Annotated in this window: 47 protein-coding genes and 1 tRNA gene (1 of these 48 running past the window's edge); 21 read left to right on the top strand and 27 right to left on the bottom strand. The window is 58.9% G+C overall.

The genetic code is table 11. The annotated features are described in order from the left end of the window. A partial coding sequence (locus QZT71_RS04400; protein ID WP_295913002.1) for an exodeoxyribonuclease V subunit beta occupies positions 1-2,775 on the bottom strand: 2,775 nt, incomplete at its 3' end. 107 nt (positions 2,776-2,882) lie between these two features. Between QZT71_RS04400 and QZT71_RS04405 the strand changes: the two genes are divergently transcribed. The 3 genes from QZT71_RS04405 (at position 2,883) to QZT71_RS04415 (ending at position 7,128) form a co-directional block, all read left to right on the top strand. Further along, the gene (locus QZT71_RS04405; RefSeq protein WP_295913005.1) at positions 2,883-3,593 is read left to right on the top strand and encodes a DUF2807 domain-containing protein; all 711 of its coding nucleotides are present in this window, start codon (positions 2,883-2,885) and stop codon (positions 3,591-3,593) included. Between the two features lie 78 nt (positions 3,594-3,671). Continuing rightward, the gene (locus tag QZT71_RS04410; protein WP_295913007.1) at positions 3,672-6,554 is read left to right on the top strand and encodes a PD-(D/E)XK nuclease family protein; all 2,883 of its coding nucleotides are present in this window, start codon (positions 3,672-3,674) and stop codon (positions 6,552-6,554) included. Positions 6,555-6,558: 4 nt separating this feature from the next. Then, entirely contained in the window at positions 6,559-7,128 is a 570-nt protein-coding gene (locus QZT71_RS04415; protein ID WP_295913009.1) for a sugar O-acetyltransferase, read from the top strand. On the opposite strand, the gene QZT71_RS04420 is transcribed toward QZT71_RS04415, so the two are convergent. From QZT71_RS04420 to QZT71_RS04435, 4 genes are read right to left on the bottom strand one after another with little or no spacing between them, the layout of a single operon-like run. Continuing rightward, entirely contained in the window at positions 7,129-7,857 is a 729-nt protein-coding gene (locus QZT71_RS04420) for an HAD family phosphatase (RefSeq protein WP_295913012.1), read from the bottom strand. 6 nt (positions 7,858-7,863) lie between these two features. Further along, positions 7,864-8,280: an MmcQ/YjbR family DNA-binding protein gene (locus QZT71_RS04425; protein ID WP_295913015.1), complete on the bottom strand. Its 417-nt coding sequence runs from the start codon at positions 8,278-8,280 to the stop codon at positions 7,864-7,866. A 12-nt stretch (positions 8,281-8,292) separates the two neighbouring features. After that, positions 8,293-9,243, bottom strand: coding sequence for a M23 family metallopeptidase (locus QZT71_RS04430; protein WP_295913018.1), 951 nt, complete (start codon positions 9,241-9,243; stop codon positions 8,293-8,295). 1 nt (position 9,244) lies between these two features. Continuing rightward, positions 9,245-10,243: a M23 family metallopeptidase gene (locus QZT71_RS04435; protein ID WP_295913021.1), complete on the bottom strand. Its 999-nt coding sequence runs from the start codon at positions 10,241-10,243 to the stop codon at positions 9,245-9,247. 99 nt (positions 10,244-10,342) lie between these two features. Between QZT71_RS04435 and alaS the strand changes: the two genes are divergently transcribed. Beyond that, on the top strand, positions 10,343-12,964 hold the full coding sequence (gene alaS, locus QZT71_RS04440; RefSeq protein ID WP_295913024.1) for an alanine--tRNA ligase: 2,622 nt from the start codon (positions 10,343-10,345) through the stop codon (positions 12,962-12,964). Between the two features lie 133 nt (positions 12,965-13,097). Further along, positions 13,098-14,624, top strand: a complete 1,527-nt coding sequence (gpmI, locus tag QZT71_RS04445) for a 2,3-bisphosphoglycerate-independent phosphoglycerate mutase (protein ID WP_295913026.1) — start codon at positions 13,098-13,100, stop codon at positions 14,622-14,624. Positions 14,625-14,716: 92 nt separating this feature from the next. Here gpmI and QZT71_RS04450 read toward each other — a convergent pair whose 3' ends face one another. From QZT71_RS04450 to QZT71_RS04480, 7 genes are all read right to left on the bottom strand, one after another. Continuing rightward, positions 14,717-15,175: a YbjN domain-containing protein gene (locus QZT71_RS04450; protein WP_295913029.1), complete on the bottom strand. Its 459-nt coding sequence runs from the start codon at positions 15,173-15,175 to the stop codon at positions 14,717-14,719. 165 nt (positions 15,176-15,340) lie between these two features. Continuing rightward, positions 15,341-16,210, bottom strand: coding sequence for a radical SAM protein (locus QZT71_RS04455; RefSeq protein WP_295913031.1), 870 nt, complete (start codon positions 16,208-16,210; stop codon positions 15,341-15,343). Between the two features lie 6 nt (positions 16,211-16,216). Then, positions 16,217-16,717 (bottom strand): prolyl-tRNA synthetase associated domain-containing protein, encoded by a 501-nt coding sequence (locus QZT71_RS04460; RefSeq protein ID WP_295913034.1) that lies wholly within the window; start codon positions 16,715-16,717, stop codon positions 16,217-16,219. Positions 16,718-16,729: 12 nt separating this feature from the next. Then, positions 16,730-17,767, bottom strand: a complete 1,038-nt coding sequence (locus QZT71_RS04465) for a glycosyltransferase family 2 protein (protein ID WP_295913036.1) — start codon at positions 17,765-17,767, stop codon at positions 16,730-16,732. Continuing rightward, on the bottom strand, positions 17,767-18,708 hold the full coding sequence (locus tag QZT71_RS04470; RefSeq protein ID WP_295913037.1) for an NAD(P)-dependent oxidoreductase: 942 nt from the start codon (positions 18,706-18,708) through the stop codon (positions 17,767-17,769). The genes QZT71_RS04465 and QZT71_RS04470 overlap by 1 nt, the downstream gene beginning before the upstream one ends. Before the next feature lie 24 nt (positions 18,709-18,732). Further along, entirely contained in the window at positions 18,733-19,455 is a 723-nt protein-coding gene (locus QZT71_RS04475; protein ID WP_295913039.1) for a tRNA threonylcarbamoyladenosine dehydratase, read from the bottom strand. Next, the gene (locus tag QZT71_RS04480) at positions 19,448-20,041 is read right to left on the bottom strand and encodes a TatD family hydrolase (protein WP_295913041.1); all 594 of its coding nucleotides are present in this window, start codon (positions 20,039-20,041) and stop codon (positions 19,448-19,450) included. The genes QZT71_RS04475 and QZT71_RS04480 overlap by 8 nt, the downstream gene beginning before the upstream one ends. A 174-nt stretch (positions 20,042-20,215) precedes the next feature. Here QZT71_RS04480 and QZT71_RS04485 point away from each other — a divergent pair, with 174 nt between their 5' ends. From QZT71_RS04485 to QZT71_RS04515, 7 genes are all read left to right on the top strand, one after another. Next, positions 20,216-21,571: a Na(+)-translocating NADH-quinone reductase subunit A gene (locus QZT71_RS04485; RefSeq protein ID WP_295913043.1), complete on the top strand. Its 1,356-nt coding sequence runs from the start codon at positions 20,216-20,218 to the stop codon at positions 21,569-21,571. Positions 21,572-21,573: 2 nt separating this feature from the next. Continuing rightward, the gene (locus QZT71_RS04490; RefSeq protein WP_295913046.1) at positions 21,574-22,722 is read left to right on the top strand and encodes an NADH:ubiquinone reductase (Na(+)-transporting) subunit B; all 1,149 of its coding nucleotides are present in this window, start codon (positions 21,574-21,576) and stop codon (positions 22,720-22,722) included. 8 nt (positions 22,723-22,730) lie between these two features. Then, a complete protein-coding gene (gene nqrC / locus QZT71_RS04495; protein WP_295913049.1) occupies positions 22,731-23,600 on the top strand; it encodes an NADH:ubiquinone reductase (Na(+)-transporting) subunit C in 870 nt (289 codons plus the stop codon). A gap of 1 nt (position 23,601) precedes the next feature. Then, on the top strand, positions 23,602-24,249 hold the full coding sequence (locus QZT71_RS04500; protein WP_295913177.1) for an NADH:ubiquinone reductase (Na(+)-transporting) subunit D: 648 nt from the start codon (positions 23,602-23,604) through the stop codon (positions 24,247-24,249). An 11-nt stretch (positions 24,250-24,260) separates the two neighbouring features. After that, positions 24,261-24,881 carry an NADH:ubiquinone reductase (Na(+)-transporting) subunit E gene (nqrE, locus tag QZT71_RS04505; RefSeq protein WP_295913053.1) on the top strand — a complete coding sequence of 207 codons (621 nt, stop codon included), beginning with the start codon at positions 24,261-24,263 and terminating at the stop codon, positions 24,879-24,881. 24 nt (positions 24,882-24,905) lie between these two features. Next, complete coding sequence (gene nqrF, locus QZT71_RS04510; protein ID WP_295913055.1) at positions 24,906-26,168, top strand: NADH:ubiquinone reductase (Na(+)-transporting) subunit F; 1,263 nt, start codon at positions 24,906-24,908, stop codon at positions 26,166-26,168. A gap of 539 nt (positions 26,169-26,707) precedes the next feature. Continuing rightward, positions 26,708-28,924, top strand: coding sequence for a sodium-translocating pyrophosphatase (locus QZT71_RS04515; protein ID WP_295913058.1), 2,217 nt, complete (start codon positions 26,708-26,710; stop codon positions 28,922-28,924). Between the two features lie 74 nt (positions 28,925-28,998). On the opposite strand, the gene QZT71_RS04520 is transcribed toward QZT71_RS04515, so the two are convergent. Further along, positions 28,999-30,042, bottom strand: coding sequence for a DUF2776 family protein (locus tag QZT71_RS04520; protein ID WP_295913060.1), 1,044 nt, complete (start codon positions 30,040-30,042; stop codon positions 28,999-29,001). 69 nt (positions 30,043-30,111) lie between these two features. Between QZT71_RS04520 and QZT71_RS04525 the strand changes: the two genes are divergently transcribed. Next, on the top strand, positions 30,112-30,708 hold the full coding sequence (locus QZT71_RS04525) for an HAD family phosphatase (protein WP_295913062.1): 597 nt from the start codon (positions 30,112-30,114) through the stop codon (positions 30,706-30,708). A 142-nt stretch (positions 30,709-30,850) separates the two neighbouring features. Here QZT71_RS04525 and QZT71_RS04530 read toward each other — a convergent pair whose 3' ends face one another. Next, the gene (locus tag QZT71_RS04530; RefSeq protein ID WP_295913064.1) at positions 30,851-33,433 is read right to left on the bottom strand and encodes a hypothetical protein; all 2,583 of its coding nucleotides are present in this window, start codon (positions 33,431-33,433) and stop codon (positions 30,851-30,853) included. Positions 33,434-33,452: 19 nt separating this feature from the next. Beyond that, positions 33,453-36,191: a carboxypeptidase-like regulatory domain-containing protein gene (locus tag QZT71_RS04535; RefSeq protein ID WP_295913067.1), complete on the bottom strand. Its 2,739-nt coding sequence runs from the start codon at positions 36,189-36,191 to the stop codon at positions 33,453-33,455. 450 nt (positions 36,192-36,641) lie between these two features. Between QZT71_RS04535 and QZT71_RS04540 the strand changes: the two genes are divergently transcribed. The 3 genes from QZT71_RS04540 (at position 36,642) to mscL (ending at position 40,314) form a co-directional block, all read left to right on the top strand. Beyond that, a complete protein-coding gene (locus QZT71_RS04540; RefSeq protein ID WP_295913071.1) occupies positions 36,642-37,715 on the top strand; it encodes an AI-2E family transporter in 1,074 nt (357 codons plus the stop codon). Between the two features lie 142 nt (positions 37,716-37,857). Continuing rightward, the gene (locus tag QZT71_RS04545; protein WP_295913074.1) at positions 37,858-39,711 is read left to right on the top strand and encodes a biotin/lipoyl-containing protein; all 1,854 of its coding nucleotides are present in this window, start codon (positions 37,858-37,860) and stop codon (positions 39,709-39,711) included. 120 nt (positions 39,712-39,831) lie between these two features. Next, positions 39,832-40,314 (top strand): large-conductance mechanosensitive channel protein MscL, encoded by a 483-nt coding sequence (gene mscL / locus QZT71_RS04550; RefSeq protein WP_295913077.1) that lies wholly within the window; start codon positions 39,832-39,834, stop codon positions 40,312-40,314. A 68-nt stretch (positions 40,315-40,382) separates the two neighbouring features. Here the strand turns inward: mscL and QZT71_RS04555 are convergent, their stop codons facing one another. From QZT71_RS04555 to QZT71_RS04565, 3 genes are all read right to left on the bottom strand, one after another. Beyond that, positions 40,383-41,063 (bottom strand): ion channel, encoded by a 681-nt coding sequence (locus QZT71_RS04555; RefSeq protein ID WP_295913083.1) that lies wholly within the window; start codon positions 41,061-41,063, stop codon positions 40,383-40,385. A gap of 149 nt (positions 41,064-41,212) precedes the next feature. Further along, positions 41,213-41,725, bottom strand: coding sequence for a hypothetical protein (locus tag QZT71_RS04560; protein ID WP_295913086.1), 513 nt, complete (start codon positions 41,723-41,725; stop codon positions 41,213-41,215). A 295-nt stretch (positions 41,726-42,020) separates the two neighbouring features. Then, positions 42,021-42,094 (bottom strand) — tRNA-Met (locus QZT71_RS04565). Between the two features lie 508 nt (positions 42,095-42,602). On the opposite strand from QZT71_RS04565, the gene QZT71_RS04570 reads away from it, so the two are divergent. Continuing rightward, positions 42,603-44,051: a phosphodiester glycosidase family protein gene (locus QZT71_RS04570; RefSeq protein WP_295913089.1), complete on the top strand. Its 1,449-nt coding sequence runs from the start codon at positions 42,603-42,605 to the stop codon at positions 44,049-44,051. Positions 44,052-44,255: 204 nt separating this feature from the next. Here QZT71_RS04570 and hisIE read toward each other — a convergent pair whose 3' ends face one another. Genes hisIE through hisG form a run of 8 tightly spaced genes read right to left on the bottom strand, consistent with a single transcriptional unit; the run spans position 44,256 to position 51,344 of the window. Beyond that, positions 44,256-44,876 carry a bifunctional phosphoribosyl-AMP cyclohydrolase/phosphoribosyl-ATP diphosphatase HisIE gene (gene hisIE, locus QZT71_RS04575; RefSeq protein ID WP_295913091.1) on the bottom strand — a complete coding sequence of 207 codons (621 nt, stop codon included), beginning with the start codon at positions 44,874-44,876 and terminating at the stop codon, positions 44,256-44,258. Between the two features lie 5 nt (positions 44,877-44,881). After that, entirely contained in the window at positions 44,882-45,634 is a 753-nt protein-coding gene (hisF, locus tag QZT71_RS04580; RefSeq protein ID WP_295913094.1) for an imidazole glycerol phosphate synthase subunit HisF, read from the bottom strand. Beyond that, entirely contained in the window at positions 45,616-46,347 is a 732-nt protein-coding gene (gene hisA / locus QZT71_RS04585; protein WP_295913097.1) for a 1-(5-phosphoribosyl)-5-[(5-phosphoribosylamino)methylideneamino]imidazole-4-carboxamide isomerase, read from the bottom strand. Before hisA ends, hisF begins: the two co-directional genes overlap by 19 nt. Before the next feature lie 4 nt (positions 46,348-46,351). Then, on the bottom strand, positions 46,352-46,951 hold the full coding sequence (hisH, locus tag QZT71_RS04590) for an imidazole glycerol phosphate synthase subunit HisH (RefSeq protein WP_295913099.1): 600 nt from the start codon (positions 46,949-46,951) through the stop codon (positions 46,352-46,354). After that, positions 46,948-48,144: a histidinol-phosphatase gene (hisB, locus tag QZT71_RS04595; RefSeq protein ID WP_295913181.1), complete on the bottom strand. Its 1,197-nt coding sequence runs from the start codon at positions 48,142-48,144 to the stop codon at positions 46,948-46,950. The genes hisH and hisB overlap by 4 nt, the downstream gene beginning before the upstream one ends. Before the next feature lie 2 nt (positions 48,145-48,146). Further along, positions 48,147-49,181 (bottom strand): histidinol-phosphate transaminase, encoded by a 1,035-nt coding sequence (gene hisC / locus QZT71_RS04600; RefSeq protein WP_295913101.1) that lies wholly within the window; start codon positions 49,179-49,181, stop codon positions 48,147-48,149. Beyond that, positions 49,178-50,473, bottom strand: a complete 1,296-nt coding sequence (gene hisD / locus QZT71_RS04605; RefSeq protein WP_295913104.1) for a histidinol dehydrogenase — start codon at positions 50,471-50,473, stop codon at positions 49,178-49,180. The genes hisC and hisD overlap by 4 nt, the downstream gene beginning before the upstream one ends. A 19-nt stretch (positions 50,474-50,492) precedes the next feature. Further along, positions 50,493-51,344, bottom strand: coding sequence for an ATP phosphoribosyltransferase (gene hisG, locus QZT71_RS04610; RefSeq protein WP_295913107.1), 852 nt, complete (start codon positions 51,342-51,344; stop codon positions 50,493-50,495). A gap of 361 nt (positions 51,345-51,705) precedes the next feature. Between hisG and QZT71_RS04615 the strand changes: the two genes are divergently transcribed. Continuing rightward, entirely contained in the window at positions 51,706-51,921 is a 216-nt protein-coding gene (locus tag QZT71_RS04615) for a (4Fe-4S)-binding protein (protein WP_295913111.1), read from the top strand. Between the two features lie 269 nt (positions 51,922-52,190). Here QZT71_RS04615 and QZT71_RS04620 read toward each other — a convergent pair whose 3' ends face one another. Next, entirely contained in the window at positions 52,191-52,748 is a 558-nt protein-coding gene (locus tag QZT71_RS04620; RefSeq protein ID WP_295913114.1) for a cysteine dioxygenase, read from the bottom strand. A 196-nt stretch (positions 52,749-52,944) separates the two neighbouring features. Between QZT71_RS04620 and QZT71_RS04625 the strand changes: the two genes are divergently transcribed. The 3 genes in view from QZT71_RS04625 to QZT71_RS04635 are tightly spaced (at most 14 nt apart) and all read left to right on the top strand, a layout consistent with a single transcriptional unit that may run on beyond the window. Continuing rightward, positions 52,945-54,396, top strand: coding sequence for a sodium:solute symporter (locus tag QZT71_RS04625; protein ID WP_295913116.1), 1,452 nt, complete (start codon positions 52,945-52,947; stop codon positions 54,394-54,396). After that, complete coding sequence (locus tag QZT71_RS04630) at positions 54,386-57,376, top strand: xanthan lyase (RefSeq protein ID WP_295913118.1); 2,991 nt, start codon at positions 54,386-54,388, stop codon at positions 57,374-57,376. The genes QZT71_RS04625 and QZT71_RS04630 overlap by 11 nt, the downstream gene beginning before the upstream one ends. A gap of 14 nt (positions 57,377-57,390) precedes the next feature. Next, positions 57,391-57,671, top strand: the start of a protein-coding gene (locus QZT71_RS04635) for a family 78 glycoside hydrolase catalytic domain (protein WP_295913121.1). It continues 2,398 nt past the right edge of the window; the window shows 281 of its 2,679 coding nt (coding positions 1-281); the start codon lies at positions 57,391-57,393; its stop codon lies off the right edge, out of view.

Raw genomic sequence — 57,671 nt, forward strand, 5'->3', positions numbered from 1 at the left:
GCGTATCTGTCCCTCGTCGTCGGCGTTCTCGAACGCCTTGTGCATCAGGATGCCGAAATTGCGGGGCGAGAGCTCCACTTCGTCCTCCTCCTCGAAATAACGCTGCGAGGGAAGCCGCAGCCGCAGGTCGGCGCGGGCCGTAGGGTAGTTTTCCAGTACGACGTGTTCCGCCCCGGAGGCCTTTTCCCCGCCGGCTGCGGGCCCCGTGAATTCCCCGAACTCGAACCGTTCGCCCGCCTCGGTGACGGTATGGCGTCCTTCTGTGCCGTCCAGCAGGGCTTTGCCGTCTTCTGTGCGGATACTTTGCAGCAGCAGTCCTCCTACGGTTTTGCCGCCCTTTTGCGGGATGAACACGTGCAGCGACTCGGCGGCGCGCGTCAGGGCTACGTATAACAGGTTTACGTTGTCCACATGCGAGTAGACCAGTTCGCGGTAGTATTCCGCCGAGAAACCCGACTCGGCCATTGTTTTTTTGAATTTCACCGGGAAGCGTCCGACGGCCCCGGCGTCGCCCTGCGCTTCGGCCCAGACGATGTTGGTGACGTTGCCGCCCGACTTGGGGTCGAGCTGCCACGAGCACCAGGGAATCAGCACCACGCGTTTTTCGAGCCCCTTGGCCTTGTGTATGGTGGTGATTTCGACCGTGCGCTCGCTCTCTTCGACGCTCAACGAGCGGTTGCGACCCTGCTCTTCCCACCAGTCGAGGAACAGGGCGATGTCGGCGATTTTGCTGGCGCAGAAACCGATAATCTGCTCGTGGACGGCCTGCAGGTAGGCAGTCTGGAGCTTGTCGTCCTGCAGGTCGTGGCGCATGACGATTCGCTCGAACGCCTCTTCGGGCGACAGGAGCCGGATGGAGCGGAAGAATGTCCGCTCGTCGTCCGACAGCGCGCGATCGAAGCCGCGGCCGAGGTAGTGGTTGTAGACGGCGCGGTTGAGCGAGTCGTCGGGGTTGAGCGACAGGCGCAGCGCAGCGGCTACGAACGAACTTACCGGGGCGTTGCCTACGATCAGCGCCTCCTGCGTCATCACGTCGAAACGGTAGCGGGGCTCGGTGTTGCGGCGTTTGAAGTCCAGCAGTTCCGACGCGACTTTGGCTCCGTCGGTCGCCCCGCGCACCAGTATCATGATGTCGCACGGCCGGAATCCCCTGTCCAGCACCTCGCAGATGCGCTCCACGACGGGCGGCTGTTCGGCGAAGGTCGATACGGAAACATACCCCGGGAGGCCGCTTCGCCGGCGGGGCGTCTGCGCATGTCCGCGGTAGGCATCGCGCAGCGTGTCGCGCAGCTTTGCGGCCGCAGCCGTGTCCATGTCGCCGCGTGCGGCGGCTTCGTCCAGCGTGTCGTTCAGCGTCCGGTTGTCGGCTTCGACGACGCGGCCGATGATTTTGTTGTTGAAATCCACCACGGCGGGCAGGCTGCGGTAATTCTCCTGGAGGTTGACCAGTTCGGTGTTCTCCGTGCCCAGCGCCTCCTGTGCCTGCGTGTGGAGGATTTTCCAGTCGCCGCCCCGCCAGCGGTAAATCGACTGCTTGATGTCGCCCACGATCAGCACCGAAGTCGCCTCGCTCTGCGACATGGCGTTCTGTAGCAGGGGCAGAAAGTTCTCCCACTCCTTGACCGAGGTGTCCTGGAACTCGTCGATCATGAAGTGCTCGAAACGGTTGCCCACCTTTTCGTAGATGAACGGCGCGTCGTTGTGGCCGATGAACTCCGAGAGTATGTATTTGGTTTCCGAGAGGAGCATCATGTTCTGCTCGTCGCACATTTGCTGTACTTTGGCGTAGAGGTCCGAGAGCAGCGCGAAACTGCGGTAGTTTTCGCGCAGCAAATCGCAGGTGTTCCACGCGCGTATGTTCGTGTCGTACAGGTCGCACATTTCGCGCAGCAGGGGCTGCAGCTGCGGCCGCAGCTTTTGCGACACGCTGCCGGGTTTTCCCCACGCCTCCTCCTTGGTGCAGGCTGCCGCCGCGCGGCTGCCGTAGCGGTCGGGGCTTCCCCCGGCCACGGCGTAGAAATAAGCCGCGAAGCCCGATCCCTTGTAGGGAAAATCGGCGGCGGAAGCGCCCGCCGACGCGATGATTTCCACGGCCTGGGAGGCCGCCTCCTGCATCCGTTTTTTCGTCGCCGCGGCGCGCGCCGTGGCCTCTCCGACGATGCGGCCCAACTCCTCGCGCGAGCGCGCCATCGAAAGGGCGTCCTTGTTCTTCTCCTTGAACAGCTCGCCGCCGAGCGTCAGGATGCCGTCGCGGATGTCCCATTTCTTTCCCTCGTCGATACGCTCCTGCACAAAGTCCGTGAGCCAGCGCTGCAGGTCGCGGTCGGTCGTGATTTGCTCGATGAGCGTGTCGGCGCTTTTGGTCAGCACCGAGGCCGTTTCGATTTCGACGTTGTAATTGAGGTCGATGCCCAGCTCCTTGATGAAGGCGCGCAGGATGCGCTGGAAAAAGGTGTCGATTGTCAGTACCGTGAAACGCGAATAGTCGTGCAGGATTTTCGAGCGGACTTCCTTCGCCCGTTTGCGGACGGTCGCCGCGTCGAGCGACAGCTCGCGGCAGAGGTTTTCGAGGTAGGAGCTCGGCTGCCCCGAAGCCAGCAGGTGGATTTCTTTCAGGATGCGCGATTTCATCTCCTCGGTCGCCTTGTTGGTGAACGTCACGGCGAGGATGTGGCGGTAGATGCCGGGCTGCTCCACCACGTCGCGCACGTATTTGTACGCCAACTGGTAGGTTTTGCCCGATCCGGCACTCGCATTCAGAATTTTCGCTCTCACTGTCCGAAATGTCGTTTTAGGTAGTAAAAGTACAAAACAAATCCCGAACGGCAAGCTGGGGTTCGCAATAATTTTGTAATTTAGCCACGTATTAAAACCGACAAAGTATGAAGAAAATGCTTTTGAGCGCCGTGATGCTGGCTTTTGCCGCATTCGGCTATGCACAGGAGGGAACCGGAGCCGCAGCGGCCACGGAGCGCAACGAATGGCTTCCGACGTTCGAGGCCGTTGCGGTGGACGCCGACCTCGACATTAAGTTCGCCCGGGTTCCCGACACGCAGGCTCCCAAAATCGTATACGACACCAAAGGCTCCTATACCTCGAAATTCCGCGCCGAAGTCCGGGACAAGGTGCTGCGTATCTCCGAAAAGGCCGATTCGCGCCGTCCCGGGCGCACGCAGGTGACGGTCTATTACAATACGCTGCACAGCGTGGCCCTGTCGGGCGCCACGGCCGTGTTCGAAGGGACATTGGATGCCACGCTGCTCGACCTGACCGTCGGCCGCAAGGCTTCGCTGACGGCGAGGCTCGACATACAGGATCTCAAGATGGAACTGACCGGGAACAGCGACGCAACGCTTTCGGGCAAAGTTCGTTACCTGTCGTTGTATGCATCGACGGGCAAGGTCGCCGCTTCGGAGCTGGAGGTGATGTCGGCCGAGGTTAACGCCCAGAGCAAGGCCGATGTGTCGCTGTGGATTACCGACCGTTTCGTGGGCAAGACCACGACCAACGCCCGGATTACCTACAAGGGCAATCCCGCGGTCGTGCGCGGCGGTGCGAAATTCATGGGCGGCGAAATCAGCCGCGTGGAATAATATCTTCAAGGGGCTGCGCATTTTCCCGGCCGGCGGTTCCGGCCGACTGGATGCGTAAAGCCCTGTCTTAACACAGCTATGAAAGGATTTCTGGAGGAGGTCGCGGCGGATTTGTACGCCCGTTACGGTGAGGGATTGTCCGAACGGGCGATACTCTTTCCGTCGCGCCGTGCCCGGCTGTTTTTCGTTGACGCCCTGACGCGCATCGCCGGGAGGCCGATGTGGCAGCCTGAATGGGTGACGATCGACGACCTGATGACCGAAATCTCGGGCCTCCGTGTGGGCGACCGCGTGCGGCTCATCACCGAACTCTACAAAGTCTACTCGCAATACCACGACGAGCCGTTCGACAAGTTCTACTTCTGGGGCGACATGCTTCTGACGGACTTCGATACGATTGACAAATACCTGATTGATGCGCAGATGCTGTTTCGCAACATCTCGGAAATCAAGGAGATCGAAGCCGATATTTCCTACCTGACGCCCGCACAGTTGCGCATACTTTCGTTCTGGTCGTCGCTGGGCGAGGAGGCCGACCTCTCGGAGGAGAAACGCCGTTTTTTGGCGATTTGGAAAACCCTCGGCCCCGTTTACCGCCGGTTCCGCGAGCGGCTCACTGCGCTCGGCATCGCTTACAACGGCATGGTGCAGCGCGCCGCCGCCGACCGTATCCGCGAGGGCGGTTTTTCGTTTCCCGCGCCGCGGCAGTATGTCGTGGCGGGTTTCAACGCCCTGTCGGAGTGCGAAAAACGTCTTTTCGGGTTTCTGGCGACGGCTGCCCAAACCGATTTCTACTGGGATTACGACACCTATTACAAGGACAACCCCGAGCAGGAAGCCGGCATGTTCGTGCGTTCGAACGTGGCGCAGTTTCCGCCACGCGCGGAACTTTCGCACGACAATATGCTGGGCAGCAAGGAGATGACTTCGGTGGCCGCGGTGTCGAACGCCGTGCAGTGCAAGTACGCGGCCTCGCTTCTCGCCGATCTGGCGCGCCGCCGCAGGGCGGAAGACCCCGAAGTCGCTTCGGGCGCGAAGCCGGCGCTGGGCAAGGAAACCGCTGTGGTGCTCACCGACGAGAACCTGCTGCTGCCGCTGCTGTACGCCCTGCCGGCCGACATCGGGCGCGTGAACGTCACGATGGGCTTTCCCCTGCGGCAAAGCCTGGCCTACACGTTCGTCGAGCGCCTTGTGGAGTTGCAGAGCCACCGTCGTAAAAAGGGCGGCGGCTGTACGTTCTACCATGCCGACGTAGCGGGTATCCTTGCCCACCCGTATGTCGCCGAATGCGACGCCGTGCTGACGCGCACGATGCACGAGGAGATCGTTCGCGACCGCCGTATCTCGGTCGATGCCGCATGGCTCGGACAGAACGGACTGCTCCGGCGGATTTTTGCCCCCGCCGCCACGTGGCGCGAGCTGTCCGATTACATGCTGGACGTGATTGCCGCTGTGGCCCGGCAGCCCTACGCGGGCGACGATGCGCGGCAGCGGGTCGAGTTTCTCGCCGTTATCTCCGAGCAAATCACCAAATTGCGCAACTCGCTCGACGAGTGCGACATCGAACTTACGACGGAGGTTTACACCTCGCTCCTGCGCCGCCATTTGCAGACGCTGCGGATTCCGTTCGAGGGCGAGCCGCTGGAGGGAATCCAGATTATGGGTATCCTCGAAACCCGTAACCTCGATTTCGAGCATGTCGTCATCCTCTCGATGAACGACGACAATTTCCCCGGCAACCGCGTTGCACAGGCTTCGTTCATTCCCTACAACCTGCGTGCGGCCTACGAACTGCCCACTCCCGAGCACCACGAGGGCGTTTACGCCTACTATTTCTACCGGCTCATCCAGCGTGCGAAAACCGTGCACATGCTCTATTGCTCGCATGCCGACGACAAATCGACGGGCGAGCCGAGCCGCTATATCTACCAGCTCGACTACGAAAGCGGTTTCGACGTACGCAAGGTCGAGGTGGGGGTGGATGTCAACCTGGCCGAAACGGCGCCGATCGAGGTGGCGAAAGACGAAGCCGTGATGAAACGGCTGGAACGTTTCGTCGATGCCGAAAGTCCTGCGACGCTTTCGCCGACGGCCTTTTTCCGCTACGTGGCCTGTCCGCTGCGCTTCTACTTCCACTCCGTCGCGCGGCTGGAGGCCGACGACGAGATTTCGGAGGAGGTCGACGCCCCGATGTTCGGTACGATTCTCCACGCCGCCGTGCAGCGGATTTATGCCCGCATCGTGGGGGAGGAGCGTCCCGGCGAAACCCTGCGGGCCCTGATTCGTACGGGCGGGGTGGCCGAAGCCGTCGAGGCGGCCATCAACGAAAACTACCTGCAGGACGAACATGCCTCGGCCGAGGATTATACGGGCAACCTGCTGCTGGTGAAAGACATCGTCACGCGCTACCTGCGGGGCGGGGTGATGCCCTATGATGCCGCGCACGACGCTTTCGTTGTGTCGGGATTGGAGGAGCCGGTGGCCTACCCGTTCCGGTTCGATGCCGGAGGGCGGGTCTTGGAGATTAAGTTCGCCGGCATCGCCGACCGTATCGACACGCTGGACGACGGGACGCTGCGGGTCGTGGATTACAAGACCGGCGCTCCGCACCTCGAATTCGACGGTGTAGAGAGCCTCTTTACGGGTACGGGCAAACAGCGTCTTTCGAATATCCTGCAAACGCTGCTCTACTCGATGATGCTGTACCACACGCGCGGTCGCGACGTGGAACCGGCGCTCTACTATGTCCGCAACATGAACCGTCCCGACTATTCGCCCCGGCTCGCCGACAAACAGCTGGGCGTGTGCGGGGGCCGCTATACGCTCTACCGCGAACGGTTCGAGGAGTTGCTGCGCACGCAGCTCGCCGGGCTTTACGACCCTGCGGAGCCGTTTCGGCAGTGCGAGGACGCCGACACCTGCAAATACTGCGACTTCAATATAATATGCAAACGGGCGTAAGGATATGAAAACCGAAAAGGAGAAGATGCTGGCGGGTGAAATCTATGATTGTTCCGCGCCCGAATTGTGGGAGCGCTGGCATCTGGCAAAACGGCTGCAGTGGGAATACAACAATACACCCTCCGATGATGCCGGGCGGTTGTCGGGGCTGCTGGACCGGCTTCTCGGATCGCGTGGCGAGCATGTCTGGATTTCCGCGCCGTTCCTGGTGGATTACGGTGAAAATATCCATCTGGGCCATCATGTCGAAATCAATATGGATTGTGTTTTTCTGGATTGCAACCGGATAACAATCGGCGATTATACGGGTATAGGGCCGGGTGTGCACATCTATACCGTTTTTCATCCGACAGACCCCGGGGAGCGCAGGTCGGCGAACGGCCCATTCTGGAATTCGGCAGCCCTGCCTGTTACGATTGGTAATAACGTTTGGGTTGGTGGCCGGAGCGTAATTCTTCCCGGTGTGACCATCGGCGACGGAACGACTATCGGCGCCGGAAGTGTCGTAACACGCTCGATTCCCGCGCGTGTCGTTGCCGCGGGCAACCCCTGTCGGGTTATTCGGCATCTGTAATCAAAGCGTCACTTTGAAATAGCCCGCTCCGCTGCGGCGGGCCGCTTCGAGTCCGATTTCGGAATCTTCGAAGATGAGGGTTTCGCGCGGCGTGCAGCCCTCGCGGCGCATGGCTTCCAGGAAGCAGTCCGGTGCCGGCTTGCTGTGTGCGACGTCGGCGCCCGAGAGGATGCCGTCCACGGCGCCGTTCGGCCCCTCGTCCGGCGCAGGTTTCGTCGCCGTATCCGGGATTGCCGCATCCCATCCCGCTGCATCGCTGCCCGTAATACTTGCATCGGCCGTACCTGTGCAGGCCTTACCCGTACCTTTCCCGACAGCCTCGGCCGGAGCGGTTTCCCGGCTCCGTCGCCCCGCTACCGAGATGCCCAGATGGCGCATGGCGTTGTCGATATTGGCGCGGCTGCCCGTCGAAACGATCCATACGCGTCCGCCCTGTGCGCGGAACTGCCGGCAGAACTCCCACAGCGGGCGGTTGAGCCGCACGGTGTCGAAAAACGTGGGGTAGAGCGCGATTTTGCGCAGCCGCAGCCGCTCGCGCTCTGCCGGGTCGGCAATGCCGAAGTGTGTCAGGAACTCGTCGCACCGCATGCCGAAATACTTTGCCGCATACTCCTCCTCGGTGAGCGCGTATCCGGCTTCGCGCAGCGTTGCGACGTAGGCCAGCGTGTTGGCCCGGCGCGTGTCGGCCAGCGTGCCGTCGAAATCGAGCAGGATGAGGCGGATTTGCATGACGGGTTATTTTTTTGCGGCCAGTTCGTAGCTGCGGGCGATCAGTGGGGCGATTTCCCCGAAGGGTACGCTCCCGTCCAGCCGCACGGTGAGCCACGTGCGTTTGTTCATGTGGTAACCGGGGAAGTAATGTTCGAAGTCCAGCAGCCGCGCCATGGTTTCCGCATCGGCCCGGATGTCGAGTATCTCCATCCGCTCGGCTTCCGGGAAACCGAGTTTATCGGCTCCTATCGTCAATATTGCGGCATACCACCTGGCGTTGTCCCGCCTGCGGAAAACGGCGTAATCGGGAAATTTCTCCCACAGGAATTCCGGTTCGTCGCCCCATGTGGCGCGTATATGGCGGATTGTGCGGAGCGTTGTTTCGCTGCGGAAAATTTCTTCGCGTGCGAAGCCGAAATCCTCTTTCCAATCGTTTGCCATGCCCTTGTGTTTTTAATCGAACGACTGCATGCCCGACTGTGCGATGCGCATCAGCCGCTGGTATTCGGTGGGCGACAGTTCCATGAAGAAGTAATGAATCGGGTCTACGCGCATGCCGTTGTAGCGCACCTCGTAGTGGAGGTGGGGCGCCAGCGAGAGGCCCGTGTCGCCCGAGAGTGCGATGATGTCGCCCCGGCGCACCTGCTGGCCCTTGCGGACATTGATTTTCGACAGGTGGCTGTACGAGGTTTCGTAGCCGTTGCCGTGGTCGATTACCACGGTCTGTCCCGAAGTGGAGTTGCGCAGCGCCACGTCGCGCACCACGCCGTCGGCCGTGGCGAAGACGCGCGATCCCTCGGGAATGGTGTAATCCACGCCCTGGTGCGATTGCAGCGTCTTGTAGAACGGGTGGATACGCATGCCGTACGAAGCCGTAAGCAGTGTCAGCTGTTTGTTTATCACGGGCTGGATCGACGGGATGTTGTCGCACCTGCGGCCTGCCGAGTCGATGCGTGCCTGCAGGTCGAGGTAGGTGTCGTTCAGTTCGTCGAGCCGCCGCTCCATTTCGGCGACGCGTTCGCGCAACTCGAGTTTGAGGCGGCGCGACGAGCGGTTGAAGATATTTTCGTAGGTCGTGGCCTGCTTGCGTTCGTACTCCGAATCGAAATCGTACGGGTCGGACTCGAAGAGGATGCGGAAGACGTTGCGGTCGCGCTCCGAGAGGTTGCGGAGTACCGTGGAGAGCGAGTCGTAACGTTGCGTAAGGGCCGTATATTCCTTGTTCAGGCGGTCTGTCGAATGTTTGAGCTCGTACTCCACGGGCGTGTCGAAGAAGAGCGAGAAGCCGAGGTAGTAAAGCACGGCGACACCGCTCCATACGAAGAAGTGCACCGTTATGCGTATGATGTTCTGTTTGCGGCGCTTACGCCTGCGGAGCCGCTCCAGATCCTTTTTTCCTGCCATCTTACAGCTTTTCGAAGTTGGTGTCGCGCATGTTCTCCATCAGGGCGTCGTACTCCTCGGCGGTCATGTTGCGGTTGAAATAGTTGATCGGGTTCACCGGCACGCCCTTGTGAATTACCTCGTAGTGGAGGTGTGGGCCCGTGGAGATACCCGTGTTGCCTGTTTCGGCGATGATTTGTCCGCGGGTTACCCGCTCGCCGGGTTTCACCAGGATTTTGCTCAAATGTGCATAGCGGGTTTTGTATCCGAATTCGTGGTTCAGCAGTACCATATGGCCGTATCCGCCGTTGCCGGCCGTCGAGGCCGTTTCCACCGTGGCGTCGCCCGTGGCGTAGACCGGCGTGCCGCGGTCGCAGCCGAAGTCGATTCCCTTGTGGGGGCGGATGTATCCCAGCACGGGATGCACGCGCCGCATGTTGAAGGCGCCGATGTGGTTGTTGTGCAGCGCCGAACGGTCGATGGGCCAGATGGCCGGAATCGCCGTCGACATCTTCTCCTTGTCCATCGAGAGCGACTGCAGTTCGTCGAACGACACCGATTCGAGGTAGAGCATGCGGGCCAATGCGTCGAGCTGTTTCCAGGTGCCGACCATCAGCGGGGCGTAGTCATCCTCGGCCAGCGCGGCGTATTTGGTGTCGGGGTAGGGCTGCCACACCCCGTCGATGGACATCGTGTCGGTCGAGAAGAGCGAACGGTAGACGTAATTGTCGCGGTGGCGGATTTCATCCACGCGCCGCTGCGAGGTGCGTATGCGTTCCTGCAGGATGCGGTATTTGATTACCAGGTCGCGGTTCTCGCGGATGATGCGGTACATCTTCGGGGTGTAGAAAAAGTACGAGAAGAGCACGTTGGCAATCGAAACGAGGATGAAACCGATGAGTATCTTGCGGATAAGGCGGTAGGTACGCAGGCGGAACGGGGCGGTGACCACGTCGTGCGTCAGCGCCTGCGCTTCATGCGTCAGCGCCTGCGTGTCGAATCTCTGCCCTTTTTGCTTCATCCCGGAAAAAACTGCTGCTAATAGGATGCAAATTTAACTTTAATTGTGTAATTTTGCAACCCGAAATCAAGAACGAAGAAATTAGGTAAAATCTTATATATGGAATCGAATAAAATTCGCCGGGCCTTTCTGGACTTCTTCGAAAGCAAGGGCCATGTGATCGTGCCGTCGGCGCCGATGGTCGTCAAGGGTGATCCCACACTGATGTTCACCAATGCGGGTATGAACCAGTTCAAGGACATTTTCCTGGGCAATGCGCCCCGCAAGTACCCGCGTGCGGCCGACACCCAGAAGTGCCTGCGCGTGTCGGGCAAGCATAACGATTTGGAGGAGGTGGGCCACGATACCTACCACCACACGATGTTCGAGATGCTGGGCAACTGGTCGTACGGCGACTATTTCAAGAAAGAGGCTATCGAGTGGGCGTGGGAGCTGCTTAACGGCGTTTACAAACTGCCTGCCGAGCGCATGTACGCCACCGTTTTCGAGGGCTCGGAGGAGGACGGCGTTCCGTTCGATCAGGAGGCTTACGATTACTGGAAACAGTTCCTGCCCGAGGATCACATCATTCGCGGCAACAAGCACGACAATTTCTGGGAAATGGGCGAAACGGGTCCCTGCGGCCCCTGCTCGGAAATCCATTTCGATTTGCGCGACGAGGCGGAGATCGCCGCCAAGCCCGGCCGCGAGATGGTCAATGCGAGCCATCCGCAGGTGATTGAGATCTGGAACCTCGTGTTCATGCAGTTCAACCGCAAGGCCAACGGCTCGCTCGAGGAGCTTCCGGCGCGCAACGTCGACACCGGTATGGGCTTCGAGCGCCTGTGCATGATTCTGCAGGGCAAGAAATCGAACTACGATACCGATGTGTTCCAGCCTACGATTCAGCGCATTTCGCAGCTCTCGGGCAAAAAATACGGCGAGGATGCGAAAGCCGACGTGGCGATGCGCGTCATCGCCGACCACCTGCGCGCCATCGCGTTTTCGATTGCCGACGGCCAGCTGCCGTCGAACGTCAAGGCCGGTTACGTCATCCGCCGCATCCTGCGCCGCGCCGTGCGTTACGGCTACACCTACCTCGGATTTACCGAGCCTACGCTCTGCAAACTCGTGCCGGGGCTGGTGGAGCAGATGGGCGGCCAGTTCCCCGAGCTGAAGGCGCAGCAGTCGCTCATTGAAAAGGTCATCGAGGAGGAGGAGGCTTCGTTCCTGCGTACGCTGGCCACGGGTATCAACCTGCTGGACGGCGTAATCGAGAAGACCAAGAACGGGGGCCGGGCGTTGATTTCAGGCGCGGATGCGTTCGAACTCTACGACACGTTCGGTTTCCCGATCGACCTCACGGAGCTGATTGCCCGCGAGCAGGGCGTCGGTGTGGATCTGGCGGCTTTCGAAAAGGAGCTGCAGGCCCAGAAGGAGCGTTCGCGCAACGCCGCGGCCGTCGACACCGACGACTGGGTGGAGCTGTTCCCCATCAAGGAGAGCGTATTTACGGGATACGACACGCTGACCGAGCAGGTGAAAATCGCGCGCTACCGCCGCGTTACCTCCAAAAACAAGACTTCCTACCAGTTGGTTTTCGACCGCACGCCGTTCTACGGCAATTCGGGCGGACAGATCGGTGACATTGGCTATATCGAGAACGCCAACGAACGCATCGCGGTCGTGGCTACCGAAAAGGAGAACGGCCTGATTATCCATATCGTCAGGGAGCTGCCCGAGAATCCCGCAGCCGGGTTCACGGCCGTCGTGGATGCCGAAAAGCGCCAGGCTGCGGCCAACAACCACACGGCGACGCACCTCATGCACGAGGCGCTGCGCAAGGTGCTGGGGCAGCATGTCGAGCAGAAAGGCTCGATGGTGACGCCCGAGATGCTGCGTTTCGACTTCTCGCATTTCCAGAAGATGACTCCCGCGGAGCTGCGCGAGGTCGAGAGGCTCGTCAACCGCGCCGTCCGTGCCAACTATCCGCTGGAGGAGAACCGCGAGGCTACCAAGGAGGAGGCCGAGAAATGCGGCGCCATGATGCTCTTCGGCGAGAAATACGGCGACAAGGTGCGCATGGTGCGCTTCGGTTCGTCTGTCGAGCTTTGCGGCGGTACGCACACCAGCGCCACGGGTAACATCGGTTTCTTCAAGATACTGAATGAAAGCGCTATTTCGGCGGGCGTGCGCCGCATCGAGGCCGTTACGGGCGAGCAGGCCGAGAAGATTATCTATGCGGCCGAGGATACGATGCGCGACATCGGCGAGTATTTCCACAATTCGCAGGTGCTGCAGGCCGTGAAGAAGATGTTCGAGAGCAACGAAGCGCTGTCGAAAGAGGTCGAGGCCATGCGCCGCGAGCAGGTCGCGCAGTGGGCCGAGAAAATCATCGCCTCGACACCCGAACGCCGCGGCGTGCAGCTCATCGCCACGCAGACCGACCGTTCGCCCGATTTCGTCAAGGATTTAGCCTACAACCTGCGCGCCCGCTCTGCGAAGCTGGTATTCGTGCAGGGTGCGGTCAACGATGGCAAACCGATGCTGACGGTGATGCTCGGCGACGAAATCACGGCCCAGGGCGTGAATGCCGGGGCCGTGGTGCGCGAAGCCGCGAAACTGATGCAGGGCGGCGGCGGAGGCCAGAATTTCTTCGCCACGGCCGGCGGTAAGAATCCCGACGGGTTGCAGGCCGCCATCGACAAGGCCGTCGAACTGATTATGGCGCAGCTGCACTGATTGGTAGCTTCGTGCGGAAAAGGGTTGCGGTGCAGCGAGTTCCTTCTGCACGGGCGGTTCAGGAATACGGCGAAGGGCTGCTGCGAAGGCGGCCGTGAGTGAAATAAATGAAGATATTATAAAACGAAAGAATATGAATAACAAGGTATTGCTTATGATTCTGGATGGCTGGGGCAACGGCCGCCACGATAAGGCCGATGTCATTTCGACCGTCCACCCCGAATACATTTCGGCCATGACGGCGAAATATCCCCATGCCCAGCTGCGCACCGACGGCGAAAATGTCGGACTGCCCGACGGACAGATGGGTAATTCGGAGGTCGGCCACCTCAATATCGGCGCAGGCCGGGTCGTTTACCAGGACTTGGTGAAAATCAACCGCGCCTGCCGCGACAACTCGATTATGGAGAATCCCGAAGTCAAGGCGGCGTTCGAATATGCGAAGAAGAACGGCGTGAACATGCACTTCATGGGCCTCGTTTCGGACGGCGGTGTGCACTCGTCGCTCGAGCACCTCTTCAAACTGTGCGACATTTCGGCGGCCTACGGCCTCGAAAATACCTTCGTACACTGCTTCATGGACGGCCGCGATACCGACCCGCACAGCGGTAAGGGCTTTATCGCCGACCTGGAGAAGCACCTCGCTTCGACCACGGGCAAAATCGCTACGGTAATCGGCCGTTACTACGCCATGGACCGCGACAAGCGCTGGGAACGCGTCAAAATCGCTTACGACGCGCTGGTCAACGGCGTGGGCGAGCGTTCGTCGGACATGGTCGAAGCCGTGCAGAAATCGTACGACGAGGACGTTACCGACGAATTCATCAAGCCTTTCGTACGTATCGACGAGAACGGACAGCCCGTCGGCATGATTCGTCCGAACGACGTGGTGATTTTCTTCAACTACCGTAACGACCGTGCCAAGGAGCTGACCATCGTGCTGACGCAGGAGGACATGCCCGCCGAGGGAATGCATACCATGCCGCTCTACTACTGCTGCATGACGCCCTATGACGCCAAATTTACGGGGCTCCACATCCTTTTCGACAAGGAGAACGTGCCCAACACCATCGGCGAATACGTTTCGAAGCAGGGGCTGCAGCAGCTGCGCATCGCCGAAACCGAGAAGTACGCCCACGTGACGTTCTTCCTGAACGGCGGCCGGGAGGAGAAATTCGCCGGTGAGGAGCGCATCCTCGTGGCTTCGCCGAAAGTCGCCACCTACGACCTGCAGCCCGAGATGAGCGCACCCGAAGTCGCCGACAAACTGGTCGCCGCACTCGGCGAGCAGAAGTTCGACTTCATCTGCCTGAACTTCGCCAACGGCGACATGGTGGGCCATACGGGCATTTACGAGGCCATCGTGAAGGCCGTCAAGGCTGTCGACGGATGTGTCGCCAAAGTCGTCGAGGCGGCCAAGGCCAACGGCTACGAGGTCGTCATGATTGCCGACCACGGCAATGCCGACAATGCCGTCAATGCGGACGGTTCGCCCAATACGGCGCACTCGCTCAATCCCGTGCCCATCGTGGTCGTGTCCGACCGTGTGAAGTCGGTGCATGACGGTATCCTGGCCGATGTTGCGCCTACGGTTCTCAAGCTGATGGGGCTGGAGCAGCCGGCCGAGATGTCCGGCAAGGCGCTCGTGGAGATGAAATAACCCGAAATCCGGTATATGATAATCCCGCACCGACAAGGTGCGGGATTTTTGTTCTCGGCCGGGGCTGCGGCTATGCCCCTGCGTGCTTTGCGTTACTCTTCTGTGACCGTGTTGTTGAAGACGTCGACCCATCCGGGCAGAAGCCGCAGGGCGTGCGACATCTGGTATTCGGTGTTAGCCCGGCTGTCGGTGATGAACTCCATCGCCACCGTGAAGACGTTTTCTTCGCCGTTCCGGTAAGCCGAGCATTTGCAGACGAATTTGTTCTGGTTCATGTCGTTGGCAATCTCCAGCAGTTTTTCGTAGGGGGCCTCCGTGCTGAAGTTCGCCATCACTTCCACATAGGCGTAGTTTTCGTCCGCGATTTGTTTTACGATGGTGTAGTAGAGGACTCCCTGGACTTTGAACTGAATGTCCGAATCCTCGTCGAGGGACGGGACGTAGCCTTCGCGTTTGAGGAAAGCGAGAATGTCGTTCTGGACGGTCTGCTGGGCGAAGAGCGCCGGAGCGGTGCCGAGCAGCAGGAGCAGGGCGAGTGTGAGTTTCTTCATATCGGGTTATTTTTGGGGGTGTGACGAACAAAGATAGTTAAATTTCCGGCTCTTTGTCGGCATTGTCGGTAAATCGGAAAAATTATCCGTCGTGGCGGGACGGGATGGCAGGCCGCCTCCTGCAGTCCGGATTCTTGCACGAGGCGGTCGTACAGGCGGTTTCCGTCAGAACAGCGATTGCTGTCCGGAGTGCGGCGGCGCGTAAAACCGCATCCGGGTGTCGAGTCCCAGTTTCGCGCACAGGTTCCGGAACGTGTCGTCCAGCTTCCGGTAGTTCGGGCTGAAGCACTCGTAGCGCTGGCCGAAACTGGCTTCGTAGCGGGCCCGCAGTGCGGGGAACTCTCGGTCGAGGGCCGTGTGGAAATGCTCCCGCGAGCCGCTGCGGAGTGTCATGCCGAACATGGGGAGGATATACGATGCTCCCGCGTCTTTTGCCCGCCGGACGATTGTTTCGACGTTTTCCTGCGTGTCGTTGATGAAAGGCAGCAGCGGCATGAGCGTGACCCCTGTGTAGATGCCCTTGCCCGCCAGCGCTTCCATCGCCCGGAAACGCTCCGAGCTTTTCGGGGCGCGGGGTTCCGTGCGGACGGCGAGCGAATCGTCCGCGCAGGTAATGGTAAAACTCACCGCGGCGTAGGTTTTCGCTATCTCCTGCAGGATGTCCGCGTCGCGTTCGACCAGATTGCTTTTGGTGATGACGTGCGCCGGGAACTTTTCGTCGGCGATTACCCGGAGCGCCCGGCGGGTCAGCTGTATTTCACGTTCGACGGGCATGTAGGGGTCGTTCATCGACCCCGTGCCGATTGTGGCGCGGTTTTTCCGTTTGGCGCGCAGCTCTCCGGGCAGCAGTTCCAGCGCATTGCGCTTGACGGCTATCTGCGCTATATCCCCGATTCCGTAACAGTCGCTGCGCGTGTCGCAGTAGATGCATCCGTGCTGGCATCCGCGGTACAGGTTCATGTTGTAGGCGATGCCGAACCACGTATCTGCCGTCCGCAGTTTCGAGAGTATCGATTTCGTTTCGATATACCGCATGGCGAATCAGTACAATTCGATGAATTCGTACGAATTGCCTACAGCCGCAAGGTAGCGCAGGAACTCTTCGCGGGCGATGACCACCGTGGCGCGGTTGTCGTTGGGGTGGAACGAGAATGCGGGTAAGCGCTGCAGGTTGGCGTCGAGGAACAGGTGCACGTGCCGCTCCGGGTCGTTGATTAGCCCGAACGGCGACACCGAGCCGGGCCGCAGCCCGAGCCAGCGTTCCATGCGCTGCTCCGAAGCGAACGACAATTTGCCCTGCCGTAGGCGGTGTTCCAAATCGTGGATGGCGAGGTTCTGCTCGCAGTCGAACGAAACGAGGTAGTGGCGGTTGCCCTTGTGGTTGCGGAAAAAGAGGTTTTTGCAGTGCTTCGACCCGTCGTCGTGCCAGTATCGGCGCGCGATTTCGATGGTTGGGGCTTCGGGATGCTCGTACCACGTGTAGGCGATGCCGTGGCTGTCGAGCCAGTCGAAGACTTTCTGTCGGCGTTCTGTCGTTTCCATCGCGTTTATGATTCAATAGCGGATGCGGCGCCCGTTGACGTGCCGGATAAAATGACGCAACCGGATAAGCAGGTGGGGCAGCAGGTGCAGTGCTTCGGGGAGTGCGAGGTACATCCGGAGCGTCTTTTTCCCGACAATGGGGTGGCACATCAGCCGTTCGTTGTAATAGTTGTTGAAAAGTTCCCGGTGGCGGGCCAACTCACGGCGTACGGCCCGGCTGTCGGCCGCATTGCCCGTGCTGGCAGATCGCGCCAGGTTCATGAAGCCGTGTTCGCAGTAAATTTCGGACAGGAACTCCCGGTCCGTGATTCCGAACCGTGCGGCCAACGCTTGCTGCCGTGCGAGTATCAGCACTCCTGCGCGGCGGGTTTCGGCCGAGGGCTGCCGGCGCTGCGAGAGCGATTTGCCGTCGGGACAGACCTGATAACGGTAGTGAGTTCCCGACCGCAGGATCAGCCGTCTGACGTGACTCAAGTAATCGAGAACGAAGACCAGGTCTTCGCAGATTGATAGTTCGGTGTCGAAACGGAGCGAATGTCGGCGAATCATGCGCAGCGAAAACAGTTTGCAGTAAGTCCATCCGGCGCGCAGCAGCCTGTGGCGGACGATTGTTCCGGCCAGGTCGGTGCTGTCGGTGTCAGGGTAGTCGCAATATTCGGCCCGGTACTGCCCGATGTAATCGATGGCGACGCCCTGGCAGACCAGCATGTCGTCGTCGGGTAGCGGCGTGCGGAAAAACGTCGCCAGGTAATCCGGGTCTACCCGGTCGTCGCTGTCCATGAACGCGACGAAACGGCTGTCTGCGAGCTCGAGTCCCTTGTTGCGGGCTGCGGAAACGCCTCTGTGGGGCAGGCGTACGACCTTTATGCGCGCATTGCGGCATGCGTATTCGTCGCCGATGGCAGCGGTCGTGTCGGTAGAACCGTCGTCCATCAGCAGTACGTTGAAATCCGTGAACGTCTGGGCCAGCAAGTCGTCGAGGCACGTCCGGATGCACTCCGACGCGTTGTATGCGGGGACGATCAGCGTCAGTTGCGGGGTGGAGGCCATTATTTCAGGGGACGGAATGTTTCGATGTTTTCGACGATGCAGCCCACCAGCACGTCGATGGCCTCGCGCGGCGACCATGCGTTATGGGGCGAGAGCAGCAGGCGGTCGGGCTCGCGGATGCCCAGCAGCGGGCTGTCCCCGGCCAGCGGCTCGCGTGAGAATACGTCGAGGGCGGCTCCTGCTATCGAGCCCCTGTCGAGTGCCTCGGCCAGCGCCGTTTCGTCGACGATGCCGCCGCGGGCGACGTTTATGAGGATGGCCGACTGTTTCATGACGGCCAGCTCCGGAGCCCCGAGCATCCCGCGCGTGCGGTCGGTGAGCGGGGCATGAATCGAAATGATGTCGGCCCAGCCGAGCAGCTCCGTGAGCGGCAGGGCGGGGTAGGCTTCCTCGCGTACGACGCCCGAGGTCGAGTTGTAACTCACCTCGCAGCCGAATGCCGCGGCCAGCCGTGCCACCTCATGGCCGATGGCGCCGAGGCCGACGATACCCCATTTCGAACCGTACAGCTGGTGGGTGGGTTTTGCGAAATGGAATTGCTGTCCCGCCGCGGAGTAGTCGCCGCTTTTGACATAGCGGTCGTAATAACTGATATGGCGGAAAAGGGCTATGGCTGCACCTATCGTGGTTTCTGCCACGGAGTGCGTCGAGTAGCCTGCGGCGTTCTTCACCGCGATACCCAGTTCGGCCGCCGCGTCGAGGTCGATGTTGTTCGTACCGGTCGCCGCTACGCAAATCAGCCGCAGTTCGGGCAGTGCGGCGAGCGTTTCGCGGCGCAGGACGACCTTGTTGGTGATGACGATGTCGGCTTCGCGGCAGCGGTCGATGACCTCTTCGGGGGCCGTTTTGTTATAACCCGTGTATTCGCCCAGGGCGCGAATACGGCTCAAATCGGCCCCTCCGAGTGTGTACTCGTCCAGAAATACGATGGTTGGTTTCATAGGGATATGGTTTAGAGTTTGTTGCTAATTCATTTCACCGATCAGGCCGCGGATTACGACCGAGGCGCAGCCGATGCCGAACAGAGCCGGAATGTAGGAAATCGTGCCGACGTTCGATTTCTTGTTTTGTTCTTCGCAGAGAATCATCGCCCCGTCGCGCATCGGCTCGGGGGAGAACACGGCCCGAAAGCCGCTGCGCACGCCGATTTTGTGCAGCCGCTTGCGCAGCATGTGCGCCAGGGGGCAGTGGTGGGTCTTCGAGATGTCGGCGATTTCCATTTTCGTGGGGTCTGTCTTGGCCCCGGCGCCCATCGAGCTGACCAGGGGCAGCGAGCGGTCCAGCGCCCCTTTTATCAGCGCCAGCTTGGGCGAGAGGGTGTCGATGGCGTCCACTACGTAGTCGTACTGTGCCGCGTCGAGCAGCGTATAGGTCTCTTCGTCCTTTATGTACCGGTTGACGACTGTCAGTTCGATTTCGGGGTTGATGTCGCGCAGCCGTTCGGCCAGCACTTCGGCCTTCTGGCGGCCGACGGTCGAGTGCAGGGCCACCAGCTGGCGGTTGATGTTGCTCGGGGCCACGGCGTCGGCGTCGGCGATGGTCATGCGTCCTACGCCCGCCCGGGCTATCATCTCGGCTGCATAGGCCCCGACACCGCCCAGCCCGACGACGAGCACGTGCGCCTGCCGGAGCAGGCCGAGTTTTTCCTTGCCGAGCAGCAACTCGGTTCGTTCCAGCCAGTTATCCATTGTTCATGGTGAATATTCGTTCGTAATTCTCTGTCGTCGCCCGTTTCAAATCCCCGACGGTGACCCCTTTGGCGGCTGCCGCTTGGGCGTAAACCGCTTCGATTGGAATGTCGCTGTCGTCGGTTTCGAGAAAAAGCTGCGTGAGGGGCGTTTCCCGCATGGCAGCCAATGTCCTGGGCGAGGCGAACGTGCGTTCGCCGAACGAGAGGAAGTAACCTTTCGCCAGAGCCCGCCGGGCCTGCTCGCGCGATCCGATGAAACCGTGGAAAATCACCGCACGGGGTTCGCAGGCCGCCAGTTCGCGCATTACGGGCTCGAACGCCCTGACGCAGTGCAGCACGACGGGCATCCGCCGTTCGCATGCCAGAGCGAGCTGGGCGCGGAATGCCGCGAGCTGGGCGGCATGGTCGGCGCCGCGTGCGAAATCGAGGCCCGTTTCGCCGACTGCCTGCGCCTCGTCCAACTGTGGTGCGAGCGCCGCGACATCCTCTTTTCCGGCATCCCACGGATGGATGCCGGCCGTGCGTAATTCGATGCCGCGGCCCGTGGGGCGGTGGGTATGTATGTTGACGAATTGTTCGGTCATCGGGACAAATGTACAAATTTTAAGTAAATTAAAAAATAATAGATATTGCATACGGATTTTTGGGAAAAAATTTGTACTTTCGCACGCGAATTATGCTGTTAGCCTGCTAACACTATAAATCGACCCGAAATACAACCCAAAAATATCCAAACATAACAATCAAAATCTTTAACCATGTCGAAAATCATTACACTACGCAAGGGTCTCGACATCAATCTCCAGGGCAAACCCCAAGACACGCTGGCCGACGCGCCGCAGGCTTCGGAGTATGCCCTCTCGCCCCTCGATTTCGAGGGCGTGACTCCCAAGCTGCTGGTTAAGGTGGGCGATGCGGTGAAAGCCGGTACGCCGCTGTTCTTCAACAAGTACAGCGAGCGTGTGCTCTTCACCTCGCCCGTCAGCGGTACGGTGGCGGCCGTCAACCGCGGCGAGAAGCGCAAGGTTCTCTCCGTAACGGTAACGCCGGACGCCGTTCAGAGCTACGAGGAGTTCGCGAAGCCCGATCTTCGGACGGCTTCCCGCAAGGAGATTGTCGAACTGCTGCTCAAATCGGGCCTCTGGCCGATGATCATGCAGCGGCCCTACGGCATCATCGCCGACCCGAACGACACGCCGAGGGCGGTGTTCATCTCCGCGTTCGATTCGGCGCCGCTGGCCCCGGATTACAACTTTGTTCTTCGCGGCGAGCAGGAGAACCTCCAGACCGGTATCGAAGTGCTGCGCAAACTCACCCCGGGCAAAGTGCACCTCTCGGTGCGCGCCAAGGCCGAGGGGCAGATGGCGGCGCTCAAGGGTGTCGAGATGCACGCTTTCGCGGGCAAGCATCCCGTGGGCAACGTCGGCGTGCAGATTCACCACATCGCACCCGTCAACAAGGGCGAAGTCGTGTGGACGGTCAATATCCAGGACCTGGCCATCATCGGCCGCCTGTTCAACAAGGGCCGCGTCGACATGAGCAAAATCATTGCCGTGACGGGTTCGGAGGTCGAAAAACCGCAGTACTGCCGCATCGTTGCGGGCGCCAGGGTCGATTCGATCCTCAAGGGCAACGTCAAGGCGCAGAAGGAGGGCGATCGCGTGCGCATCATCTCGGGCAACGTGCTTACGGGTACGAAAACCGCGGCGGACGGCTTCATCGGCTTCTATGCCAACTCCCTGACGGTAATCCCCGAGGGCGACAAATACGAACTGCTGGGCTGGGCCATGCCCCGTTTCGGCAAGTTCTCCGTATCGCGCGCCTACTTCTCGTGGCTCTGCCCGAAGAAGGCTTACAACCTCGATACCAACATGAACGGCGGTGAGCGTCCGTTCGTCGTGACGGGCCTCTACGAGCGTTACCTGCCGATGGACATCTATCCGATGTACCTTCTGAAGGCGTGCCTTGCGGGCGACATCGACAAGATGGAGAACCTCGGTATCTACGAGGTCGTGGAGGAGGACTTCGCCCTGTGCGAGTTCGTCGATCCCTCGAAAATCGAGATTCAGCAAATCATCCGCGACGGTATTAACTTAATGATTAAGGAGGCATAACGATGAGCGCATTACGCAATTTAGTAGATAAGCTCAAGCCCACGTTCACCAAGGGTGGAAAGCTGGGCTTCCTGGAGTCGACGTTCGATGCGTTCGAAACGTTCCTTTTCGTGCCGAACACCACGACGCAGAAGGGCGCGCACATACGCGACTGCAACGATATGAAGCGTACGATGATTATGGTGGTCGTCGCCCTGATGCCGGCGCTTCTGTTCGGTTTCTATAACACGGGTTACATGCATTTCCTCTCGCAGGGCGTGCAGCCCGAATTCTGGGCCTCGCTCTGGTTCGGATTCCTCAAGGTGCTGCCCATTATCGTCGTTTCGTACGTCGTCGGCCTGGGCATCGAGTTCGCATTCGCACAGGCGCGCGGCCATGAGGTCAACGAGGGCTTCCTCGTAACGGGCCTGCTGATTCCGATGATTATGCCGGTGGACATTCCGCTGTGGATGGTCGCCCTGGGTACCGCTTTCTCGGTTATCTTCGGCAAGGAGGTATTCGGCGGTACGGGTATGAACGTCTTCAACCCGGCGCTGCTGGCGCGTGCTTTCGTCTTCTTCGCCTATACGCCCTCGATTTCGGGTGCTACGGTGTGGATTGCGGGGCTGACCTCCGGCGAAGGCGTGGTCGACGGTTTCTCGGGCGCTACGGCCCTCGAGAATTTGAGCACCTCGGGCCAGATGGGATACTCGGCGATGGACGCATTCCTCGGTTTCATCCCGGGATGTATCGGTGAAACTTCGACGCTGGCCATCCTGATCGGCGCGGCGATTCTCCTGTTCACGGGCGTCGCTTCGTGGCGCACGATGATTTCGGTATTCGTCGGCGGGCTGGCGATGGGCTACCTCTTCGAGGGCCTCGGCGTGACGACCTACCCGGCGTGGTACCACCTGATCGTCGGCGGCTTCGCGTTCGGTGCGGTCTTTATGGCCACCGACCCCGTTACTTCGGCGCAGACCGCTACGGGACAGTATATCGTGGGCCTGCTGACCGGTGCGCTGGCCGTGCTGATTCGTGTGGTCAACCCGGCTTATCCCGAAGGCATGATGCTCGCCATCCTCTTCATGAATGCGCTGGCGCCGCTGGTGGACTACTACGTGGTCGAGGCGAATATCGCGCGCAGGAAGAAACGTGTTAAACTGGCAAAATAGGGGAGAATATGGCAACGAAAAAATTCAAATGCACAGTTTGCGGCTACATCCATGAGGGCAATGCCGCACCCGAGAAATGCCCGGTCTGCATGGCTCCCGCTTCGGCGTTTGTCGAACTGAAAGACGAAAAGAAGAAAGGGTTGTTCAGCGACAAGAACGGCAATGCCTATATTATAATGTACTCGACGGTGATGGTCGTTATCGTGGCGGCCCTGCTTGCCGTGGCGGCCCTGTCGCTCCAGTCGCGCCAGTATGCCAACGAACTGAACGAGAAGAAACAGTCGATTCTCTCGTCGCTGTCGGCACAGAACGAGAACTACGATACCTTCATCGATGCTTACGTGCTCGACGCCGACGGCAACAAGGTCGAGGGTGAGGATGTTTTCGAACTGCTCAAGGATCTACAGGGCGCGTTCGACAGCGGTAAATACCCCGTTTTCGAGGCCAAGGACGGCCGCGTCGTGATTCCGGTAACCGGTTCGGGACTCTGGGGCCCTGTCTGGGGCTACGTGGCGCTCGAAAAGGATATGGACACGGTAGCCGGCATCATCATGGCCCACAAGGGTGAAACCCCGGGTCTGGGCGCCGAAATCGCCACGCCGAAATACCAGTCGAAATTCGTCGGCAAGAAGATTTTCGACGGCGACGAGTTCGTATCCGTAAAACTCCGCAAGGGCGGGGCACAGGATCCCGAGCACGAGGTCGATGCCATTTCGGGCGGTACGAAGACTTCGGACGGCGTCACGGCGATGCTCTACAACAGCCTCCGGAACTATCTGCCGCTGCTCGTGGCCAAACGCGAACCGGCCCCGGCCGACGTGGTGGAGACCCCTGCCGGGAATGAGTCTAACGAAGAAAATGTAGAAAACAATGAGTAAGATGGAAAAAGAGCCTTTGTTTTCGGCTAAAAACAGGAAGTTCCTGACGGGGCCGTTCTCCGCGAACAACCCGGTCATCGTGCAGATATTGGGTATCTGTTCGGCGCTGGCTGTCACCGTGCAGCTCAAGCCCGCCATCGTCATGGCGCTGTCCGTGACGGTCGTGACGGGATTTGCCAACCTCGTGATGTCGCTGCTGCGCAACGGCGTGCCCTCGCGCATCCGCATCATCGTGCAGCTGGTGGTTATCGCCGCGCTGGTAATCCTCGTCGACCAGGTGCTCAAGGCCTATGTATACGAGGTGTCGAAGCAGCTGTCGGTGTACGTCGGCCTGATTATCACGAACTGTATCGTCATGGGCCGCATCGAGGCGTTCGCGCTGGCCAACAAGCCGTGGGCGTCGTTTCTCGACGGTATCGGCAACGGCCTCGGCTACGGATTGATTCTCGTGATCGTGGCATTCTTCCGCGAGCTCTTCGGCTCGGGCACGCTCTACGGGTTCCGCGTCATTCCCGAGAGTTGGTATGCTGCCGAAGGCGGTTTCTACTTCAACAACGGCCTGATGCTCTTCCCGCCGATGGCGCTGATTATCGTGGGCTGCATCATCTGGGTACACCGCTCGCGCAACAAGGATTTACAGGAAAAATAGGAGGGTAGCGTATGGAATCATTGAATATCTTTATCCGGTCGATTTTTATCGACAACATGGTCTTTGCGTTCTTCTTCGGCATGTGTTCCTACATTGCCGTTTCGAAGAGCGTCAAAACGGCCCTCGGCCTGGGCGCCGCCGTTACGTTCGTGATGGTGATGACCGTGCCGCTGAACTATCTCTTGTATGAATTCGTGCTCAAGGCAGGCGCCCTTTCGTGGGCCGGGCTTCCGGATGTCGACTTGAGTTTCCTGTCGTTCATCGTCTTCATCGCCACCATCGCCGCTTTCGTGCAGCTGGTGGAGATGGCCGTCGAGAAATTTTCGCCGACGCTGTACAGCCAGCTGGGTATTTTCTTGCCGCTGATTGCCGTGAACTGCGCCATCATGGGCGGATCGCTTTTCATGCAGCAGAAAGTCGACGCGCTGGAACTGACGTCGCTCTGGCAGACGATCGTCTACGGCCTGGGCTCGGGTCTGGGCTGGTGGCTGGCGATTGTCATGATGGCGGCCATCCGCGAAAAGACCGCCTATTCGCATATCCCTGCGGCGCTCAAAGGCCCCGGTATCGCTTTCATCATCACCGGCCTGATGGGTATCGCATTCATGATCTTCTCGGGTATTCAGTTCTAACCTTTAAAAAGAGATTCGGAAAAAATGGAATTGACTATTATAGTTGCAATCATTGCCTTTCTGGTGGTGACCCTGGTTCTGGTGGGGTTGCTTCTCTTTGCAAAGGCTAAACTGACCTCGTCGGGCGAAGTCACCATCGATATCAACGACGGCGAAAAGGTCATTACGACCGAGAGCGGCTCGACCCTGCTGTCGACACTGGCCAACAACAAGGTGTTCCTGCCTTCGGCCTGCGGCGGCGGCGGTTCGTGCGGTATGTGCAAATGCCAGGTGCTCGAGGGCGGCGGCGACATCCTGCCGACGGAAACGGGCTTTATCCCGCGTAAGATGGCCAAGGAGCACTGGCGCCTGGGTTGCCAGGTGAAAGTGAAGGAGAACCTCAAAATCAAGGTTCCCGAAGCCGTGCTGGGCGTCAAGAAGTGGGAGTGCACCGTGGTGTCGAACCGCAATATCTCGACGTTCCTCAAGGAGTTCGTCGTGAAGCTGCCCGAGGGCGAGAACCTCAAGTTCCGCAGCGGCGGCTACATCCAGATCGACATCCCGAAGTACGATGCCATCAAGTTCACGGACATGGACATCGATCAGACGTACCGCGCCGACTGGGACAAGTTCAAAATGTGGGATCTGGTTACGACCAACCCCGAGGATACGTTCCGTGCCTATTCGATGGCCAACCACCCGGCCGAGGGCAATATCATCATGCTCAACATCCGTATCGCCACGCCTCCGTTCGACAAGGCTACGGGCGGCTTCATGAAAGTGAACCCGGGGATTTGCTCGTCGTACATTTTCTCGCGCAAGCCGGGTGACAAGGTGACCATCTCGGGCCCTTACGGCGAGTTCTTCCTGCCGGACAACCTGCCCGACACGCAGGAGCTGATTTTCATCGGCGGCGGTGCCGGTATGGCGCCCATGCGCAGCCACATCATGCACCTGTTCAAGACCGAGAAGACCCGACGTCCCGTGTCGTTCTGGTACGGCGCACGCGCCATGAAGGAGGCTCCCTACCTCGACGAGTTCCATGCGATTGAGAAAGATTTCCCCAACTTCAAGTTCAACCTCGCGCTCGACCGTCCCGACCCGGAGGCCGATGCCGCAGGCGTGAAGTATACCCCGGGCTTCGTGCACAACGTGCTGTATGAGAATTACCTGAAAAACCACCAGGCTCCCGAGGACTGCATTTACCTTATGTGCGGTCCCCCGATGATGATTGCATCGGTGGTGAAGATGCTCGACAGCCTCGGCGTGCCGCCCGAGAACATTCTCTACGACAACTTCGGCAGTTAGCGGATGCAATGATTCGCAAAACGCCGCAGGCGTATAAAAAGGGAGGGGAAACCGGATTCGTCCGTGTATCCCCTCCTTTTTTATTGTTTCGCAGGAATGTGGGGGGCATTGTTGTGCGGCGAAATCGCTGTGCGGTTATCGCAGGCTGCGGGCGGGCGATGAGAGGTAACTTCGGCCGCTGTGGTTTGGCTTCGCTCTTCCGCGGGATTGCGGTTTACGGCAGGGTGCCAGCCGCAGTTACGGAGAGCAAGAGGGCAAATTGCCCGGCTCCGAACAGCGGGGCGGCGGGAACCGGACATACGAACAGGGGCCTGGTGCGCGCGTGCACCGCTGCAAGTATACGGTTGCTTCCGATTTTGCAGGGCTTCCTTGTACGGTCGAGTGCGTTCCGGCCGGAAACGCCCGTTTCCCGGCCGGGACGCACTGCATTGCGACGCCGCGGATTATTTGTGACATACATCGGGCCGTCCGGAAGAATAATTTTTCGGATAATTACCTATATTTGTATATACAACCGATTAAAAACTAATTCTATTGAAATGAACATTCCTTCGATTTTCTGGATCGTTCCCGCAGCTTCGGTCGTGGCCCTTTTGGTGGCCTGGATGTTTTACCGGGCGATGAAGCGCGAGGACGAGGGGACGCCGCGCATGCGCGAAATCGCCCGGCATGTGCGCAAGGGCGCCATGGCCTACCTGCGCCAGCAGTACAAGGTCGTGAGCATCGTGTTTATCGTGCTGGCACTCTTCTTCGCCTACCTGGCGTACGGCGCCGGGGTACAAAACCCCTGGGTGCCTTTCGCATTTCTCACGGGCGGATTCTTCTCGGGCCTCGCCGGGTATTTCGGCATGAAGACCGCTACCTACGCCTCGGCGCGTACAGCCAATGCCGCTCGGCAGTCGCTTGACCGCGGCCTGAAAGTCGCGTTCCGCAGCGGCGCCGTGATGGGCCTGGTGGTCGTCGGCCTGGGACTTCTGGATATTTCGTTCTGGTACGTCATCCTCGAATACTTCGTGGATGCCGCCGGCCCGCAGAAACTCGTCGTCATAACCACGACCATGCTGACATTCGGCATGGGCGCTTCGACGCAGGCGCTCTTCGCACGTGTCGGGGGCGGTATCTACACCAAGGCGGCCGATGTGGGCGCCGACCTCGTAGGCAAGGTCGAAGCCGGTATTCCCGAGGACGACCCGCGCAATCCCGCGACCATCGCCGACAATGTGGGCGACAACGTGGGCGATGTGGCCGGTATGGGTGCCGACCTTTACGAGAGCTATTGCGGCTCGGTGCTCGCCACGGCGGCGCTCGGCGCAGCGGCTTTCGCTACGGTCGACGGCATGGCGATGCAATTGCGTGCCGTGCTGGCGCCGATGCTGATTGCGGCCGTGGGCATCGTGCTTTCTATTATCGGCATCTTCCTCGTGCGTACGAAGGAGGGGGCTACGATGCGCCAGCTGCTCCGCTCGCTGGGCGTGGGCGTCAATTTCAGCTCGCTGCTGATTGCCGTCGCGACGTTCGGCATCCTTTACCTGCTGGGTATCGAAAACTGGGTCGGGCTGTCGTGCTCGGTCATCACGGGCCTCGTGGCGGGTATCATCATCGGCCAGGCGACCGAATATTTCACATCGCACTCCTACAAGCCGACGCAGAAAATCGCCGGAAGCGCCCAGACGGGGCCTGCGACCGTGATTATCGCGGGCGTCGGATCGGGCATGATTTCCACGGCGATTCCCGTCGTGACAATCGGTGCGGCGATTATCCTCGCCTACCTTTGCGCCATCGGCTTCGACATGGCCAATATCATGGCGCCGCAGAATATGTCGCTGGGCCTTTACGGCATCGGTATCGCTGCGGTCGGCATGCTTTCGACGCTCGGTATCACACTCGCCACGGACGCTTACGGCCCGATTGCCGACAATGCCGGCGGCAATGCCGAGATGAGCGGCCTCGGCCCCGAGGTGCGCAAACGCACCGACGCGCTGGATGCACTGGGCAATACGACCGCCGCCACGGGTAAGGGCTTCGCCATCGGTTCCGCAGCGCTGACGGCCCTTGCGCTGCTGGCCTCGTATATTGAGGAGATTCGCATCGGCCTGATGCATAACGGCGTGACGATGCTCGATTTGCCCAACGGCACCGCGCAGCTGGTGCAGGATGCTTCGATTCTCGATTTCATGGAGTATTACCACGTGTCGCTGATGAACCCGACGGTGCTGATAGGCGTGTTTATCGGCGCCATGATGTCGTTCCTGTTCTGCGGCCTGACGATGAATGCCGTGGGGCGTGCTGCCCAGAGCATGGTGAACGAAGTGCGCCGCCAGTTCCGTGAAATCAAGGGGATTCTTACGGGCGAGGGGACGCCCGACTATGCGCGCTGTGTCGAGATTTCGACACGCGGTGCACAGCGCGAGATGATGTTCCCGAGCCTGCTGGCCATCGTCGTTCCCGTTGCCGTAGGACTGGTGTTCGGCGTAGCGGGCGTCATGGGGCTGCTTGTCGGGGGATTGAGCTCCGGCTTCGTGCTGGCCGTGTTCATGGCCAATGCGGGCGGTGCGTGGGACAATGCCAAAAAGATGGTCGAGGAGGGCCATTTCGGCGGCAAGGGTTCCGACTGCCACAAAGCTACCGTCGTGGGCGATACGGTGGGCGACCCGTTCAAGGATACGTCGGGCCCTTCGCTCAACATCCTTATCAAACTGATGTCGATGGTTTCCATCGTCATGGCCGGCCTTACGGTGGCTTTCCACCTGTTCTGACACTGCGAAGAACCGAATACAATAATAAAAGCCACCCATCAGGGGTGGCTTTTATTATTGCTGTGCCGCTGCGGTTATTTTTTGCTCGCGCCGCTTTCCAGAATCGACACGATGGAGTAGAGCGTGAAGCAGATGGCCCCGAATCCGGTAAGCACGCGCGCCGGGACGAAGAATTTGGCTTCGAACAGCGCCGCTTCGAAGAGGAATGCCGCGAGGAAGAGGCAGGCCAGCGCCGTGAGCACCGGAATGATCGGAATGCGGTTCGCCAGCGGAAAGTCGGCGTGCCAGATTTTTGCCAGCAGGATAACCTTGCTCGAGATACTCCAGCATATTAACGCCAGGCCGATCAGCACGAAACCCACGAAATTGATTGTTTCGCCCCGGAGGGTGAAAATAAGTATCAGACCCAGCACGAAAGCCAGTCCGCCCATGCAGAGTACGAGGCCCATCCAGCTGCGGCGTTCTTTCATCGTGTAATTGCCGCGCACCTGTCGTGCGATGCTCGCGACCAGGGCGATGAGCGAAGTGCAGACGCAGGCGATGCCGAACATGACACTGCCCGCGACGATATGTGCCGGGAGGGTTCCGAGCGTGTAGAGCAGGATGCACCATACCCAGGCTCCGGCGGCTATGGCCGAAACGATGAAGATGAGCAGGGCATTCTCACCGTGCGTGAAGCCTGCCGCGTTGATGGAGAACGTGCTGTCGGCCGAGTTCTTGGGAATCAGGCTGAAACGGGTCGAGGAGGTTGCGGCCGTCGAGACGCAGGCCGTGATAAGCCCGAGTCCGCAGACGACATGCCCGGTGACGAACGAGCCGGTCATGTGCGACGAGATGATGAACACCCCGCAGATGACCGTGATGATGGCGAATGTGTACCCGATGGCCGGAAAGAGGTATTTTGCCGCCGGGGTGTAGGTGCCGATAATCTGGCGGATGATGGTTGCGGCCGTGCAGTAGAGCGCGATGCAGATCGAGCCGAGGAAAAAGACGACCGGGCCTGCGGTCAGCCGCGAGGGGTCGCTGCCGGCAGCGAAAATATAGGCGCCGAAGCCGAAACAGAAGGCCGCCATTGCCAGGGGAATGGCGCGGAAGAGAATGCTTATGCCATGATTCATAATCGGTATTTTTGTTATGCGCCAGCCTGCAAATCCCGAACCAAACGAAAAATTGCCTATCTTTGGGGCATGGAAAATATTGTTTTCGACCTCGGCGGGGTGCTTTTCGCCCGCGACAGGAGTAAATGCACGCAGGAATTCCACGACTTTTTCAGCTTTATCCGTTCGGAACGGATGCCCCTCTTCTGGGAGGCGTACGACCGCGGTAGCTCTACGCTCGACGAGGTTGTCGGCATCCTCTCGGAAATCAACGGCTGCCCGCGTGAAAAGTGCGAGCGTTACCTGCGCCTTTCCATCGACATGCAGGAGCCCGTCGTGCCGACCGAGCAGCTCGTCCGCGATTTGAAAACCGCCGGATACAAGCTCTACGTGCTGTCGAACATGTCGCGGGAATTTATCGCATTCCTGCGCCGTTTTCCCGTTTACGGTCTTTTCGACGGCGAAGTGGTTTCCTGCGAGGAGGGCGTGGTGAAACCCGAACCGGAAATCTACCGGATTCTGCTCGACCGTTACGGACTCGAGCCGTCCGAAACCCTCTTTATCGACGACCGGCCTGAAAATATCGCGGCTGCCGCACGTTTCGGCATCGGCGGCAAGGTTTTCGACCACCATGACCCCGCCGCTACGTGCGACGAACTGCGGCGGATGCTGCTGCCTGCGAAATAGGGTAGTGCCCCGAAACCCCGTACGGCCGGCTGGCGATTGCCGCGGGGCGCCTGTAAAAACCATACGAGTTATAAATCCGTGCGAAACGAAAGGCCGGAACTCCTTCGGGAGTTCCGGCCTTTGCCGTCGTTGCATGTTTCGTTTAGAGTGCGTCGAACGATACGAACTCGAATTCGGGGTTGCCGACTACCTTGTACACCAACTTGTGCGTCGGTGCCGAGATGTTGGTGCCCTGATAAACGCCGACATGGATGGTGTAGGTGACATCCACGCCGCTGACTACCTTGGCGTCCGGATTGAGTACTTCCAGCACTTTGGCGAATACTTCGATCGTGTGCTGTTTCATGGCCTCGACGATTTGGGCGTCATCCATGCCGGCATAGCCGTCGGCGAACTGCGCGCGGGCTTCGGCGGCACGCCAGTCGAGGTTGCCCTGGTAAGCGGAGGCGCCGGTGTAATACTCGTTGTTGCCGTAGGAGGTGACGTACTTGGCTCCGTCGGTCACGTTATCCTTGACCCAATCCACGCAAGCCTGGTAATAGAGCGTCGAGAGTTCCTGGTTCTTGCCCGGGGGCAGGATGATGGTTACGCTCGGATCCCAAACCCACTTGCCGTTGCTCTTCACGAACTGGTCGGTCTGCTCTATGATACCGTTGTTGCGGCTCCACTGCGAGCCGTCGTAGACGTATTCGTCGGCCCGGAGTACCGTGGCTTTCTCCCCGGCGTCGTAGAAGTTGTAAGCTACGAAGACCTTGTCCTCGGCCTGTGCATAAGGCTTGTTTATTTTGAGGAATGCCGGGAGGTAGTTCTCGGGAGCGTTCGTGGCGCTGAAATCCGACTGCAGGCCCATCGCCTTGTAGTCTGCCGGCTGGAGGGTGATCACCTCTTTCACGGGAGCCCAGGCGTTGTTTTCATAGGCATAGAGCGCGTTGCGCGTTTCCGTGTCATAAGACGTTGCAGTCTCCACCGAGAGTACGACGGTCGTAACATAGCCTTTCGAGGTGTTGCTGCCGATCAGGTATCCCGTCACGACCACGTTCTTGCCGGCGAGTTTCTTGATTGTCGCCTCCTGGTCTGCGAGCGGGTAGGAGAGGCTGCCGTAAACGGTCTTGGAACCTTCGATGTTATGCACTTCGTAGTAGCTTCCGTTGATCGAGAGCGTTCCGGCATATTTCACATACTCGTAGCAGGGGAGTGTGAGGTACCCTTCCAGAGCCGGGCCATCCACTTCCGCCACGGCAGGACGTACGGCGTCGATGTCGTCGACCTTGCCCGTCGTCTTGACAGTGGCGCCCTGTTTGAACTGGGACATCGAGTAGCGGATTTCCGTGTCGCCCGAAACCTCCACGATGTCGCCGATACCGACCGTGGGAGTGGCGTTCTGATAGACGGTCATCGTAGCCGTGCCGTCGTTCATCAGGAAACCCTTGTTATAGGTTGCAACGACTACGCCCTTGCCGGTGTAAGTGCCGGCCTTGGAGGCAGCGACGCCCAGCGGCGTGACAGGCGTGGTGCCCGCTTCCGCAACCGACGTGCAGATGATGCCGAAATACTTGTTTTTGGCGTTGATGGAAATCAAATAGCCGGAAACCTGCACTTCCTTACCGTCGTATTTGCTCAACTCCAGCGCCTCGAACGGATTGGTGAAACTTGCTTTCAGGGCGTCAGCGGCTGCACCCTTGATAGCCACGTTGTAGAAGTTGCCGCTTTTCTCGACGGTACCCGTGAAAGTGAGGTAGGAATAGGGATCGTAAGCCGTGGCGTCGCCCTCGACAGCGGGGAACTTGGCCGGGATGTTGGCGGCTGTGATCGTGGTGGCCTCGGTCGGATATGCAAAGACGTCTGCGCGGGGTTTCACCATCTTGAGCACCAGGTCGGTATTGTTGAACTGGGGAACGTCGTAATTTTTGCGGGTGGTTCCCGTAATCAGAATCTCGTCGCCCAAAGCGAAATCGGTGATTTTTCCCGTGTATACCAGGATTTCGCCCGTAGCGTCTTTGACGAGCAGGCCTTTGGCATAGGTTGCTGTCACGGTCGCCTGCGAGGTGAAGACCGTGGTGTTGTCGAGCGTCAAATCTGCGATGTTCGTAACCGTTGCCACGGCGTCCGACAGAGGCGAACGCTGTGCGCTCATCATTGCGGGAGCCGCATCCGTTTCCGGTTCACCGTCATAATAGGTATATGTAACCATCGCCATGTCGCCGGCCTGGGGCTCGGTGATTGTTTTGGCCAGAATCCCCGGTACGTAATCTTCCGCGGGTTTGGAGGGGGTGAAGAATTTCACTGTTCCGTCTTCCCATGCGGCCTTGTAGTCGTCGGCCTTGAGTGTATACTCCGTGGCGGCCTGGATGGCCGTAAGTTCCTCCGGCAAGTCGGTTGCGACGTTGGAGGTCACTTTGATTGACGAGGTGTTGTCGGCCGTGGGGTAGGTGCTGGCAAGGAATGCAGGAATGTATTTTGCAGCGGTAATCGTCTGCGTGAAATACTTGTTCTTGCCGAAAGCTGCGAGCGCGTCCTTGTCCTCGTCGCCGGCCAGGGCCTTGTTGGCGCTGTTGCCTGCGATTGCCGTGTAGTCGGCGTCGGTGAGTGTGAATTCGAGGGTTTTGACGTCTGTCGCGACGGTGCCGTCCTGCAGGCCGTCGAAATTATCGTCGTTGTAATCGCAGCCCCCCCCCACGAACATCATGGCCAGAACTGCTGTAACTGTCAATATATGCTTCTTCATAAGTTATTCGTTTGAGGGATTAGAAGTTGATTTTGAGTCTTACGTTAAACGTGCGTCCGAAAGCGTAGAACACGCCGTAGGCCGACTGCCAGTTGGCGGGGCCGTTTGCCGGTGTGTAGGCGTCGGTGATATACGTCTGGTCGAACATGTTGTTCAGGTTCGTGTAAATCGTCGCGCGCACGTTGCCGATTTTGAATCCGTAGCTGGCCGACAGGTCGAACTGGTTGCCCCACGGCATTACCCACGGGTCTACGACATTGTAGGGCGAGTTTGCCGTCAGCGAGCTGGCGTTGACCGTGTAGTCGGAGAAGTTACGTGCGAAAACCGTCCAGTCCACTCCCACGCGCAAACCGGCGAGCGGACGGAGCGTGAGGCCCAGCGATGCGGTCGTCTGTGCCGAACCGCCGACCTTGATGCCTTTCTGCTGCAGCATTACCCAGGCGTGATCCTCGGCCTGGATGCCCGAGGCGATGTTACCCTCCTTGACGTCGGCCAGCGGTTGTCCGGCCATGTCGTAGAAATAACCCTTGGCGTTGCTCGACCATTCCCAGTCGCCGTAGGAGAGCATGCCGTTTATCTCAAGCCAGCGGTTCAGGGTGCTCGTGAAGTCGAACTCGATACCCATGTGGCGTGCGTCTACGCCCGAGAGGTTGAGGTAGTAACGCTCGCCGGCGCGTGCCGACTGTTCGCTGAAGGTACCCGTACGGCTCATCGTCTTGTCCATCCAGTTGGTGTAGTAGGCGTTGACGTTGGCCGAGAAGTAACGCGAATGGAAGCCGTAGCCGACCTCCGCCGAGAAGACCTTCTCATTGGTCGCGTCGGGGTTGATGGCGTGGCTGTTCTGGCTGTTGAGGAATACGCCGTAGGAGAAGAAAGGCGCACGGCTGATGTAGCCGACGTTGGCGAAGATGTTCGATTTCGCGGTGACGTTGTAGTTGATACCGGCTTTTGCCGTGCCGCCGAGGTAGTTCTTGTGTTCCGACTCGGCGTGCTCGGCGTCGTAGTAGAAGCGGTCGTAACGCCAGTAGCCCGTGTTGGAGAGTGAACCCGAAACGAACGCGGTGATCTTCTCTTTGCTGTATTCGAGCTGTCCGAAGATGCCCTCCTGATGCACGTGGCCGTCGTAGTCGCGGTAGATTACGTCGCCGACGCCGAGTTTCTCGTATTTGTAGTCGGGGTTCGCAGCCGCCTTGTTATTCTCGGGGAGTACCTGGCCGCGGTAGCGGGTGTCGGTATAGTACTTACCGTTGTAGAGGTCGCAGATTTCGGCCGTATGGTGTCCGACGTAGTAGCGGAAGTCGACGCCTGCCGTGAGTTCGAGGTGTTTGCCGATCTGGTTGGTGTAGGTCGAGAGCAGGCCGTACCATTCGTGGTCGTTCTTGTTCTTGGCCATGACCATGTTCGAACCGTGGTCGCTCTGTTCGTTCATCTCCTGAATCTGGTCGTAGGCGAACGTGCCGTCAGCATTGCGGTAGGTTGTCGCGAGCACGCCGTTGTTTGCGCCGTACCAGTCGTTGTAATAGGAGTGTCCTCCCCACGAAATACCCTCTCCGCGGTAACCGTAGCCGCGTCCGATCGACATGTAGAGGGCCGTCGAGAGGGCCGACTTGTGGTCGATCTGCCACTGGTGGTTGAGCGAAATCTGGGGTTTGTGGTAGGAGTTGTAGGACGAAGTCTTGCGCTCGCCGTTTTTCCCGTATCCGAACGTCGGGTTGTAACGATAGGGACTTTTGCCTTTCATGTAATTGGCCACCTGCTGATAGCCTTCGATCGAAAGGCCGCTGAGGTTGTTGGGACGCTGGTAGTGGTCCTGGGGCGAGCCGAAAGCGGTCAGCGACAGCTGATGGCGGTCGTTGATGCGTTTCGATACGTTGATGAACCAGTTGTAGGCCTCGTAGTCCGTACCCTGCACGTAGCCGTCGGCCCAGCGTTTGGCGCCCATAACCGACATGGCCCATCCGTTTTTCGTAAGACCGGTCGAAATGCTGAAAGAGATATTGTAAAGTCCGTCGTTACCCACGCCGAACGAGGCTGTGCCGCCCTTTTTTGCGTCGATGGTGTTGGTGACGATGTTAATCGAACCTCCGACCGAAGGCGCTGCGACTTTCGCCGCGCCCAGACCGCGCTGCACCTGCATGCTGCGCGTCACGTCGGCAAGGCCGGCCCAGTTCGACCAGTAGACGTTGCCGCCTTCCATGTCGTTCATCGGAACACCGTTGACCATGACGGCAACGTTTTCGCTCTTGAAACCGCGCAGCTTGGTGCTGGCGTCGCCGTAACCGCCGCCCGATTTGGTCGAGTAGATGCCCGGAGTCGATTTGAGGACTTCGGGGAACTCCTGACCGCCGAGTTTGTACTCGATGTCTGCCGCCGAAATGGTCGAAACGGCAACCGGGGTCTTGCGGGCCACGGCGATGGACGAAGTGATGACTACGTCGTCCATTGTCACGGCATCGGGAACCATGGTGATGACGCCCAGGCTGGTTTTGCCGCCTTTAATCTCTTTGGTCTGCGTGACATAGCCGATATAGGAGATTTCAATGGCCTTGGCCGGTTCGGTAACCTTTAGCGAGAAGTTGCCGCTCATGTCCGTTCCGGCGCCCTGCGACGTTCCGGGAACGATGATCGTCGCGCCGATCAGCGGAGCTCCGCTCTCATCTACGATTTTACCCGTGACTGTCGATTGCGCGACAGCGGCGGACACGCCGAAAAGAATCAAAGCGGCCGTCATGAGGAAATTTAGTAAATGTTTTCTCATACTTTTTTAATGGATTAGTAAATAAAATGGTGTATTTAATTTTGGTCGTTTCTGAAAATCGTCTTGCGGCGCGGGTGTCGGGAGTTGCCGTCCGCGGCGTGCCGGGCGGGGTTCACCGGATTGGAATGCCTGCCGGTACTTTTTCCGCACCCCGTATAAAGCCGCGAGGGATACTCCTCTTTTGAAATACCCCTCGTTCATTCGCACGAATACCGCCTTGCGGTAGTCCGAATCCGGTTCGCAAGCCTCCTCCCGCGGCGTTTTTACAGCGTCGGACGACGGCGGGACCCGTTATATTTATAAAATCAACCATATTTTTGCTTACACAAATGTAAATCAAATATTTCAGAGCCGCAATAGAACATTCGAAATTTTCCCTAAAAAAAATTCAACCCGCTGACCGTCGCCCGTTTAAGACTCCCGGCACGCTCCTTGCGCATTTGCCGCCGTATGCGAACTTTCAGGGAACAATACTGGCGTTATTCGCTTTTCGTGCTGATCCTCGGTCTGGGGATAGCGATTTTCGTCGAGCTGACCCCGTTTTTGGGCGGCCTGCTGGGAGCTGCGACGATTTATGTCCTGCTCCGGCGGCAGATGCATTACTTCACAGAGTGCCGCAAATGGCGGCGCAGCCTTGCCGCTTCGCTGCTTATGGTCGAGGCGGTGTTGTGTTTCCTCGTGCCGATTAGCCTGATTGTGTGGATGATTGTGAGCCAGGTGCAGGATATCACGCTCAAACCCGAATCGATTATTACGCCGCTGAAGCATATCGCGGCGCTGATGCACGAAAAGACCGGATACGACCTTTTGCAGGAGAACAACATATCGTCGCTGATCGCCGTAATTCCGAAACTGGGGCAGTGGGTGCTCGCCGGTATCGTGGATTTCGGCATCAACATCATCGTCCTGCTGTTCGTACTCTATTTCATGCTTATCGGGGGACGCAAAATGGAGGAGTATTGCCGCCAGTTGCTGCCTTTCGACCGCGAGGTCGGAAGCCGCGTCATGCGCGAAGTGCATATGATCGTGCGTTCGAATGCCATCGGGATTCCGCTTCTTGCCGTGGTGCAGGGCATCGTGGCCCTGGTCGGCTACCTGATTTTCGGTGCGCCGGGCGCGGTGTTCTGGGGTGTGATGACCTGCTTCGCGACGATTATCCCGATTTTCGGCACGGCGCTCGTGTGGCTGCCGCTGGCAGGGTATATGGCGCTCACAGGCGACTGGGGCCCGGCTATCGGGCTCGTGCTTTACGGGGCGCTCATCGTGACGCATGTGGACAATGTCGTGCGTTTCGTCATGCAGAAGAAGATGGCCGACACGCACCCCCTGGTGACGATATTCGGCGTTTTCGTCGGCCTGTCGCTTTTCGGGTTCATGGGCGTAATCTTCGGCCCGCTGATGCTCGAGATGTTCGTGTTCTGCGTCAACATCTTCAAGAAAAAGTACCTCGACGGCACGCCCTACCAGCGGCTCTTCGTGCCCGAAAGCGACATTGTGGAGAAGGGTGTAAGGCGCCTGCGGTGACGGTGCTTTTACGATAAGTAACCTGAATGGGCGTTTTTTGTGAAAATTTCCCGTAAAATAGTTGGAAATTCAAATTGTTTATTATCTTTGTTATTCGAATAACAGTAGAAAGAAGAATAAGAACCCTTAATTCAATATCACAATGGCAAGAAATCTCAAAATCAGAGATCTTACGTTGCGCGACGGACAGCAGTCCTCGTTCGCAACACGTATGAACCAGGCGCAGATCGACCGTTGTCTGCCGTTCTACAAGGATGCAAATTTCTATGCGATGGAGGTGTGGGGCGGCGCCGTGCCCGACTCCGTGATGCGTTACCTGAACGAGAACCCCTGGACGCGCCTCGAAACCATCTACAAAGCCGTCGGCAATGTTTCGAAACTCACGGCGCTTTCGCGCGGCCGTAACCTGTTCGGCTATTCGCCCTATCCCGACGACGTAATCGACGGTTTCTGCCGCAATTCGATTCAGAGCGGACTGGGCATCATGCGTATTTTCGATGCCCTGAACGACGTCGACAACGTGAAGTCCACAATCAAATATGTCAAGCAGTACGGCGGCATTGCCGACTGTGCGGTTTGCTATACGGTGGATCCCAAATATCCCGAGCAGGGATTCTTCGCCCGGCTGATGGGCAAGAAGAACCCGCAGCCCGTCTTTACGGACGAATATTTCCTCGATAAGGCCAAACAGATGGCCGCGCTGGGCGCCGATATGATTACCATCAAGGACATGTCGGGTCTGATTCCGCCGCGCCGTGTTGCTACGCTCGTGCGCCTGCTGAAGAAGAACCTTTCGATTCCCGTCGACTTCCACACCCACTGTACGCCCGGTTATGGCCTCGCTTCGGTGCTTTCGGCTATCATCGCCGGGGCCGACGTGGTCGATACCAACTGCTGGTATTTCGCCGAGGGAACGGGAGCTCCCGCCATCGAGCTGATTCACGTATTCTGCAAGAAGCTGGGCATCGATACCGGCGTGAACATGGAAGCCGTCGCGAAAATCAACACGCAGCTGCGCGAGATTCGCAAGGAGCTCAACCAGTCGGTGTTCGGCGTGGAAAAACCCGAACCCAAGGCGTTCAACCCGCTGACCGACACGCTGCCCGCCGAAATCGACGCGCTGTTCGACAAGGCTATCGAAGCGGCAAAGGCCGACGACGAAACCGCTACGATCGACGCCTGCCGCAAAATCGAGGCTTATTTCGGATTCCCGGCTCCCAACGAGTTGGTGCAGAAAGCCGAAATTCCGGGCGGTATGTATTCGAACATGGTCGCCCAGCTCAAACAGCTCAAGGCCGAGGACATCCTGCCCCGCGCCATGGAGCTGATTCCGTCGGTGCGTCTGGCTGCGGGCCTGCCGCCGCTGGTGACCCCGACTTCGCAGATTGTCGGCGCCCAGGCTGTGAACTGCGCCCTGGACGAAAAGGCCGGACGCCCGATGTACACCAACAAGAGCTCGCAGTTCGTGGGCCTGGTGAAAGGCGAGTACGGACACACGCCCGTGAAGATCGACCCCGAGTTCCGTTTCAAGATTTGCGGTGTGCGCGAGGAAACCCCGTACGATACGTCGAAATACCAGATGCAGCCCAACCCCGAACTTCCCGAGGCCGGGGGCGTGAAGCTCGCCGCCAACGAGAAAGAGGTGCTGCTGCTGGAGCTTTTCCCGCTGGTTGCCAAGAATTTCCTCACGGAGATGAAAGTCAAGGCCTATGCTGCAGCGAAACCTGCGGAAACCAAAGCCACGGAGAAGGCCCCCGAAGAGGCGAAGAAAGTAATCATTACGGGCAATACCGTGACGGCTCCGCTGCCGGGGCGTATCATCGATATCAAGGTCAAGGTCGGCGATACGGTCAAGGCCGGGGACGAAATCGCGGTTCTCGAAGCTATGAAGATGGAGAACTCCGTGACGACCGACTATGCGGGTACGGTAAAACAGATACTTGTGCAGCCCGGCGAGAACGTGGCTACCGACGCCGTGCTGGTCGAGATCGGGTAATCCCGTCCGGCATATTCATCCGAAGAAAGGGCGGCCGACAATGCGTCGGCCGCCCTTTCCCTTTAGAACTTGCGGAAAAATCGTTATATTTGCACCATCAACTAATTAAACCTTAATCCTATGGCTTTTTTCAAAGAATTCAAAGAGTTCGCCCTCAAAGGAAACGTAATGGACATGGCGGTCGGTGTGATTATCGGCGGCGCGTTCGGTAAAATCGTTTCGTCGCTGGTCAATGACATCCTGATGCCGCCGATCGGGGCGCTGATCGGCAATACCGATTTCTCGCAGTTGCGGCTCGATATTTCGAAAGTGCGCGACGTGGCTTCGAACGCCGTGCACAGCGTTGGCGACGCCGTAACGGGCGGAGGCGACAAGGTGGTGCAGGCTGCTGCGGAACCCGTCTACTGGAACTACGGTGCTTTCATCCAGCAGTGCATCGATTTCACCATCCTGGCTTTCTGCGTATTCATGATGGTCAAGCTGATGAACCGCCTGCTGAAAAAGAAGGAGGAGGCGCCTGCTCCGGCAGCAGAACCCGTACTCTCGAAAGAGGAGGTGCTGCTCACGGAGATTCGCGACCTGCTGAAAGAACAGAAGAAATAAGCGTGCGAACAAGCGGCGGGGCGGACCTTGAAAAAAGTCCGCCCCGTTTCCGTTTCTGTAAGTCCGGCCTACTGGTCGGACTCTTTTTTGTGGGTATACTCCTGTAATATATAGGTGGTGAATATCGGGAACATCATCATTCCCAGCGACGGCAGCAGGATGGTGATGACTTTGCCGATGGCCGTGACGGCGAATATCTCGGCGCCTACGGTCGTGACGTTCATCCATGCCCACCACAGGGCGTTCCCGAAGCCGTGAAGCTTGTCGTTGACGAATATTTCGTAATCGTAAAAGACGAGTGCCGAAATGTAGGTGAAGACGAAGACGGTGAAGATATAGGCCGAGAAGAGTTTGCGTATCTTGTTGTCCACGAGCCAGTGGACGACGACGTACATTGCCAGGAAAGCCCGCATCAGCGGCATCAGCCCGATCAGCATGGCCCAGTAGCGGGGGAGTACGGCGCCGCTCCAGTCGAGGATGTTGAGGTAGGGAATCGAAATCAGGAAAAAGAGGATGTTGCGGGCGAAGAAACAACTCTTGCGTTCGGCGGCGGCCCACCGGACGAAAAAGTCGCACAGGAAGAGGATGCAGACAATAAGCTGAATCGTCAGGTAGGTACGCGAGAAATGGGTGTTGTCGCCTCCGATGATCTCCCATGAAATGGCGACGAGCAGGACTACGCCGGCAATGACTTTGAGGATGCTCAAAGAATTCCGTATCTCGGCGCGCGATGTGTCTGTGAGTGGCATGTCGTTCTGTTTGAGTTTGCTCGGGTCAAAATCAATGCCAAAGCGGGAGATATACGGGAATGTCCGCATTTACGCCCGATTTTTCTCTAATTTCTCCAAAGGTGCCGCTCTCTCCTGTTAGCCGTACGCTGAATATGATATCCGAATATCTAAATGACGGTTACGTCAATGGCAACCGTTTTTCCGGGAAGTTTGGTGTATAATCCCCAAAAATAAAAAGTAGTTACAACCGCCGGATGTGCCCCTCCTGTTCGCTTGTACAGCAAATTCAATGTCATCTCATCGGATTCTGTGTCGATAGCCTGCTTCGATAAAGTGTATCCGGGATCCCCTAAACTATGCTGTCCGATAATAAGCGTGTATTTGTCAAAGTCAATTAACGGCAACTCGACCGAAGGAGGTGCAACGATCTCGAACTCTTCCAGGCTGTTGATCACGAAACATTCGGTGTCGCGATAATCGATTTCGCTGAAGTTGAATGCCGGTTCGGGATGCGAAGAGGAACTCGGAGGCAGATAGGTCTTGAAAAAAGCTGATACGTCCGTGGGGGCGGAGACGGGAGGGGTGCCGATAGCTTCGGGCTCTTGCGAGTGATTGCACGCGACAAAACCTCCGCCCAGCAAAAGCAGGGCTGTTGTCAACGTCAAAATGTTAGTTTTCATATTACGGTAGTTTGAAGTTTAAAATGAATCATCGAAGTTATATTATCGAGAATCTTATGAGATATAATACTGTGGTTATTTCAGCAAATAGCGGATTTCCATCGATTCCAATCGCTAATTTCCAAGATATTATAAAAACTACCGTTATGATTACTGATGATAAAGTTAATGAAATTAACTGTCTTTCTGATGATTTTGCCGTGTTTTTTCGGCGCAAATCAAAAAATATCGGCATTAACTGCAGAAAAAGAAAAAAGAGACCCTATAATTGCTATAAGGTCTCTTTGTCATTTTGTAGCGGGTCCGAGACTTGAACTCGGGACCTCATGATTATGAATCATGCGCTCTAACCAGCTGAGCTAACCCGCCATTGCATCAAAGCGAGTGCAAAGGTAATAGAAATTTTCAATCGTGCAAAATCTTTGCGTAAAAAATCGCTGAAAAATTCTTTCCCCCGGCGGGTTTGTGGGGCCGTATTCCGTGTCCGCTGTAGTTGACCGGGTCGCACGTCGGGTTTGCCGGTTCCGATATGCCGGGTGTCCGTATTTTTGGCTGAAAAATCTGCTGTGTGTCATATCTTTCATACAATCAATGTGTTGCATTTGCGGGCGGTTTTTCTCGATTGTAAAAACAAATAAATTATTAACTTTTTTCTGTAAAAATCATTGTCATAATAAATATTATTATTACATTCGTGTGTCAATAATATGATATTTTTGTTTCAAAATGGATTTTTGTAATAATAATTGCGTATGTAGTCGATGTTGAAAGATTGCATATAAAACATATTGTCTATAAAAGCGCATTGAAAGAATAAATTTTTATTTTGACTGATGCCGGTGCCGGCCACAATTATTCTAATCTAAAATACCTAATTATGAAAAAACTTTTTACCCCCCCCCTGATGACTATGCTGTTTTGCTGCATAGGCGCGTTTTTTATTACGTCGTGCGATGACGACGATGAAAAGGGGCCTGTAAACATTGCTCATCCGTTCCAGTCCGTAACGGCAGTCGACGGCAGCACGATTGCAACGGCCGTTATTTCCGATGACGACAAGACGATTACGTTCCCCGAGTTCCAGGAGCTCACCGACCTTTCCAACGTCGAGGTCACGTTCAACCTGACCCCCGGAGCATTCCTGAAGACGCCGGCCAAACCGACGGCTCGGGTCAACCTCACTACCGCCTATACGGTCGAAGTAAATACCGGCGGCTACCTTCCGGTGGCCTATACCATGACGGCCAAACCCAAGGATATTCCCAATCCGATTCTTTCGGCGAAAGTCGGCAATGTGGAGGCTACGATGGAGGGCAACATCATTTCGATTGCATACGCTGCGGGCATGGACATCAACGCCATGGTCTTCGACTTTACGTTGGTTGCCGGCGCGAGCATCAAATCCCCGGCGAATAAAACGTTCGACCTGGAGCTTGCCGACGGAACCCTGGTCATTACGTACGGTGGTGTGGATTATACGTTTGTCGTACGGGCTACGGGGTATACGGACCCGCTTTTGAGCAACGGCTGGACGGATGAAACGGCGAAATTCGGTTCGCTGCCCAAGTATATCAAAGTCTACAAGAATGAAGATCTGTTGAATAAACCTGAAAGCAAGAGCCTCGGCTACATTGCCATCATGGGCCCGCAAGCGACCATGGGTGTTGTCGGCAGCGGCAAAACAGGTGCGAAGCCGATTACCGAGCTCGAACAGGAGGGTAACTGGAACGTGATTTTGGTCGGCGTGTCCACTTCTGCGACCCAGACGATTGTCCGCGACGGTAAATTCGTACAGGATCCCGAAGGCTTAAACTCTTTCGCTACTATCGGGCAGGATAAGAACGGCACCTGTAAGATGGCGTGGACGCAGAAATTCGATGGTAAACTCTATTCGTTCCCGTTCCGCAATGCCAGCTCGTTCACGCCCCGCGTGCAGGGCGACGGTACTGTCTGGGATGTGCAAACCGCTGTTTCGGGTGTCCCGATGATTCTGTGGGACGGCAATGTCCTGACGGCGGAACAGACTATCGGCAACGACGGTACGAATATGGGATGGTACGGTGGCGTGGCAGCGCGTGCAGCGGTCGGCGTAACGGCCCACGGCAAAGTAATCGCATTCTGCGGACAGCAGGTTGAGGGCAGCGTCGGTGTCACAATGCTCGAAATGGCGAAGATCATGAAAGACGTCGGCTGCGTTTCGGCCATGACCTTCGAAGGCTCGAGTTCGCCGAACATGCACGTCAACAAGCAGGCGACGGTCGTGAACTCGAATCTGGCCAACAGCAAACCTGAAAAAAACATGCAGTGTGGTTTGGTATTTAAGTAGTATATAGTTCGGGAAACGGGATTCGGGTTAGTGTCCCGTTTCAAAAGGGAGCCGGGAGTTTACGTTAATCGTAAACTCCCGGCTTTTTTGCGCTTCCCGAGATTGACTGGTTGGTACCTCTGCCGGTTCCGTGGCAACCGCACCGTGCGGGAGATACCCGGGTGCATTGCCGTCCGTTTTCCGTGCCGGCCGGTATGCCCGGCGTCAGCTGTGGCGACGCGCCAGTTCCGCCTCGAGGTCGGCAAGCGAGCAGCCCGTTGCTTCGAGCAGCACCAGCAGGTGGTATATGAGGTCGGAAGCTTCGTAAATCATCGCTTCACGGTTGCCAGCTACGGCTTCGATTACCGTTTCTACGGCCTCTTCGCCGACTTTCTGTGCGATTTTGTTCACACCGCGGTTGAAGAGTTTGCTGGTGTACGAGCCCTCGGGCATCTCGGCGTGCCGCCCTTGTATGACGCTTTGGAGGTAGCGTATGAATCCCTCGGTTTCGGGTGCGCTTCCGTCGAAGCAGGTTTTCGCACCCGTGTGGCAGGTCGGGCCGTGGGGGATGGCGCGGACAAGGAGCGTATCGTTGTCGCAGTCGGCCGTGACGGATACGATGTCGAGGTAGTTGCCGCTGGTTTCGCCCTTCGTCCAGAGGCAGCGGCGTGTCCGGCTGTAAAAGGTGACGCGGCCCTCGGCGAGGCTTTTTTCGTAGGCTTCGCGGTTCATGTAGCCGAGCATCAGCACCTGCAGGGTGCGTGCGTCCTGTACGATGGCGGGAATCAGTCCGTCGGACTGTTTCGCGGAGTCGAGTTCCGCAAAGGGTTTTGCTGTGATTTTCATGGCGTTTATAATCTTACGTTGATATTCAGTTCGTGCAGTTCCCGTTTGAGGACGGGAATCGGTATTTCGTTGTAATGGAAAATGCTGGCTGCCAGGGCTGCGTCGGCCCTGCCGCGTGTCAGCACGTCGGCGATATGGCGTACCGATCCCGCGCCGCCCGAGGCGATGACGGGAATGGGCAGTTCGGCCAGCCGTGCGAACGTTTCGCAGGGATAGCCGTCGCGCGTGCCGTCGTGATCCATCGAGGTGAAGAGCAGCTCGCCCGCGCCCCGCTGCCAGACTTCGTGCGCCCATGCGAACAGTTCGCGTTCGGTGGGGCGCTTGCCCCCGTGGGTCGTGACGCGCCATTCGCCGTCCGTCATTCGGGCGTCGATGGCCGCAACGACGAACTGCGAGCCGTATTTCGAAGCGATGGCGTCGATCAGTCCCGGGTTGCGCACGGCGGCGCTGTTGACCGTAACCTTGTCGGCCCCGGCGTCGAGCAGCCGCCCGGCATCCGCGACCGAGGCGATGCCGCCGCCCACGGTGAAGGGGATGTCGATGCGCGCTGCGATGCGCGAAACGAGTTCGGTAAAGGTGTTGCGCCCCTCTTCCGTGGCGCTGATGTCGAGGTACACCAACTCGTCGGCACCCTCTGCGGCGTATTTCGCGCCCAGCTCCACCGGGTCGCCCACGTTGCGCAGTCCGACGAAGTTGATTCCTTTCACGGTTTGTCCCTCGCGGATGTCGAGGCAGGGGATTATGCGTTTTGCAAGCATCGCTTCAGTTCGTTGAGGGTGATACGTCCCTCGTAGAGGGCTTTGCCGACGATGACGCTGCGCAGTCCCGTGCTGTCGAGCGCCTCGATGTCGGCCATCGAGCTGATGCCGCCGCTCACGGTGATTTCCACACCGGGGTATTCGCCCTGCAATCCGGCATAGAATTCCGCCGAAGGGCCGCACAGCATGCCGTCGCGGGAGATGTCGGTGCAGATGACCTGCGTGAGCCCCTGCGGCGTGAAGCGGTCTATGAGCTCCCGCACGGTAAATCCGGAGTGCTCCAGCCAGCCCTGTATGGCTACCGCGCCGTCGCGGACGTCGGCGCCCAATATCAGTTTCCCGGACCCGAATTCCCCGAGCCACTCCGCGAACGCCTCCGGTTCGCGTACGGCGATGCTGCCGCAGATGGCGCGGCTCGCTCCCGCGTCGAACACGCTGCGGAGCGCTTCGCGGCTTTTGATGCCGCCGCCGTACTGCACTTCGAGCGAGGTTTTCGATGCCACGCGTTCGAGTACCGCGAGGTTGCGGGGTTCCGACGCCTTGGCGCCGTCGAGGTCGACCATGTGCAGCCGCCGTATGCCGGCCTCCTCGAAACGCAGGGCCGCTTCGAGCGGGTCGCGGTAGTAGGTCGTCCGGCGGTCGTAGTCGCCCTGTGTCAGGCGTACGCAGGCGCCGCCGATGATGTCCGTTGCGGGTATGATTTCTATTTTCATGTCGTTACAGTTTTAGAAAGTTACGCAGGATGCGTTCCCCTGCCTGTCCGCTTTTTTCAGGGTGGAACTGTGTCCCGAAGAAGTTGCCGCACCCCAGTGCGGCGCTGAATGCCCCGCCGTAATCGGTCACGGCGTCAGTCGCGGCGCAAACCTGCGCCGCGTACGAGTGTACGTAGTAAACATAGGTTTGCTCGCCGATCCCTTCGAACAGCGGCCCGCGTAGCCTGCCGATGGTGTTCCATCCCACGTGGGGAATCTTCAGCGGGTTTTCTGCGGCCGGAGCTCCGCCTCCCAGCCGCACGACGTGCGCCGGGAAAATCCCGAGGCACCGGGCGCTTCCCTCCTCGCTGTCGAGACACATCAGCTGCATCCCGATGCAGATGCCCAGCACGGGTTGCGTCAGCGCGGGTATGATTTTGTCCAGTCCCCGCTCGCGGAGTTTCGCCATTGCCGACGAGGCTTCGCCCACGCCCGGCAGGAGCACCCTGTCGGCCCGCCGCAGCGCTTCGGGATCGGCCGTAACCGTAAATTCGGCACCGACACGCCGCAGTGCATCGGCGACCGAGCGCAGGTTGCCCGTATCGTAATCTACTATTGCCGTCATAATATTCCTTTGCTGCTGGGGATGTCGTATCCGAATCCGCTGCGCGCCACGGCCATGCGCAGCGCGCGGGCGAAAGCCTTGAAAATAGCTTCGGCCTTATGGTGGTCGTTGTCGCCGCGTGCCGAAATCTGGAGATTGCAGCGCGCTGCGCAGCAGAGCGAGTGGAAGAAATGGCGGAACATCTCCGTGGGTACGTCGCCGACCCGTTCGCGGCGGAATTCGGCGTCCCATTCGAAGTCGATGCGTCCCCCGAAGTCGAGCAGTACCAGCGCCCGGCAGTCGTCCATCGGCAGGGCGAAGCCGTAGCGTCCGATACCCGCTTTCGAGCCCAGCGCCCGGTCGATGGCCTCGCCCAGAACGATGGCCACGTCCTCCATCGTGTGGTGCTCGTCGATGTCGAGGTCGCCGTGCGCCTCCACGGCGAGCGACACGCCGCCATGGTGGGCGATTTGCGCCAGCATGTGGTCGAGGAACCGCAGCCCCGTGGATATTTCGCCGTTGCCGGGAGAGTTCTCTTTTCCCGGTCGGCCGGCCGTTTCTCGGACTTTTTTCGGTGTGCCGCAACTGCCGAAACCCCGGCCGTCGAGGTCGAGCCGGACGGTGATTTGCGTTTCGCGGGTTTCGCGCGTTACGGTGATTTGCCGTTCTCCCCGGCGGATGTACTCCGCGATTTCGGCCCACGAATCGCTTACCAGCACGCAGGCCGCTTCGGCGTTTGCCTCGCGCAGCATCCGGCGGCCCTGCTGCGGGGAGGCGAGCAGGATGCCTTTCGCCCCGAGGTTGCGGGCCAGCAGGATGTCGGTCACGCGGTCGCCGACGACGTAGCTCGCCCCGAGGTCGTACGTGCCGTCGGTATAGCGGCCGAACAGGCCCGTGCGGGGTTTGCGTGTCGGGGCGTTGTCGCTCTCGAACGTGCGGTCGATCAGCATGTCGTCGAACGTGACGCCCTCGCCGGCGAGCGTGCGCAGCATTTTTTCCTGTGGCAGGCGGAAATCCTCTTCGGGGAAGGCGTCCGTGCCTAGCCCGTCCTGGTTCGTGGCCATCACCAGTTCGAAGTCGAGCCCCCGGAGGGCTTTGAGCGCCGAGATGGCGCCCGGTACGAATTCCAGTTTTTCGAGGCTGTCGACCTGGTAATCCGTGGGCGGTTCGGCGATGACGGTGCCGTCGCGGTCGATGAAGAGTGCTTTTTTCAGGTTCATGGGCGGAAGTTTTTGACGGTTTCCAACAGGCGTTCGTTTTCACCGGGACGCCCGACGGTGATGCGCAGGCATCCTTCGCAGCCCCGGATGCGGGAGCGGTTGCGGACGATGACCCCTGCTGCGAGCAGCTCCCGGTAGAGGCGGTCGGGGTCGGCGGTTTTCACCAGCAGGAAGTTGGCTTGGGACTCATAGATGCGCTCGATGCAGGCTTCCGCCGTGAGTGCCTGTACGAGGCGTTCGCGTTCGGAGCGTATTTCGGCGATCTCCGCCGAGATATCCCGGCGTAAAGATTCCGCAACGGCCTGCTGCGTGAGCGTATTGATGTTGTAGGGGTATTTGACCCGGCCGTAGAGGGCTGCGACCTCTTCCGAGGCGTATGCCAGCCCGAGCCGCAGTCCGGCCATGCCCCATGCTTTGGAGAGGGTCTGGAGGACGATGAGGTTCGGGAACTCTCCGAGCCGCGGCAGGAATCCCCTGCCCTCCGCGAAGTCGATGTAGGCTTCGTCGAGCACGACCATGCCCTCGAAGCGGCGGAGCAGCTGCTCGATTTCCCGCTCGGGAAAGGCATTGCCCGTGGGGTTGTTGGGCGAGCAGAGCCACAGCAGTTTGGTGCGGTCGTCCGCCGCTGCCAGCAGCGCTTCCACCGGAAGCGAGAAATCCGGCCCCAGCGGTACTTCGCGCATCTCGACGTCGTTGGTTTGCGCCGCCACGCGGTACATGCCGTAGGTGGGGGCTATCGACACGGCGTTGTCCCGGCCCGGTTCGCAGAAAATGCGGAACGCCAGGTCGATGGCCTCGTCGCTGCCGTTGCCGATGAATACCTGTTCCGGCCGTACGCCTTTCAGGGCGGCGAGCTGTTTTTTCAGTTCCCGCTGGTGCGGGTCGGGGTAGCGGTTCACGCCGTTGTCGTAGGGACTTTCGTTGGCGTCGAGCCATACTTCGATTTCCCCGCCCTGGTATTCGTCGCGGGCCGTGGAGTAGGGTTGCAGCGCAAGGATGTTGGGCCGCACGAGCTGTGACAGCGGTTTCATAGGGCGCCTCCTTTCATCCGTATACGTACGGCGTTGGCGTGTGCGTCGAATCCCTCGGCTTCGGCCATGGCCGTAACCGTGGGCGCGAGCGTTTCGAGTCCCTCGCGCGTCAGTTCCTGGTAGGTTATCTTGCGCAGGAAACTGTCGACGTTCACGCCGCTGTATGCCCGCGCCCAGCCGCTCGTAGGCAGCGTGTGGTTGGTGCCCGAGGCGTAGTCGCCGGCGCTTTCGGGCGAATAGTTGCCGATAAAGACACTGCCTGCGGCCGTTATCTGCGCAGCGACGTTCCATGGCTCCCGCATCGCGATAATCAGGTGCTCGGGGGCGTAGGCGTTTGCGAATGCAACCTGTTTGTACTCTTCGTTGAAAACCACGATTCGGCTGTTCGAGAGCGAGTTGCGGATTGCCTCGCAGCGGTTCAGCCGCCGGGCCTGCTCTTCGACGGCCTGGGTGACTTTGCGCGCAAACTCCTCCGTGCGGCAGACCAGTATGGCCTGGCTGTCGTCCCCGTGTTCGGCCTGCGAGAGCAGGTCTGCGGCGACGAACTCGGGCCGGGCGCTCCGGTCGGCCAGCACCATGACCTCCGACGGGCCTGCCGGCAGGTCTACGGCGACGTCGGTGGCTCCGACCAGTTGTTTGGCTTTGGTGACATAGCGGTTGCCCGGGCCGAATATTTTGTCGACATGCGGGATGCTTTCCGTGCCGTAGGCCATGGCCGCCACAGCCTGTGCCCCGCCGACTGCGAAGATACGCTCTATGCCGCACAGTCCGGCGGCATACAGTATTTCGGGGGCAATTCGCCCGTCGCGTCCGGCCGGGGTGCAGAGGATTATCTCGCCGCATCCGGCGATCCGTGCGGGCAGGGCGAGCATCAGCACCGTCGAAAAGAGCGGGGCGTTGCCGCCCGGGATGTACAGCCCTACGCGGCCGATTGGAACGGCGCGCTGTACGCACCGCACGCCCGGCATCACTTCGACGTCGACCTGCTGCGGGAGCTGTGCCCGGTGGAAAGCCTCGATGTTGGCTTTTGCTGCGGCCAGTGCGCCCTTCAGGCGAGAGGATATGGTTTCTGCGGCTTTTCGGCGCTGTTCGCGCGACACTTCGAACAGGGCGGGAATGCGGCCCTCGATGCGGTTGGTGATGTCGCGCAGGGCCTTGTCGCCGCCTGTGCGCACCTCGGCGAGGATGGCGGCCACCTGTTCCGTGATTTCATCGTCCTGCCGCGTACAGCGGGCCGTGAGGGCCGGCCATTCGCGGCGCTGCGGGTTTTTGTAGATTTTCAGCATTTCCATTGCGGGGTGTTTTTACGGGTCAGCGTATCATATTCTCGAGCGTCAGCACCAGTATTCCTTCGGCGCCGATGGCCTTGAGGCGCTCGATGCGCTCCCAGAGCTGGACTTCGCCGATTACGGCGTGTATCGAGCACCATCCCTCCTGCGCCAACGGCAGGATTGTCGGGCTGCGCATGCCGGGCAGGATTGTGATTGCCTCGTCGAGTTTCTCTTTCGGGAGGTTCATCAGCACGTACTTCATGCCGCGGCTTTCGAGTATCGAGTTGAAGCGGAACGTGAGCTGCGCCTTTTCCCGGCATTTCTCCTCGTCCATCTGCGGGGTGGCTATCAGCACGGCTTCGGAATAAAAGACTTTTTCGACCTCCATGAGCCCGTTCGATACGAGCGTTCCGCCCGAGGAAACGATGTCGAAGATTGCGTCGGACATTCCTACGGCGGGTGCGATTTCCACGGAGCCCTCGATGGTGTGTATTTCGGCGTCGATGCCTTTCTCGGCGAAGAATTTCGCAAGGATATTGGGGTAGGAGGTGGCGACGCGCTTGCCGCGGAAATAATCCAGTCCATTGTAAGGCACCGTGCGGTCTACGGCCAGTGATATGCGGCAGCTGCCGAATCCGAGGTTCATGGTACGTTCGACGGGGAAATCTTTCTCGGCGACCTCGTTCAGCCCCACAATTCCCAGGTCTGCGACACCCATCGCCACGGCCTGCGGGATGTCGTCGTCGCGCAGGTAGAGGACTTCCAGCGGGAATCCCTCTGCGCGGGAAATCAGTTTGCGTTTGCTTTCGGCGACGCCGATACCCGCTTCGGAGAGCAGGCAGGTACTCTGTTCGTTCAGTCGGCCTTTGGCCTGAATTGCTAATCTTAACATTTTTTCGGTGTGTTTTTCAGGACACCCGCCTGCGGCATAAGCACGAAAAAAGCCCATCCGCAGGGGATGAGCTTCGTATATACTTAATTAAACTGTGTTCCGTTTACATATGCATATCGACCTTACCCCTTCGGAAAGTGGTGATGGTGATGATGGATATGGTTAAAAATCGTCATTTGTAATGGTCGTTGGGGCAAATGTAAGTAAATTTTTAAGAAAAATCAAAATCTGCACCGAAAAAAAATCCGGAGGCGTGCAAAAACGTATATCCGAAAACTGGTTTTGTTGACGTGCGGCCCCGCCTTCGGATGGAATTTGTCGTTATCTTTGTTGCCGGTAATGGTATTAAACTATTGAAAACATGGAAAACAAACGCATCGAGTATACGAACGGCGAAATTGTCGTGGTCTGGCAGCCGCACCTTTGCACGCATTCGGGAATCTGCGTAAAGACGCTGCCCGCGGTCTATAAACCGCAAGAACGGCCGTGGGTGAAGCTGGAGAACTCCACGACCGACAAGATTGTCGCGCAGGTCGAAAAATGTCCTTCGGGGGCGCTGACCTGGCGAAAAGCGTAGGGCAGGAACCGTTTCCGTCCTTTTGACGGTTGCGTGCCGGTCGGCGCGGCAGGGATAAAAGCCCCGGACTTTGTTTACCAAGTCCGGGGCCTTTCGTTTTGCGCTGCTGCGGGGCAGGCCGTGCCTTGCCGCGCCTGTTTTCCGGGGGGGGGATTGGCAGGGAATGCGGCAGCGCCTGTTTCGCCGTGAGCCCTGCCGAGCCTGCCGTGCGGGGAGTGCGCCACCGTCCGGTCAGCCGGGCGTGTCCGCGTGTCTGCCTGCGGCCCGGTTTATCCGCATACCGTTTCGTAAACTTCGCCCCGCAGCGCATCGTCCGAGTAGACATGCAGGCTGTGTCCCGTGCCGCTGATGCAGGTGATGCGGTGTATGTGGTTGTCGAAGCGTCCCGGTGCGCCGATTGAGAAGAATGCGCACGGCGCTTCGACGTCGAGCGTTTCTTTGAGCCGTACGGCGCCGTTTCCGGCGGGTTCGAAAATCTCGAGCCGGAACCTCCCGTCGGCGAAATGGTATCCCGCGAACTGCGGATGGGCGTGGATGCTCGTCCGGTTTCCCGCTTTCCAGCTCATCACGATGGCCTCCCAGCCCGTTTCGGGACAGCGGCCCAGGTAGGTGCGGCGGTAGGCCGTGTCGGAGTAGTTGCCGAACGGGGTCAGCGGGTGCTCCGCCAGCCAGTTCAGGACATAGGCCTGTATTTTCCGTCCAAGCTCGTCTCCGGGCTGTTCCGCGGTCGCGATTCCGAGCAGGCGGGTGAAAAACGCTTCGTAACCGCCCGTCGTGGCGGAAGGTTCCTGCAGGTTCCCTGCGAGTGTCGCGGCATGTCGTTTCATGGTCGTATTCTTTTTCTGCAAAGATAAGGGGAACAGGCGCCGGAACATTCAGCAAAAATACTTATTCGCGTGCATGATTGCCGGATTCCTGCGGCGATGCCTTTTTCTTTGTCTTATTTTGCCCTAAAATGCCTCCATACGCGAGGCCGCATCGCCTTTTTTATTATATTTGTAGCTTAAATCCAAACTTACGCTTATGACACCTGCAGCCGTTATTATCACCGTTTTGGGCTACATTGCCGTTCTTTTTGCCGTCGCGTGGCTTTCGGGCCGCCGGGCCGACAATGCCGGATTTTTTACCGGAAACCGGCGTACGCCGTGGTACATGGCGGCTTTTGCCATGATCGGGGCCGCCATATCGGGCGTGACGTTCATTTCGGTGCCGGGGTCGGTCGCCGTCGATGCTTTCTCATACATGCAGATGGTCGCCGGTTTTACCGTGGGGCAGCTGGTCGTCGCATTCGTACTGATTCCCACGTTCTACCGTCTCAAGGTCGTATCGCTCTACGAGTACCTCGACGACCGTTTCGGCGTCGCGTCGCACCACACCGGGGCGTGGTTCTTCTTCGTGTCGAAGATGCTGGGTGCCGCGCTGCGCGTCTACGTGGTGTGTGCCGTCCTGCAACTGCTGGTTTTCAGCCATTTCGGTCTTCCGTTCTGGTTCAACGCACTGATTACGATGGCTCTCGTATGGCTTTACACACAACAGGGCGGTGTCAAGTCGCTGATTTGGACGGACACGCTCAAGACGTTCTGCCTGGTGGGAAGCCTGGTGCTGTCGATTGTCTTTATCATGCAGGCGCTCGGGATGTCGCTGCCGGAAATGAGCCGCGAAGTCGCAGCCTCGCCCTATTCGCAGATATTCTTCTTCGACGACCCCGCCTCCGACCGCTATTTCTGGAAGATGTTCCTTGCGGGCGTGGTATTGCTGATTGCCATGACGGGACTCGACCAGGACATGATGCAGCGCAACATGAGCTGTGCCACGCCGCGCGACTCGCAGAAAAACATCCTGCTGACGGCTGTCAGCCAGATATTCGTCATCTTCCTGTTCCTCGTACTCGGGGTGTTGCTCTACATCTATATGGAGCGCAGCGGACTTGCGATGCCCGAAAAAGGCGATCAGGTCTTTTCGCTTGTGGCCGTCGAGGGCGGACTTCCGGTATTCGTTGGCATCCTGTTTGTTATCGGGCTTATATCGAGCACTTATTCAGCAGCAGGATCGGCCCTCACGGCCCTCACGACCTCCTTTACGGTCGATATCCTGCAGGGCACGAAACGCTACGGCGAACAGCGCCTGACCCATGTCCGGCGAGTGGTGCATGTGGCGATGGCGGTGGGGATGGCACTGGTAATCCTCGCTTTCGAGTACCTTGCGGACGACAGCGTCATCAACCTTGTCTATAAGGTTGCCAGCTATACCTACGGCCCCATACTGGGCATGTTCGCTTTCGGCATGTTCACGCGCCTGCGGGTGCGTGACCGCTGGATTCCCCTCGTAGCCGTTGCGGCACCCGTATTGAGCGCCCTCGTGCAATACTGGGCCCGCGTGGCGTGGGACTATCAGATCGGATTCGAATTGTTGATTTACAATGCCGCATTTACGATGATCGGCATGTTGTTACTGGTTAAAAAGAATGAAAAGTAAACTCTTCTGCGCGCTTCTGCTGGGCTGTTTCTGCTGGCAGGGCGTTTCGGCCGCCGGGGTCGATGTCGTAACCCGCCGTAAAATCGGACAGACGCTGACGCGTATCGTCGCCCGTGAAGTTTCGGGCGGCTATGTCCGTATTCAGGGCGTCGACGCCTCCCGGAGCCGGGTGCGCATCTATACTTCGGTCGGGCTTTCGTACTATCCGTTCCGCGAGCAGAACCTGCAGGTCATGTACGACTCGGTGCGTGCCGTGCTGCCGTCGGAGTACCGCAAGGCCCGCATCGAACTCTATACCGACAAACGGGAAGTCCGCGAACTGATTCCGATGGCGTACCGTACCGACGCCGATTTCCTGAAACAGGTGCGCAAAAAGAAAATCGTGCCTTTCGTCAACCGCTCCGAGCGTCCGCTCGTGACGCGCCAATCTGCCGCCGTGGTGCCCTCGCAGGGGCTTGCGGGGCGGCATATCGCCTTGTGGCAGAGTCACGGCCGCTATTTCGACCAGCCCGAGAACCGCTGGAAATGGCAGCGTTCGCGGCTGTGGATGACCTGTGAGGACCTCTATACCCAGAGCTATGTGCTGCCGTATCTGGTGCCGATGCTCGAGCATGCCGGGGCGAACGTGCTGCTGCCCCGCGAGCGCGACGTGCAGAAGTACGAAGTGCTCGCCGACAACGATGCCGCGGGGCAGTACCGGGAAACGGACGGCCCCCAGAAGTGGCAGGCGGGCGGCATCGGGTTCGCGCACCTGCAGCAGGTCTACCGCACGGGCGAGAATCCGTTTCAGCATGGTACGACGCGTCGTGTGCGGACGGTTGCCGGGGGTGCCGAAAGCACCGCCGTATGGCGTGGCGACATTCCCGAAAAGGGGGAGTATGCCGTCTATGTCAGCTATGAGTCGCTGCCCGAAAGCACCGACGATGCACAGTATACGGTTCGCCACCTCGGGGGCGAAAGCACTTTCGCCGTCAACCAGACCATGGGCGGGGGGACGTGGATTTACCTCGGGCACTTCCTGCTCGGGGAGGGGGAGCAGGACGTGGTGACGCTCACCAACCGCTCCCGCCGGGCCGGGCGGATTGTTACGGCCGATGCGGTGAAGATCGGCGGCGGCTACGGCAACGTGGCCCGTACGGCCTGCGATTCGCTGCGCAGGCCCGATGTGGAGTACCGCCTGGAAACGAGCGGCTATCCCCGCTTCTGCGAGGGGGCCCGCTACTGGCTCCAGTGGGCCGGATTCGGCGAAAAGGTCTACACCCCGAAAGAGAACAAGGACGATTACAAGGACGACTATATGTCGCGCGCCCATTGGGTCAATGCCCTGATGGGCGGTTCGGAGCGTATGCCCGACAGCACGGGACTCCGTATTCCGGTCGATATGGCGCTGGCGTTCCACTCCGATGCCGGCGTGCGGCTCAACGACGACATTATCGGCACGCTGGGTATCTACTACACCCGCGAGAACAAGGGCAGATTCGAGGGTGGTGCCGACCGTTACCGCTCGCGCGACCTGACGGATATCGTCATGACGCAGCTTGTGTCCGACATCCGGGCCGTCTACGAGCCCGAATGGAACCGCCGCGGATTGTGGAACCGCGCCTATTACGAAGCGCGTGTGCCGGGTGCCCCGACCATGCTGTTGGAACTGCTGTCGCACCAGAATTTCGCCGATATGCGCTATGGCAGCGATCCGCGTTTCAAGTTCCTCGTGAGTCGGGCTATCTATAAAGGTATTTTGCAGTATATCAGCTCGCAATACGGATTACCTTATGTCGTGCAGCCGCTTCCCGTGGAGTCACTTGCCACGCAATTCACCGAGGACGGCAACGTTGCCGTTAGCTGGTCGCCCGTGATGGATTCGCTCGAAACGAGCGCCGCGCCGACCGGATACGTGGTCTATACGCGCATCGATGACGGCGGTTTCGACAACGGCCGCTATGTGGACAAGCCCTCCCTGCTGACTCAGCAGAAGCCGGGACGCATCTACAGCTACAAGGTGACGGCCGTGAACGAGGGCGGCGAGAGTTTCCCGAGCGAGGTCGTCGCCGCCTGCCGCATGCCCGACCAGAAAGGGGCGGTGTTGATTGTAAACGGGTTCGACCGTGTCAGTGCACCCTTGAGCATGCGCCGTGATTCGCTGGCCGGATTCTACGTCGGCCTCGACGGCGGCGTACCCGACAGGCAGGATATCTCCTATATCGGCGAACAGCGGGTGTTCGACATGTCGATGGCCAAATGCGAAGTGGACAGCATCGCCCTCGGGGCCTGCTGCTGCGATTACGAAACGGAGGTAATCGGCGGCAATACGTTCGATTACCCCTATGTGCACGGCCGTTCCGTCGCCCGCGCGGGCTATTCGTTCTGCTCGGCTTCGGTGCGGGCCCTCGAGGAGCACAGCGTATCGCCGGAGGAGTATTCCGTAGTCGACTTGATTCTGGGCAAACAACGTTCGGTGACCATCGGGCGCGGTGTTGCGGGATATGCGTTCAAAACCTTTTCGCCCCGGCTGCAGGATGTCCTGCGGCGCTATATGGCCGGCGACGGTGCCCTTTTCGTGTCGGGAAGCTATGTGGCTGCCGACCTCTGGACGGGGGAGGAGAGCTCCGACGAAGACCGGGCTTTCGCCGAAGAGGTGCTTCATTATACGTATGACGGCAGCCATCCCGCCGAACGCAACCGGGTGCGTGTTGTAACGTCGCATGCAGGCTTCACGCGCGACGAATACCGCTTTGTCAACGATTTCCGCCCTGACCGCTACCGTATCGAAACGACCGATGCCCTCCTGCCCGCGGGCGGCAGGGCTTTTCCGGTGATGCGCTATGTCGGCAATAACCGCATGGCGGGCATAGCCTGCGCCGAGAGCCGTACGTTCGTCATGGGCTTTCCGTTCGAATCGGTCGAAAGCGATGTGCAGCGCGACCGGCTGATGGCGGACATATTGACATTCCTGGGATCCGGCGAAACCGTTTCACGCTAACCTCCTGCAATCCCATGGGAAAATCCCTTTATACGATTGTTTGCCTGCTTCTTGCGGCGGGGTGTGCTTCGGAACCGGGCGTGCGGCCCGGGGATTTGCGCTGCGAAAATTTGCATGCTCCGCTGGCTGTGGACAATACGCAGCCCCGTTTCAGCTGGAAAATCCATGCGGACGGGGCTTTCAGCCAGTCTGCCTATGAAATCCTGGTCGCTTCCGACAGCCTGCTGCTCCGGCCCGGGAGCGCCGATTTGTGGAGCTCGGGCAAAGTGGCGTCATCCCGCTCGGTCATGGTTCC

Origin of the sequence: uncultured Alistipes sp. (assembly GCF_902388705.1) — a bacterium.
In the GTDB taxonomy this organism is placed as follows: Bacteria; Bacteroidota; Bacteroidia; order Bacteroidales; family Rikenellaceae; genus Alistipes.

Coding starts and splice junctions, on each gene's coding strand:
- QZT71_RS04405 (WP_295913005.1), top strand. CDS start 2,883: ATGAAGAAAATGCTTTTGAGCGCCGTGATGCTGGCTTTTGCCGCATTC.
- QZT71_RS04410 (WP_295913007.1), top strand. CDS start 3,672: ATGAAAGGATTTCTGGAGGAGGTCGCGGCGGATTTGTACGCCCGTTAC.
- QZT71_RS04415 (WP_295913009.1), top strand. CDS start 6,559: ATGAAAACCGAAAAGGAGAAGATGCTGGCGGGTGAAATCTATGATTGT.
- QZT71_RS04420 (WP_295913012.1), bottom strand. CDS start 7,857: ATGCAAATCCGCCTCATCCTGCTCGATTTCGACGGCACGCTGGCCGAC.
- QZT71_RS04425 (WP_295913015.1), bottom strand. CDS start 8,280: ATGGCAAACGATTGGAAAGAGGATTTCGGCTTCGCACGCGAAGAAATT.
- QZT71_RS04430 (WP_295913018.1), bottom strand. CDS start 9,243: ATGGCAGGAAAAAAGGATCTGGAGCGGCTCCGCAGGCGTAAGCGCCGC.
- QZT71_RS04435 (WP_295913021.1), bottom strand. CDS start 10,243: ATGAAGCAAAAAGGGCAGAGATTCGACACGCAGGCGCTGACGCATGAA.
- alaS (WP_295913024.1), top strand. CDS start 10,343: ATGGAATCGAATAAAATTCGCCGGGCCTTTCTGGACTTCTTCGAAAGC.
- gpmI (WP_295913026.1), top strand. CDS start 13,098: ATGAATAACAAGGTATTGCTTATGATTCTGGATGGCTGGGGCAACGGC.
- QZT71_RS04450 (WP_295913029.1), bottom strand. CDS start 15,175: ATGAAGAAACTCACACTCGCCCTGCTCCTGCTGCTCGGCACCGCTCCG.
- QZT71_RS04455 (WP_295913031.1), bottom strand. CDS start 16,210: ATGCGGTATATCGAAACGAAATCGATACTCTCGAAACTGCGGACGGCA.
- QZT71_RS04460 (WP_295913034.1), bottom strand. CDS start 16,717: ATGGAAACGACAGAACGCCGACAGAAAGTCTTCGACTGGCTCGACAGC.
- QZT71_RS04465 (WP_295913036.1), bottom strand. CDS start 17,767: ATGGCCTCCACCCCGCAACTGACGCTGATCGTCCCCGCATACAACGCG.
- QZT71_RS04470 (WP_295913037.1), bottom strand. CDS start 18,708: ATGAAACCAACCATCGTATTTCTGGACGAGTACACACTCGGAGGGGCC.
- QZT71_RS04475 (WP_295913039.1), bottom strand. CDS start 19,455: ATGGATAACTGGCTGGAACGAACCGAGTTGCTGCTCGGCAAGGAAAAA.
- QZT71_RS04480 (WP_295913041.1), bottom strand. CDS start 20,041: ATGACCGAACAATTCGTCAACATACATACCCACCGCCCCACGGGCCGC.
- QZT71_RS04485 (WP_295913043.1), top strand. CDS start 20,216: ATGTCGAAAATCATTACACTACGCAAGGGTCTCGACATCAATCTCCAG.
- QZT71_RS04490 (WP_295913046.1), top strand. CDS start 21,574: ATGAGCGCATTACGCAATTTAGTAGATAAGCTCAAGCCCACGTTCACC.
- nqrC (WP_295913049.1), top strand. CDS start 22,731: ATGGCAACGAAAAAATTCAAATGCACAGTTTGCGGCTACATCCATGAG.
- QZT71_RS04500 (WP_295913177.1), top strand. CDS start 23,602: ATGGAAAAAGAGCCTTTGTTTTCGGCTAAAAACAGGAAGTTCCTGACG.
- nqrE (WP_295913053.1), top strand. CDS start 24,261: ATGGAATCATTGAATATCTTTATCCGGTCGATTTTTATCGACAACATG.
- nqrF (WP_295913055.1), top strand. CDS start 24,906: ATGGAATTGACTATTATAGTTGCAATCATTGCCTTTCTGGTGGTGACC.
- QZT71_RS04515 (WP_295913058.1), top strand. CDS start 26,708: ATGAACATTCCTTCGATTTTCTGGATCGTTCCCGCAGCTTCGGTCGTG.
- QZT71_RS04520 (WP_295913060.1), bottom strand. CDS start 30,042: ATGAATCATGGCATAAGCATTCTCTTCCGCGCCATTCCCCTGGCAATG.
- QZT71_RS04525 (WP_295913062.1), top strand. CDS start 30,112: ATGGAAAATATTGTTTTCGACCTCGGCGGGGTGCTTTTCGCCCGCGAC.
- QZT71_RS04530 (WP_295913064.1), bottom strand. CDS start 33,433: ATGAAGAAGCATATATTGACAGTTACAGCAGTTCTGGCCATGATGTTC.
- QZT71_RS04535 (WP_295913067.1), bottom strand. CDS start 36,191: ATGAGAAAACATTTACTAAATTTCCTCATGACGGCCGCTTTGATTCTT.
- QZT71_RS04540 (WP_295913071.1), top strand. CDS start 36,642: ATGCGAACTTTCAGGGAACAATACTGGCGTTATTCGCTTTTCGTGCTG.
- QZT71_RS04545 (WP_295913074.1), top strand. CDS start 37,858: ATGGCAAGAAATCTCAAAATCAGAGATCTTACGTTGCGCGACGGACAG.
- mscL (WP_295913077.1), top strand. CDS start 39,832: ATGGCTTTTTTCAAAGAATTCAAAGAGTTCGCCCTCAAAGGAAACGTA.
- QZT71_RS04555 (WP_295913083.1), bottom strand. CDS start 41,063: ATGCCACTCACAGACACATCGCGCGCCGAGATACGGAATTCTTTGAGC.
- QZT71_RS04560 (WP_295913086.1), bottom strand. CDS start 41,725: ATGAAAACTAACATTTTGACGTTGACAACAGCCCTGCTTTTGCTGGGC.
- QZT71_RS04570 (WP_295913089.1), top strand. CDS start 42,603: ATGAAAAAACTTTTTACCCCCCCCCTGATGACTATGCTGTTTTGCTGC.
- hisIE (WP_295913091.1), bottom strand. CDS start 44,876: ATGAAAATCACAGCAAAACCCTTTGCGGAACTCGACTCCGCGAAACAG.
- hisF (WP_295913094.1), bottom strand. CDS start 45,634: ATGCTTGCAAAACGCATAATCCCCTGCCTCGACATCCGCGAGGGACAA.
- hisA (WP_295913097.1), bottom strand. CDS start 46,347: ATGAAAATAGAAATCATACCCGCAACGGACATCATCGGCGGCGCCTGC.
- hisH (WP_295913099.1), bottom strand. CDS start 46,951: ATGACGGCAATAGTAGATTACGATACGGGCAACCTGCGCTCGGTCGCC.
- hisC (WP_295913101.1), bottom strand. CDS start 49,181: ATGAAACCGCTGTCACAGCTCGTGCGGCCCAACATCCTTGCGCTGCAA.
- hisD (WP_295913104.1), bottom strand. CDS start 50,473: ATGGAAATGCTGAAAATCTACAAAAACCCGCAGCGCCGCGAATGGCCG.
- hisG (WP_295913107.1), bottom strand. CDS start 51,344: ATGTTAAGATTAGCAATTCAGGCCAAAGGCCGACTGAACGAACAGAGT.
- QZT71_RS04615 (WP_295913111.1), top strand. CDS start 51,706: ATGGAAAACAAACGCATCGAGTATACGAACGGCGAAATTGTCGTGGTC.
- QZT71_RS04620 (WP_295913114.1), bottom strand. CDS start 52,748: ATGAAACGACATGCCGCGACACTCGCAGGGAACCTGCAGGAACCTTCC.
- QZT71_RS04625 (WP_295913116.1), top strand. CDS start 52,945: ATGACACCTGCAGCCGTTATTATCACCGTTTTGGGCTACATTGCCGTT.
- QZT71_RS04630 (WP_295913118.1), top strand. CDS start 54,386: ATGAAAAGTAAACTCTTCTGCGCGCTTCTGCTGGGCTGTTTCTGCTGG.